Source organism: Streptomyces sp. NPDC001492 (genome assembly GCF_053597275.1).
The window spans coordinates 57,672-112,970 of sequence record NZ_JBSFHW010000030.1 but is presented as its reverse complement, the minus strand read 5'-3'; the positions used below and the strand labels follow the sequence as shown (position 1 = coordinate 112,970).

At 70.5% G+C, this 55,299-nt stretch carries 55 protein-coding genes, 1 tRNA gene and 3 pseudogenes (1 of these 59 cut by a window edge); 30 read left to right on the top strand and 29 right to left on the bottom strand.

The features are described from left to right. Positions 1-104: 104 nt before the first annotated feature. Together ACWC1K_RS32735 and pyk are read left to right on the top strand one after the other, a co-directional pair. Positions 105-821, top strand: coding sequence for an SIMPL domain-containing protein (locus ACWC1K_RS32735; protein WP_450836551.1), 717 nt, complete (start codon positions 105-107; stop codon positions 819-821). Between the two features lie 143 nt (positions 822-964). After that, a complete protein-coding gene (pyk, locus tag ACWC1K_RS32730) occupies positions 965-2,401 on the top strand; it encodes a pyruvate kinase (protein WP_450836550.1) in 1,437 nt (478 codons plus the stop codon). A gap of 10 nt (positions 2,402-2,411) precedes the next feature. On the opposite strand, the gene ACWC1K_RS32725 is transcribed toward pyk, so the two are convergent. Both ACWC1K_RS32725 and ACWC1K_RS32720 read right to left on the bottom strand, forming a co-directional pair. After that, entirely contained in the window at positions 2,412-3,191 is a 780-nt protein-coding gene (locus ACWC1K_RS32725) for a helix-turn-helix domain-containing protein (RefSeq protein ID WP_450836549.1), read from the bottom strand. A gap of 78 nt (positions 3,192-3,269) precedes the next feature. Next, positions 3,270-3,356, bottom strand: a tRNA-Leu gene (locus tag ACWC1K_RS32720). 98 nt (positions 3,357-3,454) lie between these two features. Between ACWC1K_RS32720 and ACWC1K_RS32715 the strand changes: the two genes are divergently transcribed. Then, a complete protein-coding gene (locus ACWC1K_RS32715) occupies positions 3,455-4,111 on the top strand; it encodes an ANTAR domain-containing response regulator (RefSeq protein WP_344403975.1) in 657 nt (218 codons plus the stop codon). 83 nt (positions 4,112-4,194) lie between these two features. On the opposite strand, the gene ACWC1K_RS32710 is transcribed toward ACWC1K_RS32715, so the two are convergent. From ACWC1K_RS32710 to ACWC1K_RS32675, 8 genes are all read right to left on the bottom strand, one after another. Beyond that, positions 4,195-4,911 carry an ABC transporter ATP-binding protein gene (locus ACWC1K_RS32710; protein ID WP_351469561.1) on the bottom strand — a complete coding sequence of 239 codons (717 nt, stop codon included), beginning with the start codon at positions 4,909-4,911 and terminating at the stop codon, positions 4,195-4,197. Further along, positions 4,908-5,771, bottom strand: a complete 864-nt coding sequence (locus tag ACWC1K_RS32705; protein ID WP_450836548.1) for an ABC transporter ATP-binding protein — start codon at positions 5,769-5,771, stop codon at positions 4,908-4,910. Before ACWC1K_RS32705 ends, ACWC1K_RS32710 begins: the two co-directional genes overlap by 4 nt. A 5-nt stretch (positions 5,772-5,776) precedes the next feature. Then, positions 5,777-7,597 carry a branched-chain amino acid ABC transporter permease gene (locus tag ACWC1K_RS32700; protein ID WP_450836547.1) on the bottom strand — a complete coding sequence of 607 codons (1,821 nt, stop codon included), beginning with the start codon at positions 7,595-7,597 and terminating at the stop codon, positions 5,777-5,779. Positions 7,598-7,602: 5 nt separating this feature from the next. Continuing rightward, complete coding sequence (locus ACWC1K_RS32695) at positions 7,603-8,532, bottom strand: branched-chain amino acid ABC transporter permease (protein ID WP_450836546.1); 930 nt, start codon at positions 8,530-8,532, stop codon at positions 7,603-7,605. 114 nt (positions 8,533-8,646) lie between these two features. Then, positions 8,647-9,873 (bottom strand): branched-chain amino acid ABC transporter substrate-binding protein, encoded by a 1,227-nt coding sequence (locus ACWC1K_RS32690; protein WP_450836545.1) that lies wholly within the window; start codon positions 9,871-9,873, stop codon positions 8,647-8,649. Between the two features lie 464 nt (positions 9,874-10,337). Further along, entirely contained in the window at positions 10,338-10,754 is a 417-nt protein-coding gene (locus ACWC1K_RS32685) for a hypothetical protein (protein ID WP_450836544.1), read from the bottom strand. 67 nt (positions 10,755-10,821) lie between these two features. Continuing rightward, positions 10,822-11,310 carry a PaaI family thioesterase gene (locus ACWC1K_RS32680; protein WP_450836543.1) on the bottom strand — a complete coding sequence of 163 codons (489 nt, stop codon included), beginning with the start codon at positions 11,308-11,310 and terminating at the stop codon, positions 10,822-10,824. A gap of 52 nt (positions 11,311-11,362) precedes the next feature. Beyond that, positions 11,363-13,657: an FdhF/YdeP family oxidoreductase gene (locus ACWC1K_RS32675; RefSeq protein WP_450836542.1), complete on the bottom strand. Its 2,295-nt coding sequence runs from the start codon at positions 13,655-13,657 to the stop codon at positions 11,363-11,365. Positions 13,658-13,958: 301 nt separating this feature from the next. On the opposite strand from ACWC1K_RS32675, the gene polA reads away from it, so the two are divergent. Together polA and ACWC1K_RS32665 are read left to right on the top strand one after the other, a co-directional pair. Beyond that, on the top strand, positions 13,959-16,685 hold the full coding sequence (gene polA, locus ACWC1K_RS32670; protein WP_450836541.1) for a DNA polymerase I: 2,727 nt from the start codon (positions 13,959-13,961) through the stop codon (positions 16,683-16,685). 294 nt (positions 16,686-16,979) lie between these two features. Next, entirely contained in the window at positions 16,980-17,339 is a 360-nt protein-coding gene (locus ACWC1K_RS32665) for a hypothetical protein (RefSeq protein WP_450836540.1), read from the top strand. Here the strand turns inward: ACWC1K_RS32665 and ACWC1K_RS32660 are convergent. Beyond that, entirely contained in the window at positions 17,305-18,162 is an 858-nt protein-coding gene (locus ACWC1K_RS32660; protein ID WP_450836539.1) for a DUF4184 family protein, read from the bottom strand. The two genes, ACWC1K_RS32665 and ACWC1K_RS32660, sit on opposite strands and share 35 nt — an antisense overlap. A 342-nt stretch (positions 18,163-18,504) precedes the next feature. Between ACWC1K_RS32660 and ACWC1K_RS32655 the strand changes: the two genes are divergently transcribed. From ACWC1K_RS32655 to ACWC1K_RS32645, 3 genes are all read left to right on the top strand, one after another. Further along, positions 18,505-20,223, top strand: a complete 1,719-nt coding sequence (locus ACWC1K_RS32655) for a lytic transglycosylase domain-containing protein (protein WP_450836538.1) — start codon at positions 18,505-18,507, stop codon at positions 20,221-20,223. 163 nt (positions 20,224-20,386) lie between these two features. Beyond that, positions 20,387-20,521, top strand: a complete 135-nt coding sequence (locus ACWC1K_RS32650; RefSeq protein WP_450836537.1) for an SPW_0924 family protein — start codon at positions 20,387-20,389, stop codon at positions 20,519-20,521. A gap of 21 nt (positions 20,522-20,542) precedes the next feature. Next, positions 20,543-21,535 (top strand): DUF3068 domain-containing protein, encoded by a 993-nt coding sequence (locus ACWC1K_RS32645; RefSeq protein ID WP_450836536.1) that lies wholly within the window; start codon positions 20,543-20,545, stop codon positions 21,533-21,535. Here ACWC1K_RS32645 and ACWC1K_RS32640 read toward each other — a convergent pair. Continuing rightward, entirely contained in the window at positions 21,525-24,143 is a 2,619-nt protein-coding gene (locus ACWC1K_RS32640; protein ID WP_450836535.1) for an ATP-dependent RNA helicase, read from the bottom strand. The two genes, ACWC1K_RS32645 and ACWC1K_RS32640, sit on opposite strands and share 11 nt — an antisense overlap. Positions 24,144-24,147: 4 nt before the next feature. Next, positions 24,148-24,969 (bottom strand): class I SAM-dependent methyltransferase, encoded by an 822-nt coding sequence (locus tag ACWC1K_RS32635; RefSeq protein ID WP_450836559.1) that lies wholly within the window; start codon positions 24,967-24,969, stop codon positions 24,148-24,150. Between the two features lie 398 nt (positions 24,970-25,367). On the opposite strand from ACWC1K_RS32635, the gene rpsA reads away from it, so the two are divergent. The 4 genes from rpsA to ACWC1K_RS32615 all read left to right on the top strand — a co-directional run bounded on the left by rpsA (position 25,368) and on the right by ACWC1K_RS32615 (position 29,197). Beyond that, the gene (gene rpsA / locus ACWC1K_RS32630; RefSeq protein WP_097262676.1) at positions 25,368-26,867 is read left to right on the top strand and encodes a 30S ribosomal protein S1; all 1,500 of its coding nucleotides are present in this window, start codon (positions 25,368-25,370) and stop codon (positions 26,865-26,867) included. 276 nt (positions 26,868-27,143) lie between these two features. Further along, entirely contained in the window at positions 27,144-28,082 is a 939-nt protein-coding gene (locus ACWC1K_RS32625) for a PAC2 family protein (protein ID WP_099928070.1), read from the top strand. Between the two features lie 45 nt (positions 28,083-28,127). After that, positions 28,128-28,766 carry a dephospho-CoA kinase gene (gene coaE, locus ACWC1K_RS32620; protein WP_450836534.1) on the top strand — a complete coding sequence of 213 codons (639 nt, stop codon included), beginning with the start codon at positions 28,128-28,130 and terminating at the stop codon, positions 28,764-28,766. A 50-nt stretch (positions 28,767-28,816) separates the two neighbouring features. After that, the gene (locus ACWC1K_RS32615) at positions 28,817-29,197 is read left to right on the top strand and encodes a tetratricopeptide repeat protein (RefSeq protein WP_450836533.1); all 381 of its coding nucleotides are present in this window, start codon (positions 28,817-28,819) and stop codon (positions 29,195-29,197) included. Positions 29,198-29,204: 7 nt separating this feature from the next. Here ACWC1K_RS32615 and ACWC1K_RS32610 read toward each other — a convergent pair whose 3' ends face one another. Beyond that, the gene (locus tag ACWC1K_RS32610; RefSeq protein WP_450836532.1) at positions 29,205-29,471 is read right to left on the bottom strand and encodes a DUF6343 family protein; all 267 of its coding nucleotides are present in this window, start codon (positions 29,469-29,471) and stop codon (positions 29,205-29,207) included. A gap of 80 nt (positions 29,472-29,551) precedes the next feature. On the opposite strand from ACWC1K_RS32610, the gene ACWC1K_RS32605 reads away from it, so the two are divergent. Then, a complete protein-coding gene (locus ACWC1K_RS32605; protein ID WP_450836531.1) occupies positions 29,552-30,451 on the top strand; it encodes an acyltransferase domain-containing protein in 900 nt (299 codons plus the stop codon). Between the two features lie 99 nt (positions 30,452-30,550). Beyond that, positions 30,551-30,997: a DoxX family protein gene (locus ACWC1K_RS32600; RefSeq protein WP_450836530.1), complete on the top strand. Its 447-nt coding sequence runs from the start codon at positions 30,551-30,553 to the stop codon at positions 30,995-30,997. Between the two features lie 52 nt (positions 30,998-31,049). Here ACWC1K_RS32600 and ACWC1K_RS32595 read toward each other — a convergent pair whose 3' ends face one another. The 3 genes from ACWC1K_RS32595 to ACWC1K_RS32585 form a co-directional block, all read right to left on the bottom strand. After that, entirely contained in the window at positions 31,050-31,571 is a 522-nt protein-coding gene (locus tag ACWC1K_RS32595) for an RNA-binding S4 domain-containing protein (protein WP_450836529.1), read from the bottom strand. 76 nt (positions 31,572-31,647) lie between these two features. Beyond that, complete coding sequence (locus tag ACWC1K_RS32590) at positions 31,648-32,079, bottom strand: SRPBCC family protein (RefSeq protein ID WP_351469500.1); 432 nt, start codon at positions 32,077-32,079, stop codon at positions 31,648-31,650. 39 nt (positions 32,080-32,118) lie between these two features. Beyond that, on the bottom strand, positions 32,119-32,352 hold the full coding sequence (locus tag ACWC1K_RS32585) for a hypothetical protein (protein ID WP_450836528.1): 234 nt from the start codon (positions 32,350-32,352) through the stop codon (positions 32,119-32,121). A gap of 73 nt (positions 32,353-32,425) precedes the next feature. Between ACWC1K_RS32585 and ACWC1K_RS32580 the strand changes: the two genes are divergently transcribed. After that, on the top strand, positions 32,426-33,118 hold the full coding sequence (locus ACWC1K_RS32580) for a uracil-DNA glycosylase (protein ID WP_450836527.1): 693 nt from the start codon (positions 32,426-32,428) through the stop codon (positions 33,116-33,118). 37 nt (positions 33,119-33,155) lie between these two features. Beyond that, entirely contained in the window at positions 33,156-34,160 is a 1,005-nt protein-coding gene (pip, locus tag ACWC1K_RS32575; RefSeq protein WP_450836526.1) for a prolyl aminopeptidase, read from the top strand. Here pip and ACWC1K_RS32570 read toward each other — a convergent pair. Then, positions 34,109-34,777 carry a GntR family transcriptional regulator gene (locus tag ACWC1K_RS32570; protein ID WP_450836525.1) on the bottom strand — a complete coding sequence of 223 codons (669 nt, stop codon included), beginning with the start codon at positions 34,775-34,777 and terminating at the stop codon, positions 34,109-34,111. The genes pip and ACWC1K_RS32570 overlap by 52 nt on opposite strands. A 148-nt stretch (positions 34,778-34,925) precedes the next feature. Here ACWC1K_RS32570 and ACWC1K_RS32565 point away from each other — a divergent pair, with 148 nt between their 5' ends. The 3 genes from ACWC1K_RS32565 to ACWC1K_RS32555 are packed head-to-tail and all read left to right on the top strand — an operon-like array spanning position 34,926 to position 38,112. Further along, on the top strand, positions 34,926-36,389 hold the full coding sequence (locus tag ACWC1K_RS32565) for an NCS1 family nucleobase:cation symporter-1 (RefSeq protein WP_450836524.1): 1,464 nt from the start codon (positions 34,926-34,928) through the stop codon (positions 36,387-36,389). 5 nt (positions 36,390-36,394) lie between these two features. Beyond that, complete coding sequence (locus ACWC1K_RS32560) at positions 36,395-37,135, top strand: aspartate/glutamate racemase family protein (RefSeq protein ID WP_450836523.1); 741 nt, start codon at positions 36,395-36,397, stop codon at positions 37,133-37,135. Positions 37,136-37,140: 5 nt separating this feature from the next. After that, the gene (locus ACWC1K_RS32555; RefSeq protein ID WP_450836522.1) at positions 37,141-38,112 is read left to right on the top strand and encodes an MBL fold metallo-hydrolase; all 972 of its coding nucleotides are present in this window, start codon (positions 37,141-37,143) and stop codon (positions 38,110-38,112) included. Between the two features lie 25 nt (positions 38,113-38,137). Here ACWC1K_RS32555 and ACWC1K_RS32550 read toward each other — a convergent pair whose 3' ends face one another. The 5 genes from ACWC1K_RS32550 to ACWC1K_RS32530 form a co-directional block, all read right to left on the bottom strand. Continuing rightward, a complete protein-coding gene (locus ACWC1K_RS32550; RefSeq protein WP_450836521.1) occupies positions 38,138-38,608 on the bottom strand; it encodes a GNAT family N-acetyltransferase in 471 nt (156 codons plus the stop codon). Between the two features lie 12 nt (positions 38,609-38,620). Next, positions 38,621-39,220, bottom strand: a complete 600-nt coding sequence (locus ACWC1K_RS32545; RefSeq protein WP_450836520.1) for a gamma carbonic anhydrase family protein — start codon at positions 39,218-39,220, stop codon at positions 38,621-38,623. Between the two features lie 8 nt (positions 39,221-39,228). Next, on the bottom strand, positions 39,229-39,645 hold the full coding sequence (locus tag ACWC1K_RS32540) for a RidA family protein (RefSeq protein ID WP_450836519.1): 417 nt from the start codon (positions 39,643-39,645) through the stop codon (positions 39,229-39,231). Positions 39,646-39,803: 158 nt separating this feature from the next. Then, positions 39,804-40,028, bottom strand: a complete 225-nt coding sequence (gene infA, locus ACWC1K_RS32535; RefSeq protein ID WP_361281801.1) for a translation initiation factor IF-1 — start codon at positions 40,026-40,028, stop codon at positions 39,804-39,806. Beyond that, entirely contained in the window at positions 40,025-40,816 is a 792-nt protein-coding gene (locus ACWC1K_RS32530) for a GNAT family N-acetyltransferase (protein ID WP_450836518.1), read from the bottom strand. Before ACWC1K_RS32530 ends, infA begins: the two co-directional genes overlap by 4 nt. A gap of 282 nt (positions 40,817-41,098) precedes the next feature. Between ACWC1K_RS32530 and ACWC1K_RS32525 the strand changes: the two genes are divergently transcribed. Together ACWC1K_RS32525 and ACWC1K_RS32520 are read left to right on the top strand one after the other, a co-directional pair. Further along, on the top strand, positions 41,099-41,908 hold the full coding sequence (locus tag ACWC1K_RS32525; protein WP_450836517.1) for a nucleotidyltransferase domain-containing protein: 810 nt from the start codon (positions 41,099-41,101) through the stop codon (positions 41,906-41,908). Between the two features lie 219 nt (positions 41,909-42,127). Further along, positions 42,128-44,029, top strand: coding sequence for an FUSC family protein (locus tag ACWC1K_RS32520; protein ID WP_450836516.1), 1,902 nt, complete (start codon positions 42,128-42,130; stop codon positions 44,027-44,029). Between the two features lie 64 nt (positions 44,030-44,093). Here ACWC1K_RS32520 and ACWC1K_RS32515 read toward each other — a convergent pair whose 3' ends face one another. Then, positions 44,094-45,047 (bottom strand): endonuclease/exonuclease/phosphatase family protein, encoded by a 954-nt coding sequence (locus ACWC1K_RS32515; protein WP_450836515.1) that lies wholly within the window; start codon positions 45,045-45,047, stop codon positions 44,094-44,096. Between the two features lie 137 nt (positions 45,048-45,184). Between ACWC1K_RS32515 and ACWC1K_RS32510 the strand changes: the two genes are divergently transcribed. The 4 genes and pseudogenes from ACWC1K_RS32510 to ACWC1K_RS32495 all read left to right on the top strand — a co-directional run bounded on the left by ACWC1K_RS32510 (position 45,185) and on the right by ACWC1K_RS32495 (position 48,257). Then, entirely contained in the window at positions 45,185-46,537 is a 1,353-nt protein-coding gene (locus ACWC1K_RS32510) for an amidohydrolase (protein WP_450836514.1), read from the top strand. Positions 46,538-46,662: 125 nt separating this feature from the next. After that, the gene (locus ACWC1K_RS32505; RefSeq protein ID WP_450836513.1) at positions 46,663-46,881 is read left to right on the top strand and encodes a hypothetical protein; all 219 of its coding nucleotides are present in this window, start codon (positions 46,663-46,665) and stop codon (positions 46,879-46,881) included. A gap of 25 nt (positions 46,882-46,906) precedes the next feature. After that, a pseudogene (locus ACWC1K_RS32500) lies at positions 46,907-47,906 on the top strand (cytochrome P450). Between the two features lie 165 nt (positions 47,907-48,071). After that, positions 48,072-48,257 carry a hypothetical protein gene (locus ACWC1K_RS32495; protein ID WP_351469433.1) on the top strand — a complete coding sequence of 62 codons (186 nt, stop codon included), beginning with the start codon at positions 48,072-48,074 and terminating at the stop codon, positions 48,255-48,257. Positions 48,258-48,278: 21 nt separating this feature from the next. Here the strand turns inward: ACWC1K_RS32495 and ACWC1K_RS32490 are convergent, their stop codons facing one another. The 3 genes from ACWC1K_RS32490 to ACWC1K_RS32480 form a co-directional block, all read right to left on the bottom strand. Beyond that, positions 48,279-50,084 (bottom strand): ABC transporter ATP-binding protein, encoded by a 1,806-nt coding sequence (locus ACWC1K_RS32490; RefSeq protein ID WP_450836558.1) that lies wholly within the window; start codon positions 50,082-50,084, stop codon positions 48,279-48,281. A 296-nt stretch (positions 50,085-50,380) separates the two neighbouring features. Then, positions 50,381-50,821, bottom strand: a complete 441-nt coding sequence (locus tag ACWC1K_RS32485) for a hypothetical protein (protein WP_450836512.1) — start codon at positions 50,819-50,821, stop codon at positions 50,381-50,383. Further along, the gene (locus tag ACWC1K_RS32480; RefSeq protein WP_450836511.1) at positions 50,812-51,471 is read right to left on the bottom strand and encodes an ATP-binding protein; all 660 of its coding nucleotides are present in this window, start codon (positions 51,469-51,471) and stop codon (positions 50,812-50,814) included. The genes ACWC1K_RS32485 and ACWC1K_RS32480 overlap by 10 nt, the downstream gene beginning before the upstream one ends. Before the next feature lie 228 nt (positions 51,472-51,699). Here ACWC1K_RS32480 and ACWC1K_RS32475 point away from each other — a divergent pair, with 228 nt between their 5' ends. From ACWC1K_RS32475 to ACWC1K_RS32460, 4 genes and pseudogenes are all read left to right on the top strand, one after another. Further along, the gene (locus tag ACWC1K_RS32475) at positions 51,700-52,560 is read left to right on the top strand and encodes a helix-turn-helix domain-containing protein (protein ID WP_450836510.1); all 861 of its coding nucleotides are present in this window, start codon (positions 51,700-51,702) and stop codon (positions 52,558-52,560) included. Continuing rightward, positions 52,561-52,815, top strand: a complete 255-nt coding sequence (locus tag ACWC1K_RS32470) for a DUF397 domain-containing protein (protein ID WP_351469421.1) — start codon at positions 52,561-52,563, stop codon at positions 52,813-52,815. Positions 52,816-52,892: 77 nt separating this feature from the next. Beyond that, positions 52,893-52,994: pseudogene (locus ACWC1K_RS32465) on the top strand (SAM-dependent methyltransferase); the annotation flags it as partial. Between the two features lie 62 nt (positions 52,995-53,056). After that, a pseudogene (locus ACWC1K_RS32460) lies at positions 53,057-53,246 on the top strand (SAM-dependent methyltransferase); the annotation flags it as partial. A 19-nt stretch (positions 53,247-53,265) separates the two neighbouring features. On the opposite strand, the gene pdxR reads toward ACWC1K_RS32460, so the two are convergent. Next, positions 53,266-54,711 carry a MocR-like pyridoxine biosynthesis transcription factor PdxR gene (pdxR, locus tag ACWC1K_RS32455; protein ID WP_450836509.1) on the bottom strand — a complete coding sequence of 482 codons (1,446 nt, stop codon included), beginning with the start codon at positions 54,709-54,711 and terminating at the stop codon, positions 53,266-53,268. 47 nt (positions 54,712-54,758) lie between these two features. Between pdxR and ACWC1K_RS32450 the strand changes: the two genes are divergently transcribed. Beyond that, positions 54,759-55,238, top strand: a complete 480-nt coding sequence (locus ACWC1K_RS32450; protein WP_450836508.1) for a carboxymuconolactone decarboxylase family protein — start codon at positions 54,759-54,761, stop codon at positions 55,236-55,238. Between the two features lie 15 nt (positions 55,239-55,253). Here the strand turns inward: ACWC1K_RS32450 and ACWC1K_RS32445 are convergent, their stop codons facing one another. Further along, positions 55,254-55,299, bottom strand: the final stretch of a protein-coding gene (locus ACWC1K_RS32445) for a glutamate synthase subunit beta (protein WP_450836507.1). Its footprint extends 1,442 nt past the window's final position; the window shows 46 of its 1,488 coding nt (coding positions 1,443-1,488); its start codon lies off the right edge, out of view — the gene reads right to left on this strand; it ends in the stop codon at positions 55,254-55,256.

Sequence of the window (55,299 nt, the reverse complement as noted above, 5' to 3'; positions counted from 1 at the left end):
ACCTGCACATGACCGACCGCAACAGGTCCGGCAGGTTGCGATTGGATGACCGAAGCGGTCAACCACACGGCTCCAGCCGACCAACAGGTGACAGAGTGGGGCGTATGACCACCCCCTCACCGGACACCCCCCACCCCGCCGTCCCCTACGGCACCCCCGACGCCCCCCGCATCGCCGTACGCGGCGAAGCCCACCTCGAAGTCGACCCCGAAATCGCCCGCATCGGCATCACCGTCGCCTCCCGCGGCAAAGACCGCCGCACCGCCCTCGACGACCTCACCCGCCGCAACACCACCGCCCTCGACCTCATCAAGACCTACGGCGACGCAGTCGAACGACTGGAAACCGGCTCCTTCTCCATCACCCCCGAACTCAAAGAACACGGCCGCGGCGAACGCATCCACGCCTACCACGGCCGCGTCCACATCACCGCCGAACTCACCGACTTCACCGCCCTCGGCGAACTCACCACCCGCCTCGCCGACCTCGAACTCGCACGCGTCGACGGCCCCTGGTGGGCCCTGCGCCCCGACTCACCCGCCCACCGCCAAGCCCGCCAACAGGCAGTCAAAGAAGCAGTCCAACGAGCCAGGGAGTACGCCGAAGCCCTCGGCACCACCCTCGCCGCCCTCGTGGAACTCGCCGACATCGGAGCCGAAAACCCCCAGCCCTACCCACCCGCCCCCGGCGCCCGCATGCGCTCCATGGCCTACGGCGCAGCCGCCGAAGACACCGCCGCACCACTCGACCTCGAACCCCAACGCCAACACATCCACGCCGCCGTCAACGCCCGATTCACCATGACCCCACCACAGCTCTAGAACCCAGGTTCGGAGCCAATCGAATGCTCATCGGAGCACGCATCTGCACAATTCAATACTTGTCAACAACCCTTCATCCAAAGGTTGTTGAGTAGTCACGCACGCCAAATTCTCTACCCGCGGGTAAGGCCTACGCTCAAACCATGCGCCGAGCAAAGATCGTCTGCACACTGGGGCCCGCCACCGACTCGTACGACCAGATCAAAGCCCTGGTCGAAGCCGGAATGGACGTCGCCCGATTCAACCTCAGCCACGGCACCCACGCCGAACACGAGGAGCGCTACCAGCACGTACGAAAGGCCTCCGACGAAACCGGCCGCAGCGTCGGAATCCTCGCCGACCTTCAAGGCCCGAAGATCCGCCTCGGCCACTTCACCGAAGGCCCCGTACTCCTTGAACGCGGCGACACCTTCACCATCACCGTCGAAGAAGGCATCCAAGGCAACGGCCACACCTGCGGCACCACCTACCCCGGCCTCGCCACCGACGTCACCCCCGGCGAACGCATCCTCGTCGACGACGGCAAAGTCTCCCTCCAAGTCACCGACATCGACGGCCCCCGCATCCGCACCAGGGTCATCGAAGGCGGCATGGTCTCCGACCACAAAGGCCTCAACCTCCCCGGAGTCGCCGTCTCCGTCCCCGCCCTCTCGGACAAGGACGAAGCAGACCTCAGGTGGGCCCTGCGGACGGGCTTCGACGTGATCGCGCTGTCCTTCGTCCGCAGCGGCCGCGACATCGACGACGTCCACCGCATCATGGACGAGGAAGCACGCCGACTGCCCGTCATCGCCAAGGTCGAGAAGCCGCAGGCGGTCGACGCGATCGACGACATCGTCGCCGCATTCGACGGCATCATGGTCGCGCGAGGGGACCTGGGCGTGGAAATGCCCCTGGAACAGGTCCCGATCGTCCAGAAGCGTGCCATCAAACTGGCCAAGCGCAACGCCAAGCCGGTGATTGTGGCAACGCAGATGCTGGACTCGATGATCGACAACTCCCGACCGACGCGCGCGGAGGCCAGCGACGTCGCGAACGCCGTCATCGACGGCACGGACGCGGTGATGCTGTCCGGCGAGACGAGCGTCGGCAAATACCCCATCGAGACGGTCCAGACGATGGCCAAAATCGTCGAGGCGGCGGAGGAGGACATCCTCGCGAAGGGCCTCCCACCCCTGACGGAACGGAACAAGCCCCGCACCCAGGGCGGCGCGGTCGCCCGCGCGGCGGCGGAAATGGGCGACTTCCTCGGCGCGAAGTTCCTGGTCGCCTTCACCCAGTCGGGCGACACGGCCCGCCGGCTTTCACGCTACCGGTCGCCCATTCCGCTGCTGGCTTTCACGCCGGAGCCGGCCACGCGGTCGCAGCTGAGCCTGACCTGGGGCGCGGAGACGTTCCTCGGGCCGCATGTGGACTCGACGGATGCGATGGTCGAGCAGGTCGACGAGCTGTTGTTGAAGTACGGCCGCTGCAAGAAGGGGGACGTCGTGGTGATTACGGCGGGGTCGCCTCCGGGGGTTTCTGGGTCGACGAACATGGTGCGGGTGCATCACATTGGGGAGGATGACAGTCCCAAGTAGGGGGCTGAGGTCAGTACTTGGGGCCTACGTGGGCGTCGAGTAGGGCGACGGAGCCCTTCTTGGCTACCGAGATGTTGAACGGTGTGCCGTTGCGCGTGCATTGGGTCCATTCGACGCCGAGCCTGTCGAGGGTGTCTGTATAGAGCCGGCGGATGTCTTCCGAGACGTTGGTGAAGAAGTAGCGCGGGTATTCGTAGCGCTTGCGCTCCCCGGCGACCATGCGGGTCGTCCAGTTGGTGAGCCGACAGCCGTCGGAATGGATGAGGCCGCGGATGAATTCCCAAGGGTGTGCGTCGACGATTTTCTGTTGCCAGGGTTCGAGAGCGATGCGTCGCTCGTGCTTCCTGCCGGAGCCGTGCTGAGGGAACATGCAGGTCCAGTGCTTCGTGTACGACTTCACCTCGACGCAGCCCGGCTTATGGCGCTGGCTGACATGAGTCAGCGGCATCACCTTGCGCATGGCGTTCTCGGCGGCGGCGATCAGGCCTGTCTGCGCCGCGTTGCAGTAGATCGACGGGTGGTGCTGCTTCGGTTTCGAGACGATGTGGCCGTCGCCGAGGTAGAGGCCCAGCAGGTATGAGTAGGCGGTCGCGTCAAACTCGCGTCCTGTGCATTGGGGGCAGTCCGTTGGCTGCTCGTAGGCCTCGCCGCGCGCTCTGCGGTCTTCGCTGCGCCACCAGCCGATAGTTCCGCGCGGAATGTTGAGGCGCTCCGCGACAATGCGATTGGGAACGCCCTGGCGTATGAGTGCGACGGCTTGGGTGCGAATCGAAGCGCTGTGCTGTTCCATGCGGCCACTGTGCGTTACCAAGCGTGGCCGCGTGTAGCAAAAAGCGGATGTTCACGAGAATGTGGACATCCGCTTTCTTGGTGCCGGGTATGGGATTCGAACCCACACGTCCTCTCGGACAGAGGTGTTTGAGACCTCCGCGTCAACCAGTTGCGCCAACCCGGCGAGGCACGGCCATGAGTGTACCGGGTCACCGCAGCTCCCCGCCTCTAGGTAGGCTTCATACGCAGCAGTACCTGCCCGGCCCGCACCAAGGAGCCCCCGTGACCGCCCCCGAGTCGCCCCAGCCCGTAGACGCGCCCGACGACGACAAGTCGCACGTGCCTCCGCTGACGACCCGTGTCGTCATCGCCGAGGACGAGGCGCTGATCCGCCTCGACCTCAAAGAGATGCTGGAGGAAGAGGGCTACAGCGTCGTCGGCGAGGCCGGTGACGGCGAGCAGGCCATCGAGCTTGCCCGTGAGCACCAGCCGGATCTCGTGATCCTCGATGTGAAGATGCCCAAGCTGGACGGCATCTCGGCGGCCGAGAAGATCGCCGAGGAGCGCATCGCCCCGGTGCTGATGCTTACGGCCTTCTCGCAGCGTGACCTCGTGGAGCGGGCCCGTGACGCCGGTGCGATGGCGTACCTGGTGAAGCCGTTCAGCAAGAGTGATGTGGTGCCGGCCATTGAGATGGCTGTCTCGCGGTTCACGGAGCTGAAGGAGTTGGAGAAGGAGGTCGCCGACCTCACGCTCCGCTTGGAGACCCGCAAGCTGGTCGACCGGGCGAAGTCCATCCTTCAGACCGAGTACGGGTTGACGGAGCCGGCTGCGTTCCGGTGGATTCAGAAGACGTCGATGGATCGTCGGATGTCGATGCAGCAGGTTGCGGAGGCGGTCATTCAGGACGCGGATGAGAAGAAGGCCGCGAAGGGCTGAGCCCGGCGCCGTACATGGACTGAGGCCCGCGTCCCTGGGGAACCAGGGGCGCGGGCCTCGTCGTACCGCCAAGGAGGGCAGTCTCAGTCCTCGCCGAGGTATGCCTTCCGTACGGACTCGTCGTGCAGGAGGTCCTGGCCGGTGCCGGAGAGGACGATCTTGCCGACTTCCATGACGTGGCCGTGGTCGGCCAGGGAGAGCGCGGCCTGGGCGTTCTGTTCGATGAGCAGGATGGTGGTGCCCTGGGCCTTGAGTTCCTGGATGGTGGCCATGATTTTCTGCATCATGATCGGGGAGAGGCCCATGGAGGGTTCGTCGAGCATGAGCAGTTTGGGGCGGGACATCAGGGCGCGGCCCATGGCGAGCATTTGCTGTTCGCCGCCGGAGAGGGTTCCGGCGGCCTGCTTGCGTCGTTCTCCGAGGATGGGGAAGAGGTCGTAGGCGCGCTGGATGTCCTTTTCGATGCCTTCTTTGTCGTTGCGGAGGAAGGCGCCGAGGCGGAGGTTGTCCTCGATGGTCATGCGGGGGAAGATGCGTCGGCCTTCGGGGGAGTGGGCCAGTCCCTGCGAGACGATCTTGTGGGCGGGGATTTTGTTCAGCGTCTTGCCGTCGAATTTGATCTGTCCGGCGAGGGGCTGAAGGAGGCCCGAGAGTGTCCGCAGGGTTGTTGTCTTCCCGGCGCCGTTGGTGCCGATGAGGGTGACGACTTCGCCGGCTTCGACCTTGAACGAGATGCCTTTGACGGCTTCGATCTTGCCGTAGGCGACCTTGAGGTCTTCGACCTCGAGCAGTGCGGTCACTTGGCGTCTCCTTCTGCGGTGCTTTGCGCCTCGGCGGCCTCGACCTCGGTGGCCTCCTCTGTGCCGGGTGCGCCTTCGAAGGGCGTGCCGAGGTAGGCGGCGATGACGCGTTCGTCGGCCTGGACGACTTCGGCGCTGCCCTCGACGAGTTTTTCGCCTTGGACGAGCACGGCGACGCGGTCGCAGAGGTTCATGATGAACCGGATGTCGTGCTCGATGACGAGGATGGCGATGCCCTTGTCGCGGATGGCGAAGACGAGTTCCTCGGTGGCCCGGGTTTCCTGGGGGTTCATGCCCGCGGTGGGTTCGTCGAGGAGGAGCAGACCGGGTTCGCTCGCGAGGGCGCGGGCGATTTCGAGCTTGCGTTGTTCGCCGTAGGGGAGATTGCGGGCGAGGTGGTCTGCTTTGGCTGCGAGGCCGGTGAACTCGAGGAGTTCCATGGCGCGTTCGCGGGATTCCTGTTCGGCTTTCTTGAAGCCGGGCAGGCGCAGGAGTGCTGACCAGAGGCCTTCGTTGGTTCTGGTGTGGCGTCCGACGAGCACGTTTTCCAGGACGGTCATGTTGGCGAAGAGCCGGATGTTCTGGAATGTGCGGGCGATGCCTGCCTGGGTGACGAGGTGGGGCTTGGGCGGTAGGACGGTGTCCTTGTACTTCACTGTTCCGCTGGTCGGGATGTAGAGGCCCGTCAGGCAGTTGAAGAAGGTGGTTTTGCCCGCGCCGTTGGGTCCGATGAGGCCGACGATCTCGCCGCTGTTGACGGTGAGGTCCACGGAGCGTACGGCGGTGAGGCCGCCGAAGCGCATGGTGACGTCGCTGGCGTCGAGGACGGTTGTGGTGGTGGCGGTTGTGGTGGTGGTCATGGCGTTCACGCCCCTGCCTTGGCGACGCCGGTGGTCTCTGGCAGCTCGGTGTCCTCTGGTACGTCGAGTTGTCCGGTTTCGTGGAACTCGAGTTGCTTCCTGCGGTCGGCGACGAGGCCTTCGGGGCGGAAGCGCATGAGGAGCATGAGGGCGATGCCGAAGAGGAGGAGCTGGTAGTCCGACATGAACTGGAGTTTGGCCGGGATGAGGTAGAGGAGGGCGGCGCCGATGAGGGGTCCGCTGATGGTTCCCATGCCGCCGAGGATGACGGCGGCGAGGAGGAAGGCGGAGTTGGGGGGTACGGGGCCGGCGAACTGGTATTGCTCGGGGGTGACGCTGTAGGAGACGTGGGCCTGGACGGTGCCGGCGAAGCCGGCGAGGGAGGCGCCGAGGGCGAAGGCGAGGAGTTTGAGGCGGAAGCCGTTGATGCCCATGGCGGTGGCGGCGGTCTCGTCCTCGCGGATGGCGACCCAGGCGCGGCCGATGCGGGATTCCGCGGAGCGGCGGAAGACGGTCACGACGACGGCCGTGAACAGGAGCATCAGCAGGTAGTAGTTGGCGGAGCGGGTGAGTTCGTGGCCGAGGATGTCGTGGGGGATGCCGAGGTTGAATCCGAAGATCTCCAGGTCGGGGATGTTCGGGATGCCGTTGGATCCGTTGGTGACGTCGGGGCCGCTGTTCCCGTTGAGGTTGTTCATGGTGATGCGGAAGATCTCACCGAAGCCGAGGGTGACGATGGCGAGGTAGTCGCCGCGCAGCCGCAGGGTCGGGGCGCCGATGACCACGCCGAAGATCAGTGAGGCGGCGGCGCCGGTGAGGACGGCGGCCCAGAACGGGAACTGGACGCCGATGCTGGATTGGGGTGAGCCGGAGACGAGGGCGGCGGCGTAGGCGCCGACGCCGAGGAATGCGACGTATCCCAGGTCGAGCAGACCGGCGAGACCGACGACGACGTTGAGGCCGAGGGCCACGGTCGCGAAGATCAGGATGTTGGCGCCGATGAGGGCGAACTGGTCGTTGGTCTGTGTGAAGGGGAAGCAGATCGCGGCGACGAAGGCGCCTGTGAGGGTGACGGTGCGGTGCTTGGCCGTCAGTGCCGACAGGCGCTTGAGGAGGCCGGCGCGGGTGAGGCCGGTGAAGCCGAACGCGGCGATGATCAGGAAGCCGATGAAGAGTTCGGAGTATTCGGTGCCGATGCCGTACGCGAAGACGTAGAGGCCGATGCCGAATCCGGCGGCGATGATGAGGATCTCGGCCCAGGCGGGGAGTTCCTTGGCGCGGCTGGGTTCGGGGGCGGTGAGAGAGTGGCGGATCCGGCCCCAGAGGCCGGGGGTCTCGCCTTCGTCGTACGGCTGGTCGACGGGGAGGCCGAAGGCTCCGATGACGGCGATGAGGGTTCCGATGCCGGAGATCCAGGCGCCGGGTTCGAGGTTGACGAGGCCGCCGAGTTCCTGGCTGATGGCGCCCATGGCGTAGCCGGTGGTGCCGAAGGTGCCGAGGGCGAGGAGGACGACGGGGCTGTTGGTGCCGCCGGGGGTGAGCCAGCGGAGTCCTCGGATGCCGTAGCCGGAGAGGGCGAAGAGCAGGGTGAGGATTGCCCCGGTGAGGGTGAGGACCTGTAGTCCGCCCGGGTAGCCGGTGACGGTGAGGTCGCCGGGGAATTCGGCGGTCCAGGTCCAGGCGAGGAAGGTGCCCACGAGTGCGACGGCGGAGCCGGCGATGGTGGTGAGGCGGGCGAGGGCCGGGGGCAGGGGTATCAAGGGGGTTGCCCTGGTGGGCGTGTTGGTGAGGTCCGCGGTGGTGCTGTTGGGGATCTTGGTGGTCATGGGTATCACGCCCGATCCGCGACGCGTTCGCCGAGCAGGCCCTGCGGTCGGAAGAGCAGGACGAGGATGAGGAGGGCGAAGGCCCATACGTCCTTCCAGGCGCCGCCGCCGAAGAGGTCCATGCCGGGGATGTCGCCGATGTAGCCGATGGCGAGGGATTCGGCGACGCCGAGGACGAGGCCGCCGAGCATGGCGCCGTAGATGTTGCCGATGCCGCCGAGGACGGCTGCGGTGAAGGCTTTGAGGCCCATGAGGAAGCCCATGCGGAAGCCGACCTGGCCGTTGTGGAGTCCGTAGCCGACGGCTGCGATGGCCGCGAAGGCCGCGCCGATGGCGAAGGCCATGACGATGATGCGGTCGGTGTTGATGCCCATGAGTTTGGCGGTGTCGGGGTCCTGTGCGGTGGCCTGCATGCCGCGTCCGGAGCGGGTTTTGTTGACGAAGAGGCCGAGGGCGAACATGCAGACGGGGGCGGCGATGATGATGAAGAGGTCGCCGCGCTGGATGTTGGCGCCGAGGATGTCGAAGGGGCCGCCGCTGAACTGGGGGAAGGGGCGGTCCTTCTTGGCGTCCGGGTACCACTTCCAGACGATCTGCTGGAGCACGATGGACAGGCCGATGGCGGTGATGAGGGGCGCCAGGCGGGGTGCGTTGCGCAGGGGGCGGTAGGCGAAGCGTTCCGCCGCGGTGGCGACGGCGACGGAGACGATGACGCCACCGAGGATCATGAGCGGGATGGCGGCGCCGAGGGCGAAGTCCTTGGGCAGCCAGAGGTAGATGGTGAGGGCCCCGAAGCCCCCGACCATGAAGATCTCGCCGTGGGCGAAGTTGATGAGCTGGACGATGCCGTAGACCATCGTGTAGCCGATCGCGATGAGTCCGTACATCGCGCCGAGGATGAGTCCATTGGCCAGCTGTTGCGGCAGTTCGTTCACCGCAGGGCCTCCGTGGAGTGGTTCGGATATGGCGCCGCGCGGGAGCGCTGGTGGGCGCTCCCGCGCGGCCTGATCAATGTGTGAGGTGCAGAGGGGTTGTCGCCCTTTGCCCGATCAGCCGATCTTGGGCACTCCGCTGTACTCCGGCGTCCACGCGTTGCTCTTGATCTTGTACGCGGTCATGGTGTGGTTGGTCGTGTCGCCGTACTGGTCGAAGGAGATGGTGCCGGTGACGCCGTCGAACTTGACCTTGCTCATGGCGTCCAGGACCGCCTTGCGGCCGTCGGAGGGCAGCTTGCCGTTGTTGCCCTCGACGGCGAGCTTGACGGCCTCGATGATGGCCCAGGTGGCGTCGTAGGTGAGGCCGCCGTAGGCCTCGTAGGCGTCCTTGTAGCCCGCGTTCTTGTAGTTCGCGATGAACGTCTTGGCGGAGGCGAGCTGTTCGACGGGCTTGCCGACGGAGGTGGCGAGGTCGCCTTCGGCCTTCTTGTTGAGCTTGGGGTAGTCGCCGGAGTAGATGCCGTCGCCGCCCATGAGCGGGATCTTCAGGCCGCTGTCCTTGAGCTGCTGGCTCAGGGGGGCGGCAGCCGGGTACTCGCCGCCGTAGTAGAGGGCCTGGGCGCCGGTCTTCTTGATCTTGGCGACGACGGCGTTGAAGTCGCGGTCGTCGGGGTTGATGTGGTCGCTGCCGACGATGGTGCCGCCCAGCTTGGTGAAGTTCGTCTTGAAGGAGGCGGCGAGGCCGGCGCCGTAGGTCTTCTGGTCGTCGATCAGGTAGGTCTTCTTGACCTTGGCCTTGTTGTACAGGTAGTCGGCCGCGAAGGCGCCCTGGATCTCGTCCGTGGTGGCGGTGCGGAAGAAGGTCTTGAACTGGCGGACCCGGTTGTTGGTCTTCCAGCCGTCGCCCTGGGTGAGTTCCGTACCGGTGTTGGCGGGGGAGATCTGGGTGAGGCCGGCGTCGTTGAACGGCTTCTGCATCTGCTGGGAGACGCTGGAGTTCAGCGGGCCGACGACGCCGAGGACGTCCTTCTCGCTGATGAACTTCTGGGCGTTCTGCTGGCCGACGGAGGGCTGGGCCTGGTCGTCGAGGGCCTCGATCTTGAACTCGACGCCCTTGACGAGGTTCTGCTTGTTGGCCGTCTTGGCGGCCAGGTCGGCGGAGTTCTTGATGCCGAGACCGAGGGCCGACAGGTCGCCGGTGAGCGGGGCGTCGACACCGATCACGACCGTGGTCTTGCTGCCGTTGCTGCTGTCGCTCTTGTCACGCGACCCACAGGCAGTGAGTGTCAGCGATCCCGCCGCGAGTGCGGCGGTGATAGCGATGATCGAACGTTGACGCACGAGTCAGGTCCTTTCCCTGGCGCGGCGGCTCCCCGTGGAACGCACCGAGTCCGGCGCCTTGCCGAATTTGCTTCGAATCCTGTGGCGCGGTGACTGGCCGTGACTCTAAGCGGGTGTAGGGAACGTGTAGGAGTGTCTGACCCAGGCTGTGACGCTCTTGTTATGACACGACGTAATGCAGAGCGGTACACGGCGGGTGGATGCGCGGAATTCCAGCCGATTCGCCCCGTCCGCATGGTGAGAACGCGCAGGACGCGAGGATGCGTTTTCAGTAGTGTCCAGCGGTTTTGCTGATGACGTGCGGTCGTTGCCGGAGGCGACTTGAAGGGCTTCTCGATGGGCGTGGGCCGGGGCGCACCTAGGGTGCGGGAGTGGGCCCCTATTGCACGCGTATTACGCAGAGTTACGCCGAGGAAAGGGCCTCCGGCGGTGGTCCGCATTTTCGCGTTTTTCCGGCGCATCTCTCAGCCCCAGGGGCCATTGCTCGGGTCGCCCGTGCGGTACCACTTCTCGCAACCCTCGCGCGCCATGCGGTCGATGAGCCGGTCGGCGGCCTCGGCGTGGCCGCGCTCGCGCTCGGCGCGGGCGGCGTCCACGACGTGTCTGAGGATGTCGTACTGGCCGTCGGACAGGCCCATTTCCTGGTAGTCGCCCACGGTGTCGCCCTTGAGCTGCCGGCGCGACCAGTAGGTGACGATCCGCGTGCACAGTTCCTCGCGCGATGTGGTGTGGGGCGCGGGCGTGCCGGTGGTGCGCGCCGGGCTGCTCGCGCCTTCCGCTCCGCCCGCCGTGCCGGAGTCCCCGCACGAGGTGACCGGGCCGCCCGCCAGGAGCACCAGTCCGAGTGCCGCCCATGCCCTGGAGGCTCGTCCCGTAGCCATGCCCTGACGCTATGCTGCCGGATGGGCGGGATCAACTGCCCTGCCCCCTCGGCCTGTTGGGCGCCGGTCAGCCGGCCGCGCCCGCATGTGCCCCGTCGCCGGGCCGGACGTCGCGCAGCAGGCAGGTCAGGCGTGCGCTGCACACGCGCCGTCCCTCCTCGTCGCTGATCACGATCTCGTACGTGGCGGTGGAGCGGCCGCGGTGCACGGGGGTGGCGACGCCGGTGACGAGGCCGGAGCGTACGCCGCGGTGGTGGGTGCAGTTGAGGTCGACGCCGACCGCGATCTTGGAGCTGCCGCCGTGGAGCATGGAGCCGACGGAGCCGAGGGTCTCGGCGAGGACGGCGGAGGCGCCGCCGTGCAGCAGGCCGTAGGGCTGGGTGTTGCCCTCGACGGGCATGGTGCCGACGACGCGGTCCGCGGAGGCCTCGATGATCTCCACGCCCATGCGGGTGCCGAGGTGTCCGGCGGAGAAGAGGGCCAGGAGGTCGACGCCGAGTGCGGCGTACTCGTCGATGACCTCCTGCGGGAACTTCACGTACTGCTGCTCGCCCATGGGCCCGGCTCCGTTCGTCCTGATCACTCGTCCAGCCTGTCTGAGCAAACGCTCAGTCGGTTGCCGATTGTTCCAGACGTACGACTACGGACTTGCTGGCCGGGGTGTTACTGGTGTCCGCGGTGGAGTCGAGCGGCACCAGGACGTTGGTCTCGGGGTAGTAGGCGGCGGCGCAGCCACGAGCCGTCGGGTAGTGCACGACGCGGAAGCCGGGCGCACTGCGCTCGACGCCGTCCCTCCACTCGCCGACCAGGTCGACGTACGACCCGTCGGCGACGCCGAGCGTGCGGGCGTCCTCGGGGTTGACCAGGACGACGCGGCGGCCGTTCCTGATGCCGCGGTAGCGGTCGTCCAGGCCGTAGATGGTGGTGTTGTACTGGTCGTGCGAGCGCAGCGTCTGCAGCAGCAGACGGCCTTCGGGCAGCCTGGGGTACTCGACGGGAGCCGCCGTGAAGTTCGCCTTGCCGGTCGCGGTCGGGAAGCGGCGTTCGTCGCGCGGGGCGTGGGGGAGGGTGAAGCCGCCGGGGCGGGCCACGCGCGTGTTGAAGTCCTCGAAGCCGGGGACCACGCGTGCGATGCGGTCGCGGATGGTGGCGTAGTCCTTCTCGAACTCCTGCCAGGGCACCGCGTCGTCCTCGCCGAGCACGCGGCGGGCCAGGCGGCAGACGATGGCCGGTTCGGACAGCAGGTGGCTGCTCGCGGGCTCCAGACGGCCGCGGGAGGCGTGCACCATGCCCATGGAGTCCTCGACGGTCACGAACTGCTCTGTGCTTTTCCCCTGCGGGCCGACCTGCAGATCGCGCTCGGTGCGGCCCAGGGTGGGCAGGATCAGGGCACGCGCGCCCGTGACCACGTGCGAGCGGTTGAGCTTGGTCGACACGTGCACGGTGAGGCGGGCGCGCCGCATGGCCGCCTCGGTGACCTCGGTGTCCGGGGAGGCGGACACGAAGTTGCCGCCCATCGCGAAGAACACCTTCGCCCGGCCGTCGCGCAGGGCGCGGATGGCCTGGACGACGTCGTAGCCGTGTTCGCGCGGCGGTGCGAAGCCGAACTCCTTCTCCAGGGCGTCCAGGAAGGCGGGGGCGGGGCGCTCGAAGATGCCCATCGTGCGGTCGCCCTGGACGTTGCTGTGCCCGCGCACCGGGCACACGCCCGCGCCCGGGCGGCCGATGTTGCCGCGCAGCAGAAGGAAGTTGACGACCTCGCGGATGGTCGGCACGGAGTGCTTGTGCTGGGTCAGGCCCATCGCCCAGCACACGATGGTGCGCTTCGAGGCGAGAACCATCTTCAGGGCGGTGTCGATCTCCGCGCGCGTGAGCCCGGTCGCGGTCAGGGTCTCGTCCCAGTCGGCGGCCTTGGCGGCCGCGGCGAACTCCTCGTAGCCGTGGGTGTGTTCGCTCACGAACGCCTCGTCGACCGCGCCCTCGCTCTCCAGAATGAGCTTGTTGAGAAGGCGGAAGAGGGCCTGGTCGCCGCCGATGCGGATCTGCAGGAACAGGTCGTTGAGGGCGGCGCCCCTGAGCATGCCCTGCGCGGTCTGCGGGTTCTTGAACCGCTCCAGGCCGGCCTCGGGCAGCGGGTTCACGCTGATGATCTTCGCGCCATTGGCCTTGGCCTTCTCCAGGGCGGAGAGCATGCGCGGATGGTTGGTGCCGGGGTTCTGGCCGGCGACGATGATCAGGTCGGCCTTGTAGAGGTCCTCCAGCAGGACGCTGCCCTTGCCGATGCCGATCGTCTCGCTCAGGGCCGAACCGGACGACTCGTGACACATGTTGGAGCAGTCGGGCAGGTTGTTCGTGCCGAGCCGGCGGGCGAACAGCTGGTAGAGGAAGGCCGCCTCGTTGCTGGTGCGCCCGGAGGTGTAGAAGAGCGCCTCGTCGGGGGAGCCGAGGGCGGCGAGCTCCTCGGCGACGATGTCGAAGGCGCGCTCCCAGCTCACCGGCTCGTAGTGCGTGCCCCCTTCGGGCAGATGCATGGGGTGGGTGAGCCGGCCCTGCTGGCCCAGCCAGTAGCCGCTGCGGGAGGCGAGGTCGGCGACGGAGTGCGCGGCGAAGAACTCCGGGGTGACCCGGCGCAGGGTGGCCTCCTCGGCGACCGCCTTCGCGCCGTTCTCACAGAACTCCGCCGCATGCCGGTGCTCGGGCTCCGGCCAGGCGCAGCCCGGGCAGTCGAAGCCGTCCTTCTGGTTGACGCGCAGCAGCGTCAGCGCGGTCCGCTTCACACCCATCTGCTGCTGGGCGACGCGCAGGGTGTGCCCGATGGCCGGCAGTCCCGCCGCCGCGTGCTGGGGCCCGGCGACCTGCGGTGCGTCCTGGACCGGATCACCCTTGGGCGGCTTCGTCGCCATCGCGCACTCTCCTTCACAGACACCTGCGAGCTACCACTTCGAACCTCTTCGATCCTCGCACGCGCGACTGACAGCAGGGGCAGCCGGTTCTGTGCGGGGAGCGTGATCTGCGGTCGGGCCGGCGCCGGTCGCTGCTGTTCCCCGCCGGGACGTTGCGTCGGCGCCTGTCGCCTTTCTTCGCGCCGGGCAGGCGATCGACTTCGACGGCGGAGGCGGGGGCTTCCCGGCTCTCAAAGATGCGGGGGAGGTGCCGATCCGGCGGGGAGCCACGACTGTCAGTGGCACGTGGCAGGATCGGGGCGTGGCAGAAACAGCATCGAAGACGACCGACAAGACCGCCGGCGGCAACACGCGGCCCCGCCTCATGCTCATGGACGGGCACTCGCTGGCCTACCGTGCGTTCTTCGCGCTGCCCGCGGAGAACTTCACGACCGCGACGGGCCAGCCGACGAACGCGATCTACGGCTTCGCGTCGATGCTGGCCAACACCCTGCGTGACGAGGAGCCCACGCACTTCGCGGTGGCCTTCGACGTCTCCCGCAAGACCTGGCGCTCCGAGGAGTTCACGGAGTACAAGGCCAACCGCTCCAAGACCCCGGACGAGTTCAAGGGCCAGGTCGAGCTGATCGGCGAGCTCCTGGACGCGATGCACGCCTCGCGGTTCGCGGTCGACGGTTTCGAGGCGGACGACGTCATCGCCACCCTCGCCACCCAGGCGGAGGCCGAGGGCTTCGAGGTGCTGATCGTCACCGGCGACCGCGACTCCTTCCAGCTGGTCAGCGAGCACACGACGGTGCTGTACCCGACGAAGGGCGTCTCCGAGCTGACCCGGTTCACCCCGGAGAAGGTCTTCGAGAAGTACGGGCTGACGCCCGCGCAGTACCCCGACTTCGCGGCCCTGCGCGGCGACCCGTCGGACAACCTGCCGGGCATCCCCGGCGTCGGTGAGAAGACCGCCGCGAAGTGGATCAACCAGTTCGGTTCGTTCGCGGAACTCGTCGAGCGGGTCGAGGAGGTCAAGGGCAAGGCCGGACAGAACCTGCGCGAGCACCTGGAGGCGGTCAAGCTCAACCGCCGCCTGACCGAGATGGTGCGCACCGTCGAGCTGCCCAAGCGGGTCGCCGACCTGGAGCGCGCTCCCTACGACCGCACGGCCGTCGCGATGGTCCTGGACACCCTGGAGATCAGGAACCCCTCGCTGCGCGAGCGGCTGCTCGCCGTCGACCCGGGCGGCGAGCAGGCCGAGGCGACTCCGGCGGCACCCGGTGTGGAGCTGGACGGGACGGTGCTGGGCACGGGCGAGCTGGCCGGCTGGCTCACCGAGCACGGCACCGAGACGCTCGGCATCGCCACGGTCGACACCTGGGCGCTGGGCTCCGGCTCGGTCGCCGAGGTCGCGCTCGCCACCGCCGAGGGGCCGGCCGCCTGGTTCGACCCGTCCCAGCTGGACGAGGCCGACGAGAACGCGTGGGCGACCTGGCTGGCCGCCGAGGACCGCCCCAAGGTCCTGCACAACGCCAAGGGCGCCATGCGGGTCCTCGCCGAGCACGGCTGGTCCGTCGCCGGCGTCTCGATGGACACCGCGCTTGCCGCCTACCTGGTCAAGCCGGGCCGCCGCTCCTTCGACCTGGACGCGCTGTCCCTGGAGTACCTGGGCCGTGAGCTGGCGCCCGCCGCCGCGGCCGACGGGCAGCTCGCCTTCGGTGCGGACGACGGCGCGGAGGCCGAGGCGCTCATGGTGCAGGCCCGCGCGATCCTCGACCTCGGCGAGGCCTTCCGGGGCCGTCTGGAGGAGGTCGGCGCCGCGGACCTGCTGCGCGACATGGAACTGCCCACCTCGATCCTGCTCGCCCGCATGGAGCGGCACGGCATCGCCGCCGACCGGGCCCACCTGGAGGCCATGGAGCAGATGTTCGCGGGCGCCGTCCAGCAGGCGGTGAAGGAGGCGCACGCGGCGGCGGGCCACGAGTTCAACCTGGGCTCGCCCAAGCAGCTCCAGGAGGTCCTCTTCGGCGAGCTGGGCCTGCCCAAGACGAAGAAGACCAAGACCGGCTACACGACGGACGCCGACGCCCTGGCCTGGCTCGCCACCCAGACGGACAACGAACTGCCGGTGGTCATGCTCCGCCACCGCGAGCAGGCCAAGCTGCGCGTCACCGTCGAGGGCCTGATCAAGACGATCGCCGCCGACGGCCGCATCCACACCACCTTCAACCAGACGGTTGCCGCGACCGGCCGCCTGTCGTCCACGGACCCCAACCTGCAGAACATCCCCGTCCGCACCGACGAGGGCCGCGCCATCCGCCGCGGCTTCGTCGTCGGCGAGGGCTTCGAGTCCCTGATGACCGCGGACTACAGCCAGATCGAACTGCGCGTGATGGCCCACCTCTCCGAGGACGAGGGCCTGATCGAGGCGTTCACCTCCGGCGAGGACCTGCACAACACGGTCGCCGCGCAGGTCTTCTCGGTCGACCGGGAGCACGTCGACGCGGAGATGCGCCGCAAGATCAAGGCCATGTCGTACGGCCTGGCGTACGGGCTGTCGGCCTTCGGCCTGTCCCAGCAGCTGAACATCGACGCGGGCGAGGCCCGGGTCCTGATGGACACGTACTTCGAGCGGTTCGGCGGTGTCCGGGACTATCTGCGCCGGGCCGTTGACGAGGCGCGGGCCACGGGCTACACCGCGACCCTCTTCGGCCGCCGCCGCTATCTGCCCGACCTCAACAGCGACAACCGCCAGCGCCGCGAGGCGGCCGAGCGGATGGCTCTGAACGCGCCGATCCAGGGCACCGCCGCGGACATCGTCAAGATCGCCATGCTGAAGGTGGACGACGCGCTGCGGGCGGCTGGCCTCACCTCCCGCATGCTCCTTCAGGTCCACGACGAAATCGTCCTGGAGATCGCCCCCGGCGAGCGCGCCGCCGCGGAGGAGATCGTCCGCCGCGAGATGGCTGACGCCGTCCATCTGAGGGTGCCGCTCGGCGTCTCGGTGGGGGTGGGGTCCGACTGGGAGTCGGCCGCGCACTAGCCTCCGGCGGTGGACGGGGGGTCGGTGCTGCCTTGCCGGGCGGCGCGTCGGCCCTCCGGCCAGGGGTGAGTTCTTCGCTCCGAGGGCTATCGGGTGTCTGCGGACGCGTCGTGGCTGGTCGCGCCCGCGCGGTGGAGCCGTATATCGGTACAGCCCCGCGCTCCTTCTGGCGTGGTCGAACCCGGCGCGCACGGGCGCCCCCCCCGCCGCACCTGTCACGCTCCGCAGGGAACCGTCACTCAGGTGGCCCCCGCGGAAAGGCCTTCACCGCCCTCGCACCGTAAGGATGCGGGCATGGGTATACGCATGCTCAACCGCCGGTCGGCGAGAGCGCACGCGAGTGCCGAGGCGGCGTCCGCCGTGCCACCCGCGCCGGTGCCGGCCTTCGCCGCTCGTGCGAGCACCGCCCGCATCCCCACCGACCTCGCCGTCGTCCTGCGCCGCACGGCGGCGGACCTCCGGCGCCGGCTGCCCCGGCCCGGCAGGAAACCCGCGGAGCCGCCGGTCTGGCGGCTGTGGGCGGGACTGGGCCGCAGTTACGTCACCGGGCTGCTCGTCCGCGTCCGCCGCAGCCGCCACGCCCGCACCGTCAGGGTGTTCATCGTGACCGCGAGCACCCTCACCGACCGGCCGGACGGCCCTGCTCCACGCTGACCCGTTCCGGCTCCCCGGCAGACGGCACCGGCCGCCACACCCGCACCCCCACCACGTACAGCAGCAGCCCGAGCAGCAGCCCCGCGCCCGCGCCGAAGCACACCGCCGGAATCAGCTCCCAGGGCTTGGCCACCGCCCCCCAGTACGCCCACCAGCGGGCCGCCCGCTCCACGGCCCAGACCCCCGCACACCCGCAGATCACCACACAGGCCCACCACCGGTCCCGCAGCGACAACACGGGGACCGCGCGCGAAACCGGGAGCGCCGGCGCCCTCCGCAGCGCCCGCGTCACCCACACCCCGATCACCACCGCGCCCACCACCGAACTCCCGTACTGCAGGTTCGAGTACAGGGGAGAACCCCACAGCACCCCGCCCAGCACGGGAAACAGCCGCACGCCCCACCGGTCGTGATGCGTGAAGGCGTCCCACACCACATGCGTCAGGGCGCCGAGCGCCGCGGACGCGTACCACCACGCGGCCAGGGGCGGCCGTAGGCGCGCGCGTGGCGCCCCGCAGCGCAGCAGGGCAGACGGCCGCGGCTGCCAGGGCCGCGGCAGCAGCGCCACCAGCGGCTCCCGCACCAGCAGCCACAGCCCGACCAGCGCCCAGGCCACCAGTACATCGACCGTGAAGACGCCGGGGAAGGAATGCGTGACCGTGCCGAACTCCATCGCACCGGGCAGCGCACTTGCCGCGTAATAGGTCATGTCGGGCGCGAAGGAACCGGCCACGAGGACGGCCGGAATCAGCCGTCCTCGGCCGGATCCGTCGCCGCGCACGGCGGGAAGGACGGCGGCCGCATGGCTCAGGGTGAACGGCAACTGGGCTCCTCGGGCCGGACATTGCCCGGGCGGACGGCCCGGGTGATCGCTCCGGTCCAGTATGCGTGCCGCGATTCCGCGCCGTTCGTACATGGCCAACTGGTGAATATCGGGCACGAACGGGTCCCCGTGGAAAGCAAGTTGTCGTAGGGTCGCCTGGGTCACCGTGCCCGGCGGCACGGTCGAACACGTGAACACAGCAAGTCGACAGGAACTCGACAGAAACAAGAGAGCGATACGAGGGCAACCCGCACGCCGGGTCGATCGTCACAACAGGGCGGGCGCACTGTGCGCCGGGCGATGAAGACGGACGCTGACGCGTCCACGGGAGGGGTTCACTCTATGGCGGCGCAATTCGGCATGAGGCTGCGCAAAGGAGCGGCAACCACAGCCGTGGCAGCGGCCGCGGTCGCTGCCCTGTCCGCGTCCCAGGCTCCGGGGGTCACGGTCGACGACCACGGCAGACAGACCGCCTCCAAGGCCCAGCCCTCACCCGATGCGACCGCAGGCGACGGCGCCGCGACCGGCAACTCGCCGTACTACACCGATCTCCCGCCGCTCAACAGCCCGAACCCCTCGCCGACCCCGGGTGCCACCGGCACCCCCGTGGCGCAGGGCGCGGCGGAGGCGGGCATCCCCGCCACGGTCCTCGACGCCTACAAGAAGGCCGAGGCCGAGCTGCGCGAGTCCAAGCCCGGCTGCAACCTGCCCTGGCAACTGCTCGCCGCGATCGGCAAGGTGGAGTCGGGCCAGGCCCGCGGCGGCCGCGTCGACGCGGACGGCACCACGATCACCCCGATCCTCGGCCCGCAGCTCGACGGCAACGGCTTCGCGCTGATCAAGGACACCGACGGCGGCAAGTACGACGGCAACAGCTCCTACGACCAGGCCGTCGGCCCCATGCAGTTCATCCCGTCCACCTGGGCGTGGGCGGGCCGCGACGGCAACGGCGACGGGGTCAAGGACCCCAACAACGTCTACGACGCCGCCCTGGCCGCCGGCCACTACCTGTGCCGCAACGGCAGGGACCTGTCCGTCCCGGCCGACGTCAACCAGGCGATCCTCAGCTACAACAACTCGCAGGACTACCTGCACACCGTGCTGTCGTGGCTGGAGTACTACCGCAAGGGCACCCACGAGATTCCGGACGGCAGCGGCAGCGTCCCCTCGGGCCGCAGCGACGACGGCCAGAAGGCCAACCCCAAGCCCTCGCCCACGCCGCCCGCGAAGCCGACGCCGCCGAGCACCGGCTCCCCGAGCCCCAGCGCACCGCCGTCGAACACGCCCGGCACGCCGAGCACGCCGGGCAGCCCGTCGCCCACCCCCACCCCGACCGACACCGTGGACCGCCTGGCGGACGCGGGCACCGCGAAGCTCACCGCGATGGCCGGCGACGCGTTCACCAAGAAGATCAGCACCAAGGCCGTGACCAAGACCGGCAAGGCGGTCGGCAAGGTCAGGATCCGCTTCACCGTCGTCGGCGACACCGACACCACCTTCACCGGCGGTGAAACCGTCGCCACGGTCGTCACCAACAGCTCCGGTGTGGCCGTCGCCCCCACCCTGCAGGCGGGCGAGAAGACCGGCGAGTTCACCGTCCGCGCCACCGTCGTGGGTCGTGCGGTCACCGGCCTCGACTACACCGCCACCGTCACCGAGCGCGTCGCCGACACCGTCGTGCGCACCAGCGACACCGCGCTGACCTGCACCCCGGGCGGCGAGTTCGCCGACCAGGCCGAGGTGAAGGCCACCTACCAGGGCGCCGTCGCCGACAAGGTCGCGGTCACCGCAACGCTGATCAAGTCGGTGCTCGACCCGACCGAGAACGACAAGGGCCCCTACTTCAAGGACGCCGACGGCAAGACCGTGCGGACCCTGACCGGCCTGACGACGGACGCCAAGGGTCTGCTGACGCTGCCGAAGATATACGCCGACGACAACACCGGCGACTTCATCCTCCGCATCACCACCGCCGGCGGCGCGACCCTCGACATCCAGCTGACGGTCGCGACGGCCGGCTCCTCGGCGAGCCCCAGCCCGTCACCCAGCCCCTCCGCGTAAGTCTCCGTATCGTCCCTGCGACGGCGGCGGCGCTCCTCGGCCAGAGGGCGCCGCCGCCGTCGTTGTGTGTGCAACGTGTTCTCATCTCGCCCGCCCGTTGCTACGGTGCCGGACCTGACGATGTATCAGTTCCCGTCCGTGTTCCCGTCCCGGGGAGGCAGGCATGCGCGCCCTGATCGCCGCCGCGACCGGTCTCGCCCTCGCCCTCGCGCTGGTCTTCACCCTCACGGCCATGGGCAGTCCCACGGGCAGCACGTCCCCGAAACCTCTGCTGACGACGGTGCCCGCACACCCGTAACCGCCCGGGAGGGAGGCCGAGATGCGCCGCAAGGCCAGCCTGGTCCTGCTCGCCTTCGCCGTGTTCTTCGCGGCGCTGTCCCCGCTGCTGCGCTGGTACGCCTTCCCGCGCCTGGCCAAGATCCCGGCCGACCAGTACCAGGACATGGTCCTGGAGGCGAAGAACGCGACCCTCCTCGACTACGGCACCATGAAGGCCCGCACGGTTCCCGAGGTCACCATCGTGCAGACCCTCAAGGGCAATGTGGAGGCCGCGAAGAAGATCGAGAAGACGGCCGGGCGGGACGTCGTGGTCTGGGACGGCCTCTCCTACGTCCAGGGTCCCGACGGCAAGATGGTCTCCCGGATCCCCGAGCGCTACATCTTCGACGCCCACAGCCAGGCGCCGGTCCACGCCACCGGCGAGATGGTCGACGGCGACCCGGTGAAGCGGACCGGCATCGAGTTCAAGTGGCCGTTCCTGACCCAGAAACGGGACTACGAGTACTTCGACGCCCAGACCCGCACCACCAACCCCATCCACTACAAGGGCACCCAGGACTTCCGCGGTCTGGAGGTCTACTACTTCGAGCAGACCATCCCCTGGACCAAGGTCAAGTTCCCCAGGACCATGCCCGTCCAGGGCATCACCCCCGAGTCGGTCGCCAGGACCGGTACTACCCGCTGGTACACCACGGTCCGCAGGTTCTGGGTCGAACCCGTCACCGGGGCCCCCGTCTACGGCGAGGAGATCCACAAGGAGGAACTCCGCGGCGGCACGCTCCTGGGCGGTCGGGAGAAGGTCACGGCCTTCGCCGGGCACGTGAAGATGCGCGAGGACTACATCAGGCACACGGTCGCGCTGGTCAAGTCCAACCGCACCCTGGTCCTGCTGATGACGTCCTACCTGCCCTGGGGCTTCCTGACCCTCGGCCTCCTGCTGCTCGCCCTCTCCCTGTGGCTGGAGGCCCGCAGCCGCCGCCCCGGCGAACCGGAACCGGCCGAACCCGCCACACCGGAACCGGTCACCGCCTGAGCCGCGCGTTGGTGTGCCGGGTCGGCTCCGCGCCGGCCGGGTCCTCGGGCCACGGATGCTTCGGATACCGGCCGCGCAGCTCCGCCCGTACGCCCTTGTAGCCGTCCCTCCAGAAGGAGGCGAGGTCGGCCGTGACGGCGGCCGGACGGCCCGCGGGGGAGAGCAGATGCACCAGCAGCGGCACCCCCGCGACGGCGGGCGACTCGTGCAGCCCGAACATCTCCTGCAACTTCACCGCGAGCACCAGCTGTTCGGGGTTGCCGTAGTCGATCCGGATCCTGGACCCACTGGGGACGGAGATCCGCTCCGGGGCGAGCTCGTCGAGCCGCCCCGCCTCCCCCGAGGCCCACGGCAGCAGACGGGTGAGCGCCTGGCCCGCGTCGATCCGCGCGAGGTCGGCCCGCCGCCGGGCCCGGCCCAGCTCGGGCTCCAGCCACTCGTCCACGCGCGCGTGCAGCGCATCACCGGACACGTCGGGCCATGGCTCCCCGAGGTGCAGACGCAGAAACGCCAGCCGCTGCCGCAGCACGAGCGCGTCGGGCGACCACCTGAGCAGTCCGAACCCTTCCTGCCGCAGCCCTTCGAGGAGCGCCGCGCGTACGAGTACGGGGTCGGCGTCCGCCAGGGGCCGCACCGCCAGCTCGATCGCCCCCAGCCGCTCCACCCGCCGCGCCACGACGTCCCCGTCGGCCCAGTGGACCTCCTGGCCCTCGGAGTACAGAGAGGCCGCCGCCGACCGGGCCATGTCCTCGTCGACCTCGGCGGCGAGCTGCACGCGCGCGTGCCCCTTGCCCACGGGACGATCCGCGACGGCCACCGCGATCCAGGGAGCGCCGCGCAGAGGACTGCCGTCACGGAGTTCGGCGCGTGTCCCGGAGGCCATGAGAAACGATCCACCGTCGGCCTTGGCGACCCGCTCGGGAAAGGCGAGGGCCGCCACGACCCCGACAAGACGGTCCTCGCCACCCCCCGCCCTCGACGGGCCGAGCACGAACGAAGCACCGCCGCCACCGGCCTGACCGGGCCGAGCAGGCACACCGCCCGCGCCGCCGCCGGTCGTCTCGGGTGAGGCGTCGGTGCCTGCCGGGGGAACGGGGCCCCCGGTCGGCGGTCGCGTGAAGTCCTTGCCGACCGCCCGCAGGCGCTGTACCTCCGTGCGCCAGCGCGTCGCATAGGTGTCACCGCCGCGGCGGGCGGTGCGCAGAGCGGTGGTCAGGTCGTCGCCGTACTCGCGTGGCGGCTCCTCGGAGAGCAGTGCCACTGCTTCGGCGCCCTCGCCGGCCGTGTCCAGCAAGGCCCGCCCCAGCCGCGGATGCACCCCGAGCCGGGCCAGCGCGGCCCCCCGCTCCGTGGCGCGCCCGGCGGCGTCCACCGCGCCGATCGCCGTCAGCACGGCCCGCGCCGCCGCCATCGCCCCGCCCGGCGGCGGATCCAGCAGCGCCAGCCCGGACGCCTCCGGATCGCCCCAGCACGCCGTCTGCAGGGCGAAGGCCGTCAGGTCGGCCAGCTTGATCTCCGGCGCCGGGAAACGCGGCAGGCGGGCGTCCTCGGCCTCCGTCCAGCACCGGTACACCGCCCCCGGCGCCTCACGCCCGGCCCGCCCCGCCCGCTGCCGTCCGGCCGCCTGCGAGGCCCGCACGGTCGTCAGTGCGCTCAGCCCGCGCGCGTGGTCGACACGCGGCTCGCGCGCCAGCCCCGAGTCGACGACCACCCGCACGCCCGGAACCGTCAGCGACGACTCGGCCACCGAGGTGGCAAGCACGACCCGGCGCCGTTCGCCCGGCGCCAGCACCGCGTCCTGCACGGCGGCAGGCGCCCGACCGTGCACCTGCAGCACCTCGACGCCGCCCAGGTCCCCCAACTGCCCCGCCACGCGCGCGATCTCGCCCACGCCCGGCAGGAAGCACAGCACGTCCCCGTCCCGCTCGGCCAGCGCCCGCCGGACCGTCGACGCCACATGCGCGAGCAGCGCCGGGTCGACGCGCATGCCGTGCGGTGGCCGTACGGGACGGGCCGGCGGGGACCAGACCACCTCCACGGGGTGGGAGACGCCCTCCGCCTCGACCACCGGTGCACCGCCCAGCAGCCGCGCCCACCCCTGCGCGTCGGTCGTCGCCGACGCGGCCACCAGCCGAAGCTCCGGCCGCAGCGTCTCCCGTACGTCCCACAGGAAGGCCGCCGCGGTGTCCGCGTCCAGATGCCGCTCGTGGCACTCGTCGAGCACCACCACGTCCACGCCCGCCAACTCCTGGTCGCGCTGCAGCCGCTGCAGCAGCACCCCGGTCGTCACGACCTCCACGCGCGCGTGCCGTCCGACGACCCGCTCGCCGCGCACGGTGTACCCGACGCTCCCGCCGGCCTTCTCGCCCAGCAGCCACGCCATGCGCCGGGCAGCGGCACGCGCGGCAATACGGCGCGGCTCGGCCACGACCACGCGCCGCGCGGGCCCGTCCCCGAGCAGCCCCGCCAGCGCCAACGGCACCAGCGTCGTCTTGCCGGTACCGGGCGGCGCCACCAGAACGGCGGTGCCGTGCCCCTCCAGCGCATCGCTCAGGGCGGGCAGCGCACCACGTACCGGCAGCGCGTCCAGGGCGTCGTAACGGATCACGCACTCAGTCTCGTACGCACACGAAGATCGCGGTCCCCGGGATCAGGTTTCCGCGCAACGGCGACCAGCCGCCCCACTCGGAGGAGTTCCAGGCCGGCCACTCCGGCTCGACCAGGTCCACCAGCCGGAAACCCGACGCGACGACGTCCCGGACCCGGTCGCCGAGCGTCCTGTGGTGCTCGACGTAGACCGCGCGGCCCTGCTCGTCCTGCTCGACGTAGGGCGTGCGGTCGAAGTAGGAGGCGGAGACCGACAGTCCCTCGGGGCCCGGCTCGTCCGGGAACGCCCAGCGGATCGGGTGGGTCACCGAGAAGACGAAACGCCCTCCCGGGCGCAGCACCCGCCGCACCTCCGTGAGGACCCGCACCGGGTCGGCGACGAACGGCAGCGCACCGTACGCCGAGCACGCCAGGTCGAAGGAGCCGTCCGCGAAGGGCAGCGCACCCGCGTCGGCGCACACAAGAGGGAACGTTCCGCCGATGCGCAGCGCGTGCTGGAGCTGGCGGTGCGAGATGTCCAGGGCGACCGGGCGTGCCCCCTGGGCGGCCAGCCAGCGCGCGCACTGGGCCGCACCGGCGCCGATCTCCAGTACGTCCCTGCCCTTGAGGTCCTCCGGCGGGCCGAGCAGCTCCGCCTCCACCTCGTCGAGACCCTCGGGCCCCCAGACGAAACGGTCGTCGCCGAGGAACGTGCCGTGCTCGACCTGGTACTCGTCCGCGTTCCGGTCCCACCAGCCCCTGTTGGCGCGGGCGCTCTCCGTGACGTCGGACGCGCGGCGGGTGGCTTCCGGCTCGAACGCGGAATCGGAAGATACGGGCTCTTGGATGATCGGCTCCCTCGTCGTACTCTTCCGTCACCCAGATGGCGCAGTCGGCCTGCCGACGGTGTCACGGAAGAGGTCTCTCAGGCCTGCGTGGCCTCCGGAGACAGTTCTTGTGCCGGGTATGCGGCGATCCGCCCCGGGTGTGCGCGTTCGCGCATTGACCCTGCCCGGCTGCCCCCGTATGCTACAAGTTGCGCTGCGGGCCTGCGCACCTCAGACGTAGCAGGCTGCGCTCGCATCTGTTGTATGTCCCCTCGGTTGTCGAGGCGCCATCACCAGTATCTGGTTTTCCAGTTGACTGTTGGGGCGCTTCCTTGGCTGTCCGGCTTCTTCAGAGCGATACGGGCTCCCGGCGTAGCAGTACCTACGACTTCAATGTCCGTACCGGAGCCCTTTCCCACATGACGAGCAGCACCGAGACCACCGCCACCACCCCGCAGGTTGCGGTCAACGACATCGGTAACGAGGAAGCTTTCCTCGCCGCGATCGACGAGACGATCAAGTACTTCAACGACGGCGACATCGTCGACGGCGTCATCGTGAAGGTCGACCGGGACGAGGTCCTGCTCGACATCGGTTACAAGACCGAAGGTGTCATCCCGAGCCGCGAGCTCTCGATCAAGCACGACGTCGACCCGAACGAGGTCGTCGCCGTCGGTGACGAGATCGAGGCCCTTGTTCTCCAGAAGGAGGACAAGGAAGGTCGCCTGATCCTCTCGAAGAAGCGCGCCCAGTACGAGCGTGCCTGGGGCACCATCGAGAAGATCAAGGAAGAGGACGGCATCGTCACCGGTACCGTCATCGAGGTCGTCAAGGGTGGTCTCATCCTCGACATCGGCCTCCGTGGCTTCCTGCCGGCTTCTCTCGTCGAGATGCGCCGTGTCCGCGACCTCCAGCCCTACGTGGGCAAGGAGCTCGAGGCGAAGATCATCGAGCTGGACAAGAACCGCAACAACGTGGTCCTGTCCCGCCGTGCCTGGCTGGAGCAGACCCAGTCCGAGGTCCGCCAGACGTTCCTCACGACCCTCCAGAAGGGTCAGGTCCGCTCCGGTGTGGTCTCCTCGATCGTCAACTTCGGTGCCTTCGTGGACCTGGGTGGCGTCGACGGTCTGGTCCACGTCTCCGAGCTGTCCTGGAAGCACATCGACCACCCCTCCGAGGTCGTCGAGGTCGGCCAGGAGGTCACCGTCGAGGTCCTCGACGTCGACATGGACCGCGAGCGCGTCTCCCTGTCGCTGAAGGCGACCCAGGAAGACCCGTGGCAGCAGTTCGCCCGCACGCACCAGATCGGTCAGGTCGTGCCCGGCAAGGTCACGAAGCTGGTTCCGTTCGGTGCGTTCGTCCGCGTGGACGAGGGCATCGAGGGTCTGGTCCACATCTCCGAGCTGGCCGAGCGCCACGTGGAGATCCCGGAGCAGGTCGTCCAGGTCAACGACGAGATCTTCGTCAAGGTCATCGACATCGACCTCGAGCGCCGTCGCATCAGCCTCTCGCTGAAGCAGGCCAACGAGTCCTTCGGTGCCGACCCGGCCTCGGTCGAGTTCGACCCGACCCTGTACGGCATGGCTGCCTCGTACGACGACCAGGGCAACTACATCTACCCCGAGGGCTTCGACCCCGAGACCAACGACTGGCTCGAGGGCTACGAGAAGCAGCGCGAGGAGTGGGAGCGCCAGTACGCCGAGGCGCAGACCCGCTTCGAGCAGCACCAGCAGCAGGTCATCAAGAGCCGCGAGGCCGACGCTGCCGCTGCCGCCGAGGGTGGCGACGCCGCCGGTGCGGCTCCGGCCGCGGGCGGTGGCGGTTCGTACTCCTCCGAGGGTGCGGACACCTCCGGTGCGCTCGCTTCCGACGAGGCGCTTGCCGCTCTCCGCGAGAAGCTGGCCGGGGGCCAGAGCTGAACGCTCGCTGAGCAGTAGCTCCTGACTGAGGGGCCGTACCTTTCGAGGTGCGGCCCCTCAGGCGTTGTGGGTCGCATGTCGTCTGCGGACCGGATGCGGCTGGTCGCGCCCACGCGGCGGAGCCGCACATCGATACAGCCCCGCGCCCCTGAAAAGCCGCTGCCCGGCCCCTTGGCCACGAAAAGCCCGTAAGAGATGGCTGATCAGGCGTACCGGGGGGAATGCCCTTGCTCCAGGGGGCGTTGGAACGTACGAACACGAGGAGGAGCGGTCACTGTGCTTGATCCGCAGGGTTTGTACGCGTGGGAGCCGAAGGGGCTGGCTGTCGTCGACATGGCGCTCGCCCAGGAGTCGGCCGGTCTTGTGATGCTCTACCACTTCGACGGATACATCGACGCGGGCGAGACCGGCGACCAGATCGTCGACCGGATCCTCGACTCGCAGCCCCACCAGGTCGTCGCCCGCTTCGACCACGACCGGCTCGTGGACTACCGTGCCCGCCGTCCGCTGCTGACCTTCAAGCGCGACCGGTGGACCGAGTACGAGGAGCCCACCATCGACGTGCGGCTCGTCCAGGACACCACCGGAGCGCCGTTCCTGCTGCTGTCCGGCCCGGAGCCGGACGTGGAGTGGGAGCGCTTTGCCGCGGCCGTCCAGCAGATCGTGGAGCGGCTGGGCGTGCGCCTGTCCGTGAACTTCCACGGCATTCCGATGGGCGTTCCGCACACCCGCCCCGTGGGCCTGACCCCGCACGGCAACCGCACCGACCTCGTCCCGGGCCACCGCAGCCCCTTCGACGAGGCGCAGGTCCCCGGCAGCGCCGAGTCCCTGGTCGAGTACCGCCTCATGGAGGCCGGCTTCGACGTCCTCGGTGTCGCCGCGCACGTGCCGCACTACATCGCCAGGTCCCCGTACCCGGACGCCGCCCTGACCGTCCTGGAGGCCATCACCGCGGCCACCGGCCTGGTGCTCCCGGGTATCGCGCACTCGCTGCGCACGGACGCGCACCGCACTCAGACCGAGATCGACCGGCAGATCCAGGAGGGCGACGAGGAGCTCACCACCCTCGTCTCCGGCCTGGAGAACCAGTACGACGCGGTCGCGGGCGCCGAGAGCCGGGGCAACATGCTCGCCGAGCCCGTCGACATCCCGTCGGCGGACGAGATCGGCCTCGAGTTCGAACGCTTCCTGGCGGAACGAGAGGGCGACAACTGACCTCCGGTGGTCCCGCTGTCAGTGGCAGGCCCTAAGCTGCCGCTCATGCTGACAGTGGGGCTGACCGGCGGGATCGGTGCCGGCAAGAGCGAGGTGTCGCGGCTGCTCGTCGAGTGCGGTGCCGTACTGATCGACGCGGACCGGATCGCGCGCGAGGTCGTCGCGCCGGGCACACCCGGGCTGGCGGCGGTCGTGGAGGCCTTCGGCGAGGAGGTGCTCGCCGCCGACGGCAGTCTCGACCGGCCCAAGCTGGGCTCGATCGTCTTCGCCGACCCGGAGAAGCTGGCCGTCCTGAACTCGATCGTGCATCCCCTGGTGGGCGCGCGCTCCCGGGAGCTCGAGGCCGCGGCCGCCGCGGACGCGGTCGTCGTCCACGACGTGCCGCTGCTCACGGAGAACGGCCTCGCCCCGCTGTACGACCTCGTGATCGTCGTCGACGCGAGTCCCGAGACCCAGCTCGACCGGCTCGTACGGCTGCGCGGCATGACCGAGGAGGACGCACGCGCGCGCATGGCCGCCCAGGCCACCCGCGACAAGCGCCGGGAGATCGCGGACGTCGTGATCGACAACGACGTACCGCTGGAAGAGCTCCAGGCCCGGGTGAAGGACGTCTGGGCGGACCTGGTACGCAGGGCGCAGGTCGCGTCCGGGGCGTCCGGTACGCCTCGAACGCCCCAGGAATAGGCCCCCCTGACCGGGGCGTTGAACCCTTCGAGTGAGGGAAGGACTCTGCCGTGCCCGAGACCAGCGGTTCCACCGGACGTACTCCGGAGACGCATGTCATCGACTTCCGTGCCGCCGAGCAGCTGCTCAACGCACGGGACCCGCGGGGCGCGGTGAAGCTGCTCGACTCCGTCATCGCCGCCCACCCGGAGAACACCGCGGCCCGGTTGCTGCGCGCGCGTGCCTTCTTCGCCGCCGCGCAACTGCGGCCCGCCGAGCTGGAGTTCACGATCGTCCTGGAGCGCGAGCCGGACAACGCGTTCGCGCACTTCGCCCTCGCCCGGACCTACCAGCGCCGGGGCGAGGCAGAGCAGGCCAAGCGCCATTTCAGACTCGCCGCCGCCCTCGACCCCAACCCGGAGTACCTGAAGGCGGCACGGTTCGACTCATGAGCATCCGCTAGCGGGGCCGGTTCTCCGGCGGCCGGTACGGGGGTATGTCCCGGCCCGGCTGGTAGTGCGGGCCCTCGCGCATGTGTTTGAGGATGACGGTCATGTCGACGGTGACCACCAGCCACAGCACACCGCACGCGGCGGCCCATCCGGGGCGCCCCACCAGGGCGAACGCGGCCGTGCCGAAGACAGCCCAGACCAGCCCCCACACACTCAGCCAGAACCGCGCCCGCAGTGCACTGCGCGCGGTCGTAGGCTCACTGCCCGTACGCATCGGGATCACTTCACTCCTGTTGGCAACGTACTCTTCGGGACGGACGTTCACCAAGGGGAACGGGACTAGGGGGTCACCGCGTGCTGCCGGATGCCGATGAACTCGCCGAGGTGCTGCTGGACCTCGCCGTACCGCACGAGGACATCAACCAGCTCGTACGGATGGGCCGGCGGGTGACGGACGACCCGGAGCTGCTGCGCGCCCTCGAGGCCTCGGTGGAGGAACTCGTCCGGGGGATGGGGGAGGTCGGCACCGCCGTCGACCTGCCCCAGCTGGACTGGGCGTCGGGGCCGCTGCAGCGCTGCTTCCCCGTGTACGTGTTCGTGGCCGCGCTGCCGTACACGCGTGCGTACCACCGTGCGCGGGGTGTCCCGGACGACGTCTCCCGGCGTACCCTCGCCGACCTCGGGCGGAACATGGCCGTGCACCGCAGGCGGCACCACCGGGCGGGCGTGCAGGCGCCGTGGTGGCTCACCCACCACTTCCGAGGTGAGCTGTACCAGCTGGGCCGGCTGCAGTTCGAGCGGGCGCGGCACGGGCAGCGCACCGCGCGGGTGCTGGCGTCGGCCGGCCTGGACGTGGCGCCGGGCACGCCCTGTCTGAACGTGCACATCCCGGACCACCTCGGCCCGCTGTCACCGGCGGCCTGCGAGCGCTCGCTGGCGCTGGCGTCGGAGTTCTTCGCGCTGCACTACCCCGAGGAGAAGTACCGGGCCGCACTGTGCCACTCCTGGCTGCTGGATGCGCAGTTGAAGGAGTATCTGCCGGAGGACTCCAACATCGTGCGGTTCCAGGACCGCTTCCGCATCGCCCGCGAGGACCGGGAGCCGGCCGACAAGGAACCCGTCCAGTTCGTGTTCGGCGACCCGGAGTTGCCCGTCGAGAGCCTGCCGCGGCGTACGACGGTGGAACGGGCGGTCGGCGACCACCTGAGGGCGGGACGGCACTGGTACATCGGGCACGGCTGGTTCCCGTTGTAGGGAACCCCGCGAAATTCCGCTCGGCGGCGATGAGTTCCCGGGCGGCGGCCGGTCTACCCCTGTGACAGCACGACGCACCGCTCACCACAGGAGAACCCCATGTCCGAGACCACCGCCCGCCTCGCTTCCGCCCCCGTCGTCGCCGAGTCCGCGACCACCCGCGGCCGCCGCGCCCGGATCGCCCTGCGCACGCTTCAGGTGCTGCTCGCCCTCTTCTACGGCATCGCGAGCGCCCTGCCCAAGCTGATCGGGAACCACTACGCGGTCGACGCCTTCGACAAGATCGGCTGGGGCAGCACCGGCATGTACACCATCGGCGCTCTCGAACTGGCCGGTGCGGTGGCCCTGTTGATCCCGGTGCTGCAGTCGGTCGCGGCGATCGCGCTGAGCGGGCTCATGGTGGGCGCGTTCGTCGTCCAGACCACCGTCTTCGACGGCGAGAACGCGGCGACCCCGCTGATCCTGATCGTCCCGCTGGCTCTCATCGCCTGGGCTCGGCGCGGTTCCACCGGGGAACTGCTGAAGCTGGTACGACGACGGGTGTGAGCCCAAAGACCGCGGGTGGCGTCCGGCGCGAGCCGGGCGCCATCCGTGTGGGTCAGCGTCCGCTCGGCCTCGGCTTGCCGCCCTCCATGAGCCCTCGCAGGCGTTCCATGTCGCGGCGGTCCCGCTTGGTCGGGCGGCCCGTGCCGCGGTCGCGGATGCCGGCCGGGGCGGCGAAGGGCTGGCGGGGCGGCGGGGGCGGGGAGTTGTCGATGTAGCACTGGGCGGCCACGGGGGCACCCACCCGCTTGCGGATCAGTCGCCTGACGACGACGATCCGCTCCCAGCCCTCCTGCCGGACGCGCACCTCGTCGCCGATCCGCACGGTGTGCGCGGGCTTCACGCGCACCCCGTTCACCTGCACATGCCCGCCCTTGCAGGCGGCCGCGCCGACCGAGCGGGTCTTGGCCAGGCGCACGGCCCAGATCCAGCTGTCGATCCGCACGGTCGCACCGTCCCCGGGGCCCGCGGCCTCCGCGGCGGCGATGGCGGCGGCGATCTGGGGATCGACGGCTTCGGGCGCCGTCTGCTCGGCGGGGTCCGGCCCGCCCTTCTCCTCGTCAGCTTCGGAAGCCATGCTCCCGACCTTAGCTCTCCGCAGCGGGTGAACCGACCGGCACCGCGCAGGAGCGGCGCTCGGCGGCACCCGCGGATCACCGCCCGCGTTCCACGTACTTCTTGAAGTGCTGGAGATCGGTACGGACGATCCGCTCGATCGTGCTCGCCTGGGCGAAGCCCCTCGGACCGCCGAAGGCCGCCCGGAGCGCGTCGGGGTCGTACTCGAGGCGTGCCTGGACCCGGGTGCGGTTCCGGTCGATCGGCTGCAGGGAGAAGGAGCCGGTCAGCTCGGGGGTGCCCATGGTGTGCCACTCCATCACGCGTTCCCCGTAGCGGTCGGAGACCTCGGCGTCGAGTTCCCGGCCCCGGCCGCCGGCCTCGACGTCCAGATGCGCCCGCCCTTGCGGCTCGGCATGGGCGTCGCGCACTCCCTCCACGAAGCGTGAGTAGTTCTCCACCCGGTGGAGGCTGTCCCACGCCTGGTCGATCGGAACTCCGACATCGACGTGTTCTTCGAGGGTGCTCATGGCCCACCTCCAGGTTCGGCTCATGGCGCGTACCGGCCGCTACGTCGTGCCGTTCCACACATACGGACCGCCGCCACGCCATTCGATCAGCTCGGGGTCGTCGACGGCCCGGTCCTCCTCGGCGGGCAGACCCGCACCGTGAACGAAGTCCAGCACGTCGAAGAGGGTGTAGGCGGTGCCGACGCGCTTGCCGCGGATCGTCACGCGCCGTCCGCCGTCCGCCTGCGGCGCAAGCACGACAACAGGAGGGACGACAGGGGGTTGCACGTCCATGACTCCAGCATGGGCCGGGATCGGCGGAACCGCCGCTCGGCGCCCGCCCATCCGGTGGTCATACCGTTGGGGCATGGACAGCCTGGCCGAGCTCGACACCCGTATCGCGGGCTGCTCCGCGTGTCCCCGGCTCGTGGAGTGGCGGGAGGAGGTCGGGCGGACGAAGCGCGCGGCCTTCCAGGACTGGACGTACTGGGCGCGCCCGGTGCCCGGATTCGGCCCCGCCGACGCCCCGCTCCTGATCATCGGCCTGGCGCCCGCCGCCCACGGCGGCAACCGCACCGGCCGTATGTTCACCGGCGACCGCTCCGGGGACGTGCTGTACCGGGCGATGTACGACGTCGGCCTCGCCTCGCAGCCCACCTCGGTGGCCGCGGACGACGGCCTGGAGCTGCACGGCGTCCGCGTCACCGCGCCCGTGCACTGCGCCCCGCCCGAGAACAAACCCACCCCCGGGGAGCGCGACACCTGCCGCCCCTGGCTGGTCCAGGAGCTCACGCTGCTGCGGCCGACGTTGCGCGCGGTCGTCGTGCTCGGCGCCTTCGGCTGGCAGGCCGCGCTGCCCGCGTTCGCCGGGGCCGGCTGGACGGTGCCCCGGCCGCGGCCCGTCTTCGCCCATGGCGCACGCGTGCCGCTCGACGGCCTCGACCTCTTCGGCTGCTTCCACGTCAGCCAGCGCAACACCTTCACCGGCAAGCTCACCCCCGAGATGCTGCGGGACGTGCTGCGCAGGGCGGGGGAGGCGGCGGGACTGCCCGTGAAATGAGGGGCGGGGACGGCCGTAGGAGCGTTACGGTGCCCGGATGCCCCTCTACCCGGACATCGAGCCCTACGACCACGGCATGCTCGACGTCGGCGACGGCAACCGCGTGTACTGGGAGACCAGCGGCAACCCGCACGGCAAGCCCGCGGTCGTGCTGCACGGCGGGCCGGGCTCCGGCAGCAGCCCCTACCCACGGCGCCTTTTCGATCCTGCCGCCTACCGGATCGTGCAGCTGGACCAGCGCGGCTGCGGACGCTCGACGCCGCGGGCGAGCGCGTACGACACCGACATGAGTGTCAACACGACGGCTCATCTCATCGCCGACCTGGAGCTGCTCCGTGCTCATCTGCGGATCGAGCGCTGGCTGGTGTGGGGCGCGTCGTGGGGCTCGGTGCTCGGGCTGCGGTACGCGCAGACGCATCCGGCGGCGGTGTCCGAGCTGGTCCTGACCCTCGTCGCCACCGGCGCCGACGCCGAACACGCGCTCTTGACCAGGGGACTGGGAAAGATCTTCCCGGAAGCCTTCGAGCGGTTCCTGGCCGAACTGCCCGCCGACGAGCGGGACGGCAATCTCGCCGCCGCGTACAACCGCCTCCTCGAATCCCCCGACCCCTCCGTGAGGGAGCGGGCGGCGCGCGCCTGGACCGACTGGGAGACGGCGATCATTCCCGCGCCGCCGCGCTCGGTCCAGCGTTTCGAGGACCCGGAGTTCCGCATGGGCTTCGCCCGGACGGTCACGCACTACTGGGGCCACGACTGCTTCTTCGGCGAGGGCAACGACGAAGGGGTGGTCCTGCGGGACGCGCCTCTGCTCAAGGACGTTCCCGGCACCCTCGTCCAGGGCAGCCTCGACTTCGGCAACCTCCTCGGCACCGTCTGGCGCCTGCACCACGCCTGGCCCGGCAGCGAGCTGATCGTCGTGGACGAGGTCGGGCACGACACGCGGTCGCCGGGAGTGGCCGAGGCGCTGGTGGCCGCGACGGACAAGTACGGTCAGTCGGGCACCTCGGCCTCGCCGAACAGATGCCGCACCGTGGAGCGGTAGTTGGTCCGTACATGGGCGAGGGCGTGCGCGCGGGCGCGGTCGGGGTCGCCGGAGGCGATCGCCTCGTACAACTCGCGGTGTTCCAGGAGGAGTTGGGGCCACTCCTCGTTCCGCCGGGTCATCCACCGCAGTCGCCCGGCGACCGGCTCAAGGGCCTCGGTCAGCAGGCTGTTGCCGGCCATCGCCACGATGCGGTCGTGCAGACGGCTGTTGACGTCCGTGATCGCCTCCGCGTCCCCCGCCTCCGTCGCGGCGGCTGCGAGGTCGAGCAGTTCCTGGACCTGGGCCAGGTCCTCCGGAGTGGCGCGGGCCGCGGCGAGCCCGGCGGCGTAGACCTCCAGGGCCTCGCGCAGTTCGAACAGCTCCTGCACGTCGTGCGGGGTGAGACGGCGTACGACCGTGCGGCGCGGCGTCTCGAAGTGCACGAACCCCTCGGCGACCAGCGCGCGGATCGCCTCGCGGACCGGCACCCGGGAGACCCCGAAACGGTCGGCCAGCTCCCGCTCGACCAGCCGGTCACCGGGGCGGAGGCTGCCCGCGATGATCTCCTGCCGCAGACTCGCCAGGACCCGCTCGCGGACCGCGCCCAGGGGTTCGATCTTCGTCGTGGAGCTCATGGAGCCATCTTCTCCGACACCGGGGCTGTTTTACCGAGCGTTAACAATGGTGACATCGGGCGGAACGCTTGACGGCGGGACCATGTCCGCAGTTTGGTATACCAAACGGCTGTCGTCTCCACCCTCCGCCCCGTCCCCTGGAGGCTCCGTGTCCCTCGCCGACCGCGCCGAAGCCACCGGCGCACCAGCGTTCGTCCCCGATCCCCGGCTCACCAACGAAGACCTCGCGCCCGCCGTCAAGCGCAACTGGAAGGTCTTCGACCTCTTCGCCATGTGGATGTCCGACGTCCACAATCTCGGCAACTACACCTTCGCCGCCGGACTGCTGGTCCTCGGCATGAACGTCTGGCAGGTCTTCACCTCCCTGCTCGTCGGCTTCGTGCTCATCTACGCCGGCATGAACTGGATGGGGAGGATCGGCCAGCGCCACGGCGTGCCCTTCCCGGTCGTCAGCCGCATCAGCTTCGGTGTCTGGGGCGCCAACATCCCGGCCCTCATCCGGGCCGTGATCGCCATCATGTGGTACGGCATCCAGACCTACCTCGCCTCCGTCGCCGTCAACGTGATGCTGCTGGCCGCCTGGCCGGGTCTGGAGTCCTGGACGCACCACTCCTTCCTGGGGCTCAACGCGCTCGGCTGGGTGTCGTTCCTGTCGCTGTGGCTGATCCAGGCGCTGATCATCAGTCAGGGCATGGAGTCCGTGCGCAAGTTCCAGGACTTCTGCGGCCCGGCGATCTGGCTCGTCATGATCGCGCTGGCGGTCTGGGTCCTGTCGAAGGCGGACTGGAGCATCTCGCTCACCTCCACCCCGCACCCGGTCTCGACCGGTGAGCAGTGGCGGCAGTGGTTCGGCGCGATCGGCCTGATCCTCGCCACCTACGGCACCCTGATGCTCAACTTCTGCGACTTCTCCCGCTTCGCGCCGGACTACAGGACGGTCCGCCGCGGCAACTTCTGGGGCCTGCCCATCAACTCGACGGCCTTCGTGGTCGTCTCGGTGATCGTCACGGCCGGCTCGCTCAAGGTGTTCGGTCAGGCGATCACGGACCCCGCGGAGCTGGTGGCGAAGGTGGGCAACACCTGGGTGCTGGTCGTCGCCGCGTTCACCTTCGCCGTCGCCACCATGGGCGTCAACATCGTCGCCAACTTCGTCTCACCGGCGTACGACCTGGCCAATGTCTGGCCGCAGAAGATCACCTTCAAGCTCGGCGGCATGATCAGCACGGTGGCGGCCCTGGTCGTGACCCCGTGGAACCTCTTCTCCAACCCCACGGTCGTCAACTACTTCCTCGGCGGCCTCGGCGCCTTCCTCGGCCCGCTGTTCGGCGTGATCATGGTCGACTACTACCTGGTCAAGCGGGGCCGCGTCGACGTGGACGAGCTGTTCGACGCCCGCCCCGGCTCCCGCTACTACTACCGCAAGGGCGTCAACCCCAAGGCCCTCTGGGCGTTCCTGCCCTCGGCTGCGGTCGCGGCGGTGCTCGCCCTGGTGAAGACCTTCAGCGACGTCGCCCCGTACTCCTGGTTCATCGGTACGGCCCTGGGCGCCGGCCTGTACCTGGTGATCTGCCGGTCCGAGCGTGCCACCGAACCGACTGCCGTGGAGGTCTGACGAGCGTGCGGATCGTCGTCACCAACTGCAACACCACGCAGGAGATGACCGAGGAGATCGTACGAGGTGCCCGGGCCGCGGCAGGCCCGGGCACCACCGTGCTCGGTCTGACCCCCGCGTGGGGCCCGGAGTCGGCCGAGGGCTGGCTCGACAGCTACCTGTCGGCCACGGCCGTCATCGATCTGCTGCGCGGGTACGAGGGCCCGTACGACGCCGTGGTGATGGCCGGCTTCGGGGAGCACGGGCGGGAAGGCGTACGGGAGTTGGTGGACGTACCGGTCGTCGACATCACGGAGGCCGCGGCCCATCTGGCCTGCCTGGTGGGGCGCCGGTACGGGGTCGTGACCACGCTGGAGCGGTCGTGCGGCCAGATCGAGGACAGCCTCGAACTGGCGGGGGTCGGGCGCAACTGCGCCGCCGTCGTCGGGACCGGCCTCGGAGTCCTCGACCTGGGCGACGCGGACCGCACGGAGGCCGCTTTCCTGGCGGCTGCCGAACGGGTGCGGGAGGCCGGGGCCGAGGTCCTGGTGCTCGGGTGCGCCGGGATGACCGGACTGCAGCGGCTGGTGGGGGAGAAGCTCGGACTGCCGGTGGTGGACGGGGTCGGGGCGGCCGTCAAACTGGCAGAGTCACTGGTGGCGTTGGAACTGACGACCAGCCGCGCGGGGAGTTACGCGAAGCCGGTGCCGAAGAGGCGGACGTGGGGCGCACCCGCCGACCCGCGCGATCACCGTCCCCGACAATGAGCGCCATGAACCTTCCTGACGAACTCACCCGGGTGGCCGACGGACTCCACCTGTGGTCCCCGGGCCACGCGGGCACCTGGGGCTTCGCGAACTGCCTGCTCATCACCTCCGGGGAGCAGGCGGCCCTGGTCGACACCCCTTACGACCGGCCGATGACCGAGGCGCTGCTCACCGCGGCCCGCCCGGTCCTGCCCGCGGGCGCGGCAGCCGTGACGACGATCGTCAACACGCACGTCAACGGCGACCACACCTTCGGCAACGGCTGCTTCCCGGGCGCCGAGATCATCGCCACGAAGGCGAGCGCGGAGCACCTCTGCCGCGAACCCTCCCCGCAGCAGATGCACTTCCTCACCCACCAGACCCCCGCCGACCAGCCGCTGGGCTGGTACGCGCGCGAGCACTTCGGCCGCTATGCGTACGAGGGCGCGGAGGCCGTCGCGCCCACCACCACCTTCTCCGGCCGGTATGCCCTGACCGTGGGAGACATCGAGGCCGAACTGATCGAGGTGGGTCCCGCGCACTCGGCCGGCGACCTCATGGTCCACCTGCCCGGACAGCGGGTCGTATGTGCGGGGGACATCCTGTTCGCCGACGACCACCCCGTCCACTGGGACGGCCCGCTCGCCCGGGTCGCCACGGCCTGCGAGACGATCCTGGCCCTGGAGCCGGAGGTGGTCATTCCCGGACACGGGCCGGTGATGAGCGTCCAGGACGTCCGCGGCCACGTCACCTACCTGCGGGAACTGGAAGCCCTCGTCCACGCCCGGCACGCGGCCGGCGTCCCCGCGGGCGAGGCAGCCGCCGACATCCTCGCCTCCGGCTTCCACGACCACCTGGGCCTGCGGGAACGGATAGTGATCCTCACGGCGGTGGAGTACCGGCACCTCGACGGCGACACCGGGGAAGTGGACGTGGTGGGGCTGGCCGCGCAGGCGGCGGCCTGGGCCTACCGGGACCACGGGCCCGGGAAGCCCTGAAACCGTCGCTGTGGCCTCCAGGTGCTCAGGGGCGCCACACATACTGCACGTCCGGCTCCTGCTCCTCGTTCCCGCTGCCGTCCGTGTACTCGACGGCGACGAAGCCGTGCCGCTCGTAGAACCGGTGGGCCGGCTTGTTGACCTGGAAGGTCCACAGGCTGAGCCCGCCGGGACTCCGCTCCTTGGCGAGCGCGACGAAACGGTCGCCGATGCCGCGCCCACGCCAGTCGGGACGCAGATACAGCTGGGAGACCTCGTCGTCGTGGAGCACCATCACGCCGACGACGCCGCCCTCGGCCCCGGCGTCCGCGACCCAGGTCTCGCGCAGGGGTACGACGACGTCCCGGAAGTAGTCGCGCACGTCGTCGGCGGAGCGGGGGCTGACGACCGTGGGCAGGGCCGCGGCGAAGGAGGTCAGCCAGACGTCGGCCGCGGCGGCGGCATCGAGGCCCGAGACGGCTCGGCGGAGGGTGGTGGCAGCGGGTTCGAAAGACAAGCGCGGATCCCGTCAGTCGTCGAGGGTGAGGTCGTGGTGATGGGCGCCGTAGTAGTCGACCTGGCGCGCCATGATGTCCCGCATGGAGGTGCCGCGCGGGGCGCCGTAGAGCGTGCCGGGGAAGTCCAACTCCTTCTGCACAGCCCATAGTTCGTCGTGCTCGCCGGGCGCGAAGAGCCGCGCCGTGGGCGTCCCGGCCGCGATCCAGCCGATGGGTACGACGGTGCCGGGCGGCAGCACCGAGTTGACGTGCAGCACGCTGTTGACCCGCAACTCCGAGCCGGCGCCCGCCACGGCCCCCGGGAAGACCGAGGCCCCGGTGGCGACGAACACCTCGTCCTCGATGGTCGCGCCGTTGACATGGGCGTGCGGTCCGACGAGCACGGCGTCACCGATGAAGGCGGGGTGCCCGGCCCGCCCGCGCACCAGCGCGTTCTCCATGACGACGACGTCCGAGCCGACCCGGACCTCCCCGTCCTCGGCGGTGAGCACGGCACCGTGCAGCACCCTGGCCCGCTCCCCGAGGGTCACGGCACCGCACAGGACGGCCGTCGGGGCGACGTAGGCGGAATCGGGGACGACGGGACGCCGCCCGCGATGCTCGATCAACATGCGACCCCTTACGAAACGTGGGAAACCTCGGGAACCACGGCGGTGGCTGTAATCTCCACCAGCTGCCCCGTGTACCCCAGACACGCCACGCCGATCAGGGTGGAGGAGTGCGGCCCGACACTGAGCCCGGATGCTTCGACGACGTCCCAGACGGCCGCGAGCACGGCGGTCTCACCGCTGACGACATACACGTCCGTGGCCACGACATGCGCGAAGTCGCTGCCGACGGCGTGCAGTTGCTCCTCCAGATTGGCCAGCACCTGCCCGGCCTGCCGTACCGGGTCGCCCTCGCCGACCAGCTTCCCCTCGGCGTCGAGGGGGACGGAGCCGGCGAGGAAGGCCAGCCTGGCGCCGGCCTCGACGACGGAGGCGTGGGAGTAGAGGGGCGGCGGGAAGAGGGACGGCACGGTGACACGGCGGACCATGGGGCGGCTCCCGGAGAGGGCGAGAAACAACTCACCGATGGTCCGGTCCGGCCGCCGGGAGCGCATCCGAATTTCCCTCCGGGTGAAGCTCGGGCCCCGGTCACGCGGAAACGCCGTGACCGGGGCCCGGGATCAGCCGGCGCGGAAGGCGCCGGCCGCTAGTTCCGGTACCGGAACACGATCCGGCCCCGCGTCAGGTCGTACGGCGGGAGTTCCACCAGCACCCGGTCCTCCAGCATGATCCTGATGTAGTTCTTGCGGATCTTCCCGCTGATGTGCGCGAGCACCTGGTGGCCGTTCTCGAGCTCCACGGTGAACATGGCGCTGCGCAGACACTCGACGACCTTGCCCTCGACTTCGATGACGTTCTTGTTCCTCGTCATCGCACCAGCTCCAGGTTGCTGCTCGCCGGCCGGGCGCCGATGCCCTCGAACAGCGCCGCGGCCGCTTGGTTGGACTCCTGGACCTCGGTCCAGGCCGTGGCGAACCCGGAGCGGTGCAGTGTCCCCAGCGCGTGGGCCAGCAACGCCCGGGCGATGCCGCGGCGCTGTTCGCCGGCCCGAACGGCGACCAGTCCGATGCGCGGCCGGATCACCGTCACCACCCGGACCAGCCCCAGGTAGCGGTCCGGCGCCGCGGCCACCGCGTACTTCGACGGGTCGACGATGGTGTCGTCGACCGGGCGGGGAACGACCTCGGCGGGCATCGACTGCCATCCGACGGTCGCCTCGACCTCGGCCCGGATCGCGTGGTCCACCGCCCGCAGCAGGCCCTCGTCCGCCTGACCGGCGGGCACGATCGTCACGCCCGAGGGCGGCAGGACCGCTTCGAGCCCTGTGACCTGCGGGTCGGTCGGTACGACGTACTCCCACTCGCGACGACGGACCGTGAAACCGGCCCGCCGCCAGCCGGCCGTCAGCTCCGCGTCGGCTTCGTCGACCACCGTGTACAGCGGCGCCGGAAGTTCCGCGAGCATCGCCTCGGCGAGCCGGTCGAAGGTGGCCTCGTGCCAGGCGTCGATACTGACGAACAGGCGTCCGTCGGGACGGTGCTGCGCATGCCCGCGGCCGACCACCAGGTCGTCATCGAGTGCATGCCATTGGCTTTCGGTGACGCGCGTGATCACCAGCGCGCTCCCGCCCAGGCCGGATGTGCAAGGTTTTGTGTTCATCGGAGTCTCCCTCCAGGAGTGCCTCGATCTCAGGCGCTCCTGGCGACACCGAATGTCAGCCGCCGGACCGTGACGGGTTGAGGGAGCACCCATGGGTAACTGTGTTCACGGGTCTCACCTCCATACGACGACTTCACGGTCCGCCAGGAAAGTAACAGCGGGGCTCGGCCTCGCTCAAACCATTTCTTCGAGCTCGCAACTCGGTGGGTGTCCGGAACGGCCTTCGTGGCACTGTCTGATATTGCGTGGCACGGACCCTCGTGGAGCGGCAGGCTGGTCGGCATGGTTGAGATGACCGGAGACGATCAGGGGTTCCTCGACACCGTCGTCGACCGGCTCGCCGCCCTTCCCACCGTCCGGGCCGTCGCCCTCGGCGGTTCACGAGCCCAGGGCACGCACCGGCCCGACAGCGACTGGGACCTGGCCGTCTACTACCGAGGGCATTTCGCCCCCGCCGACCTGCGTGCCCTCGGCTGGGAGGGTGAGGTCTCCGAGGTCGGAGGATGGGGCGGCGGGGTCTTCAACGGAGGTGCCTGGCTGACGATCGACGGGCGGCGCGTCGATGTCCACTACCGCGACCTCGATGTCGTCGAGCACGAGTTGGCGGAGGCGGAGGAAGGGCGGTTCCGGGTGGAACCGTTGATGTTCCATCTCGCCGGGATCCCGAGCTATCTGGTCGTTGCCGAACTGGCGGTCAACCGGGTGCTTCGGGGCGAGGCGCCGCGGCCGGCCGCGTATCCGCAGAAGCTGCGGGCCTCCGCCGCCGAGCGCTGGCGGGGCACCGCCCACGCCACCCTCGCTTACGCGAAGACCAACCACGCCCCGCACGGCCGCCTCACCGAGGTCGCCGGAGCCGTCGCCACGGCCGCCGTACAGACCGGGCACGCCGTGCTGGCGGCACGAGGGGAGTGGGTGACGAATGAGAAGCGGTTGCTGGAGCGGGCCGGTCTGCGGGGGCTCGACCCGGTACTTGAGCAACTGCGCTCGGATCCGGAGGTGTTGGTACGGGTGATCGCTGACGCGGAGGACCTCTTCTCGTCCGCCTTCTCTTCGGCCTCCACATCCGCTGCCTCCACATCCGCGCCCACTTGATGTTCGACCGCCGCCACCTGCTTCGCCCCGGCGGCGCGACGACGTTCGGAGCATTGCGTTCATAAAGAACGCGCCCTTCCGGCCGACCGTCACACCCCGGAAACACAATCGTCCCGTTCGCTCCAGGAACGCGATCTACCGTGGGCACCACACCCCGCAACTCGGCCACCGTCGCCCGAAGGCACACCCCGCCCTCGTCCGGACAGGAGCCCCGCCCCCGTGTCCCGCCCCGCCGCCCGCACCGGCTCTGAAACCCGTCCCTTCGCGCTGCCGCCCTGGCTCGCCCACGCCCTCCGCGCCCAGCGCGGCCCCATCCCCTGGAGCGCCGTCCTGCGCGGTGCTCTCGCCGCCGGGCCGCTCCTCCTCGCCGCCGTCCTCCTGGGCCGCACCTCCCTCGGTGTCGTCGCCGCCATCGCCGCCATGCTCGCCGGGATCAACGACCGGCCGGGCAGCCGGCGCGTCTCCGTCAAGCGGCTCGGGGTGCCCGCGCTCGCGGGGGCCGGTGGGCTGCTCGTCGGGACGTACGCCGGGGAGCATGCCGGAGCCGTCGCGCTCACCCTCCTGCTCACCGGCGTCGGGCTGCTCGCCGGAGGCATCAGCGCCATCGGGCCCGTCGCCTCCGGTGCCGGGACGCAGGTGCTCGTCGCCTCCGCCATCGGGGCCGGGATGCCGGTCCCGGAGGCCGGGTGGCTGCGCGCCCTGGCCTATCTCGCGGGCGCCGGATGGCTGCTCGCCCTGCGGCTGCTGCTCCCCACCCCCGGTGCCATTGCCGGTGACTTCCGGTTCGACGGGGAGCGGGATGCCGTGGCGGCCGTGTACGACGCCGTCGCCGATCTGCTCGAGGCGGCCGGGACCGAGCACGGCATCGCGCGCCGGGCCGCGCTGACCGCGGCCCTCGACCATGCGCAGGACGCCCTCGCCGGCCCTCGGCTGCGGCGTTACGCCTCCTCCTCCACGGAGCGGCGGCTGCACGCGCAGTACGCCGCGGCCCTCCCGCTCGCCGAGGCCGCGACCGCGCTCGCGTGGGCCGGGGAGGCCGTCCCCGGACGGGCGTCCGAAGGGCCTCGGCGGCTCGCGGCCGCCGTACGGGAGAACACCCACACCGGGCCGCTGCCCGCACCGCACCGCTCGGCTCCCGCCCTGCGCGCCCTCGACGACGCCCTGCTCCATGCCGCCGACGCCTTCGACCAGGGGGAAGGGGGCGACCTGCACACCCGGCGGCGTACCGCCAAGGACCTCTTCCGCATCGCCTTCGGGGCCGGTGGGCGGGAGTACGGACTGCGGGTCGCCCTGTGCTTCGGGGCCGGCGCGGCCGTGGCGCAGGCCCTGCACCACGCCCGCTGGTACGGGCAGCACGCGCACTGGTACTGGCTGCCCGCCACCGCCGTCTTCCTCGTCAAGCCCGACCTCGGGCCGCTCGTCTCGCGGGTGCTGTGCCGGGCGGCCGGGACGGTGCTCGGGGCTCTGCTCTTCGCAGGGTTCGCCGCCGTACTGCCCCGGCCCGAAGGGCTCATCGCGCTCGTGGCCGTCAGCGGGGCCCTCATCCCCGTCGCCACCCGGCACTTCGCCGCACAGACCGCCGTCGTCACCGTGCTCGTGCTCGCCCTGGTGATGGTCGGCGGGGAGCCGCAGGCCTCCGCCGGCCGGATCGGTGAGACCCTGCTGGCCTGCGCGATCGTCCTCATCGTCGGGCATCTGCCGATGCCGGGGCAGCGGGGCGGGACGGTGCGGGCCCGGCTCGTCGCGGCGGGCGGCGCCGCGCACGCCTACCTCGCCCACGTTCTGCGTGAGGCCCGCGACCCGATGGCCGGCCCCGACTCCCGAGCCACCCGCTGGACCCTCCGCCGCGAGGCCTACCGCACACTCTCCGAGGCCCACACCACCATCGCCCTCGCCGCCGCCGAACTCCCCGCACTCGCCCGGCACTCGAAGGGCGCGGACGAGGTCGTCGCCGTCCTCGAACGGCTCGTCGACACGACCACCGCCTGTGCCGTACAGCTCGACGACTCGGGACGCCTTTCCGCCCGCCACCGCGAGCAACTCGCGGAGCTTCTGGGGCAGTTCGAACAGAGATGCGAACGGACGGGGCTGCGCCTGCCCGAGCTGCCCCTCGCGGTGTAGCACCCGCGCTGCCCCCGCCCGCGTCTCCACCCTGTTCGCCCGCCTGAACCACGGACAGGGGCACTCACTGCCCCACCCGCACCCACACCGGCGCATGGTCCGAGCCGGGCCTTCCCCGTCGGTCCGCCGGATCCGGCCCCACCGACGGCAGCCGCAGCGTCCCGTCGCCCGGCAGGCCCGTCCCCGCCGCCGTCACCCGCAGGACCAGACGATGGCTGACCAGAATGTGGTCGATCAGTTCGCGGCGCCCGGAGTTGATGCGGGAGTAGCGCTGCTCTGCGGGGATCAGCGGGGCCACGTCCCACAGCCGTTGCGCATCGCCCTGGTCGGGATGGCCGTAGCCCGGTGTGCCGATCTCGGAGCCGGGCGGGCCGAGCAGGATCTGCGTGGTCGCGGCCTGCACCTCGTCGTTCAGGTCGCCCAGCACGGCGACGTCCCGTTCACGTCCGTCCCCGGCCAGCAGGGTGTCCGCCAGCGCCCGCAGGGTCGCCGCCTCGGCGGCGCGCCGGTAGAGGGCATAGGCGCCGTAGCGGGCCCGTTCGCCCTCGTCATGGGGGAAGAAACGGTTCCCGGGATAGGTGAGCAGCTTCGACTTGAGGTGGGCCACGGCCACCCGCAGCGGTCCGAAGTCCGTCGCGACCTCGACCGCCAGGAAGCCGCGCCCCGCCGCCGACACCTGCGCACCGGAGTCGTCCTCCTGCACGGGCCGCAGCTTCTCCGGGAACGCGTTCGTGTCGGCGACCACCTCCACCGCCGTACGGCTGAGGAAGCCGACCCGGATGCCCCGGCCGTCGGGATGCCCGGACAGCGCGACATGCCAGTCGCCGTCCAGCATGCCCACCAGGTCGTCCAGCGCCTCCGGCTCGCCGACCTCCTGCACGCCGAGCAGTGCGGGGTCGAGCTCCGTGATCACGGCGGCGAGGGAGGCGAGCTTCGTCTCGTAGGCGGCCTTGTCCTTGGGCCCGAAGGGGCCGCCGGGCCGGTAGAGGTTCTCCAGGTTCCAGGTGCCGAGGAGCATGCCGGGCCCCTTCCAGAAGCCGTGCGGCGAGCTGTGGTGAGGACAGGGTCCCCGAGACCGGCCGTTTCCGCGACCGGGCGGGACAGGATGCGCGGATCGGCTCACGCCGGCCGACGACGGCGTCGTACGTTGGCGGGATGACCGAATCTCCCGCCGACCTCGTCATCACCGGCTGCACCGTCCTCGTGCACGACGACCGGGAACGGGTCGGGTTCGAGGAGGACGCCGCCGTCGTCGTACGGGACGGGGTCGTCGAGGCGGTGACGGCCGCCTCCGCGGTCGAGCACCTCGCCGCGGCCGAGCGCATCGACGGGCGCGGCCAGGTCGCCATGCCCGGCCTGATCAACTGCCACACGCACGCGCCGATGGTCGCGCTGCGCGGGGTCGCCGAGGACCTGCCCACCGAGGAGTGGTTCAACGACGTCGTCTGGCCCGTCGAGTCCAACCTCACCGAGAAGGACGTGGAGCTGGGGGCGAGGCTCGCCTGCGCCGAGATGATCCGCGGCGGCGTCACCTGCTTCGCCGACCACTACTTCACCATGGACGTGGTCGCCACCGTCGTCGAGGAGTGCGGGATCCGGGCCCATCTGGGAGAGGCGTACTTCTCCTCCCAGGGCCCCCAAGGCCGGGAGAAGTCCCTGGAGTTCGCGCTACGACACCGGGGCGGCGCCGACGGCCGCATCACCACCGCGCTCGCCCCGCACGCGCCCTACACCGTCGACGACGCGGACCTCACCGCCACCGCCGAACTCGCCCGCGCACACGGCCTGCCCGTCCACATCCACGCCGCCGAGAACCGCGACCAGACCGACGTCAGCCTCGAACGCCACGGCGTCACCCCCATCGAGGTCCTCGAGCGCACCGGCATCCTCGACGCCGACGTCCTCATCGCCCACGGAACCGGTATCACCGAGCGCGACCTGCCCGTGCTCCGAGGCGCCAACGGCCGCGTGGCCGTCGCCACCGCGCCCCGCGGCTACCTCAAGTTCGCCTGGCCCACCACCACCCCGATCCGCGCCCTGTACGACATCGGGGTCCCCGTCGGCCTGGCCACGGACGGCGCCGCCTCCAACAACTCCCTCGACGTGTGGGAGTCGATGGCGCTCACCGCCCTCATCCAGAAGCAGACCACCGGCGACCCACGCTGGCTGACAGCCCGTCAGGCCCTCCATCACGCAACCCTGCAGAGCGCCCGGGCGGTCGGCCTCGGTCACACCCTCGGCACCCTCGCCCCCGGCCGGCGCGCGGACATCGTCCTCGTCGACCTCACCGGCCCGCACACCCAGCCGGTCCACGACCTCGCCGCCACCCTCGTGCACAGCGCCCGCTCCTGCGACGTACGGACGACCATCGTCGACGGGCGGGTACTGATGCGTGACCGGGAGCTGCTCACCCTCGATGTCCCGTCGGTCGTACGGGAGTTGGGGGAGCGGCTGCCCGCGCTGCTCGACCGCGGCCATGGCCGCCGGATCCAGGATTACAAGACCTGAAAATCGGCCCAGGAGAAGCGTTTTGCCGCCAACCGCGGGTGATCGGGAAGTCACGCCAAGTGGTTTCACGCTACACAGGAAGGCCGGGACGTACGGGACGTACTCGTCTGACGGGAGGCCGGCCGGTGGAGCTCACGATCGATGTGGCGGTGCTGCTCGCTGTCGTCATCTTCCTGCGGGCACGGCGCAAGCCGCTGGCCCGCACCCGTTCCGACGCATGGCTGACCGTGGCTCTCGCCCTGACCTTCGGCGTGCTGATCGCCCCGACCACCTTCGGCCAGGGCGTCTTCCATGTCGTGGGTCAACTCGCCCAGGGGATAACGCAGTCGGCCCCCAATCCGTGAGCCGGCCGCGCCCTACGCTGCTCCCCTGGGCCCCGCCGACGGCCTCCTCGACCATCCCTACGACGTCTACCGGCGGCTGCGCGAGACCGCGCCCGTGCACCGGATCGCCGGACCGGACGGCACCCCCGTCTGGCTCGTCACCCGCTACGAGGACGTACGCGCCGCCCTCGCCGACCCGCGGCTCTCGCTGGACAAACGGCACGCCACCGCCGGGGCCTACAAGGGGTTCTCGCTGCTGCCGGCGCTCGACGCCAACCTGCTCACCATGGACCCGCCCGACCACACCCGCGTCCGTCGCCTGGTCGGCCGCGCCTTCACCGCACGGCGCGTCGAGCAGCTCCGTACGCCGATCCGCCGCACCGCCGACCGGCTCCTCGACGCGCTCGGCCCGCACGGCACCGCAGACCTGATCGCCGCCTACGCCGCGCCCCTGCCGGTCACCGTCATCTGCGATCTGCTCGGCATCCCGGAGCAGCGCCGCCTCGACTTCCGGGTCTGGACCGACACCCTCGTCGCCCCGGCTCCGGACGCCGGGCCCGAGGCCGCCGAGGAGGCGGTGGTGGCGATGCTCGCCTGCTTCATCCGGCTCCTGGCGGACAAGCGCGGCGAGCCCGCCGACGACCTGCTCTCCGATCTGACCGCCGTGCGCACGAGGGCGACCGGCTCAGCGAGGACGAGCTGATGTCCCTCGCCTTCCTCATCCTCTTCGCCGGCTACGAGAACACGGTGCAGCTCATCGGCAACGCCGTCCTCGCCCTGCTGCAGCACCCCGGGCACCCGCCCTTCGCGCGGACCTGACCCGCCCCCCGGTCGCGGTGTCACGATCCCCGCCGGCGAGACGGTCTGGGTGTCCCCGTCCGCCGCCGACCGCGACCCCGCCCGCTTCCCCGACCTCCTGGAGCGTTTCCCCGAACTCACGCTCACGGACGAGAACCCCGCGGTGGCGCCGCTCGCTGCGCGCCCGCGGCCTGGTCGAGCTCCCGGTGTTGTATGCAATGAGGCGTTACGACAAGTACGAGGAATGAAACAGAAAGTAGTCGATGTGTGGCTGGGATCTTCACTAAGTGACCGGATCCTCACACTCCGCGGTGAACGAGTGTCAACTACGTCTCAGTCCGGCAACTGAGCGAGGCGTTCAGCCCCTGGAGGGCGTTAACTCCTACAAGTACAACGCTTTCTGGAGGTGCAGGATGGTGAACGGGCGAACAGTGCTCGAACGCTTTCCCGCGGGCGGGCCGCGGGGATCGTGGCCGGCCGAGGAGTTCGCGCATGCGCGGCGCCTGGAGGGGCTGGCCGCCGAGGTCGTCATGGATTTGGCTACGGACACGTTTCTCGTAGTGGTCCGCGGCGAGGCGACCGCCGACGCGGTCGCCTGACCGCTCCGCAGCGGCGCCGGCTCAACCGGCCTTCGGTACCGGCGCCGAGTACTGCTCGGCCTGGAGCGAGTACAGCTCCGCGTAGATACCGCCGCTCGCCAGCAGCTCGTCCGGGGTTCCGGACTCCGCCAGCCGGCCCTGGTCGAGGACGTGCACCAGGTCCGCGTGGCGCACCGACGCCAGCCGGTGGGTGATCAGCACGACGGTCTGCCCGGCCGAGGCCAGGGCGCGGATCTTCTCGAAGACCTCCAGCTCGGCCCGCGCGTCCAGGGCGGCCGTCGGTTCGTCCACGACCAGGATCCGGCCGCGGCGGTAGGCGGCCCGTGCCACGCCGAGCCGCTGCCACTGGCCGCCGGACAGCTCGTGGCCGCCGTTGAACTGCCGGGCCAGCAGGGTGTCCAGGCCGCGCGGCAGATCGGCCACCACGTCCTCCGCGCCGGCCTCCGCGAGCGACGTGGTCATGCGCTCCTCGGTCAGGGGCACCGAGGAGCGGCCGATGGCCACGTTGACCCGGGCCGTGAACGGCCAGCGCTTGAAGTCCTGGGCCACCATCGCGACCCGCTCGGCGAGCTGGTGCCGGTCCGCGGTCGCCGCGTCGACGCCGTCCCACAGGATCCGTCCGCCGTCCGGCTTGTACAGGCCCGCGAGCAGCTTGACCAGGGTGGTCTTGCCGGAGCCGTTCTCGCCGACCAGCGCCACGATCCGGCCCAGCGGGAGGCTGAGCGTGACGTCGTCGAGGGCGGGGCGGGCGGACTCGCCCGGGTAGCTGAACGTGACGTTCTCGAAGCGGATCTCCCTCGGGTCCTCGGGCAGCGGGTCGCCGCCCACCGGGATCGCCCGCTCGGCCGCCTCGACGTACAGCTTCTGCAGATCGCCCACGAACAAGGCGTCCTCGTGGAGCGAGTTGACCGCCACCACCAGGTTGTCCAGGCTCGACGAGCCCGTGCGGATCGCGATCACCGCCGTACCGGCCACGGACAGTGCCATCGCCCCGGCGAGCAGCAGCCCGGCGAGCGTCGCGTACGTCGCCACGCTCGCGAGGCCCGTCCAGGCCGACGCGATCACGCCGGTGCGCGCCGCAAGCCGGGCCAGCCGCGCCTGCTCGGCCTCCGCCGTCTCCGCCATGGCGCGGTAGTGCCGCAGCAGGAAGGGCCCGACCCCGTGCACCCGGATCTCGGGCGCCGCGGCCGGTTCGGTGAGCAGGCCGCTGAGCAGATAGCCGGCCCGGGCGTGCTGCACCCAGGTGTGCCAGGACTCGTAGCGCCGCCGGGCGTTCGTCAGCGCGCTCCACGCCGTCGGCAGCGTCATCGTCGCCAGCAGCGGAAGCAGGACGGGGTGCAGCACGGTCAGCACGCCGGCCGCCGCGATCAGCGAGATCAGCGCGCTCACCACGCGCGTGGAGTACGAGATCATCCGCCGCGCCGAACCGGCGCCGTACTGCGCGGTGTCCAGCAGCTTGTGGAAGGCGTGGTCCTCGATCGCGGCCAGCTCCACGGCCGCCGCCCGCTCCAGATACAGCTCGGTCGCGACCCGCTCCACCTTGGGCTCCAGGCGCCCGGTCGCATACGTCGACGCACCCCGCAGCAGCGCCCCGAGCAGGGCCACGGCGGCCATCGCGGCCAGCACCGGTACGGCGTCGCGCAGCCGGTCCCCGATCGCGCCGCCGGTGATCAGCCGCCCCAGGACGCTGTTCATGGCGAGCAGGCCCACCGCCTGGGCCACGCCCCGGCCCGCCTCGGCCGCCAGCACGATCCGTGCCGCCTGCCGGTCGGCCTGCCAGGCGAGCCGGAAGCTGGAGCCCAGCAGGGCCGGCAGCCGCGTCACCATGGCCCGGAAGTTCAGCTCCAGGAACGCGTCCCGGTGCTGGTTCCAGCCCAGGTCGTAGCGCAACGGCCCGCCGAAGAGCAGCTGTTCCGACTCGGAGACCTCGGGCGGGCCCTCGTCGCGCTTCTTCGCCCGCTTGCCCGAACCCTGTGATTCCGCCACCGTCGGCCTCCCCCGATCCACGTCGACGAACGGCCACTATCGCGGGACCGGACCCGCCGGGGGAGAGCGCGTGGCACGGCGGGCCGAGCGCGCGGGCGTACGCCCTGCGCCGTGCGATGTTTACGCAACCACGAAGGTCATGCGACGGCCGGCCGTGACCACGTCGGAGTCGTCCCCGTCACCCGGCACAGCGCCAGGTACAGAGGGATCGGCGGGGTGTAGGGGAGGGTGCCGGCCGGCCGGTGGATGAGGTCGGGGACCGCCGGGGCGTCCGGAACTAGCGCCCCGGCGGCGTACTGCGCGGGCGTCGGCCACTGAAGTGCGTAGTCGGAGTCGGACGGGACGAGCCACCACCAGTGCGCCGCGTCGGCGTACACACACCCGACGCGCGGCAGCCGGGACAGCACCAGGGGACCGAAGCGGGCGGGCACCTCCACCGCGTCGCAGCCCATCGGGGCCGTCATGCCGTCCGGCACGGGCAGTCGCCGGGACCTGTCCGGCGTGCGCACTCCGCGCCCGAGGCGGACCAGCGTGTCCAGGCTCAGCACCCGGCCGCCGGACGCAGCGCTCACCGCCATGCGGCCCCCGTCCCGTGCCGCCCGTGGTGTGCGTCCCCGCCGTGCGGTGCGGCCGCGTCGTCCTCGTCACCCGAACCACCGGCCGGGCCCGGCTTGGGGCGGGCTCCCCAGCCCAGGTCGTTGTACGGCCCCTTCACCTGGGTGCAGGGCCCGCAGTCATGGCGTGCGGTGGCGGCCCTGCGCGGCAGCTCCGCCCAGACGAGCAGCCCCGGACCGTGCTCATGGGCGCCCCATGCGTCGCACAGCGCGTCGATGAGGAGCAACCCCCTCCCGTGCTCCTCCTCGGGCCGCGCCCGCGACGCACGGGGCGCGCCCGGGGAGCAGCCCTCGTCACGCACGGCTATGCGCACCAGTTCGTCGCCGTCGTGCAGCTCGCAGACGATACGGCTGCTCGCCGTGTGCACGAGGGCGTTGGTGACCAGCTCGGAGACGACAAGAGCCGCGGTGTCGCAGATGTCCTCGCACACCGTCCAGACGTTCAGCCGGGCCCTCGTCAGGCGTCTGGCCTGCGCGGGAGAAGCCGGATGCGCGGCCAGCTCGAAGCTGAACCGGCGCTCGGCAGGGGCCCCCTCGTGGCGTGCACCGAGGCTGTGGGGGCGGCCTTCGGCGGCGTCTGTTCCTAAGGGTGCGGACGGAATCACGCTTGCCACTATCGCCCCGGCGTGAACACTTGGCAAGTGTCACTCTGAAAATTGCAGAGTGCCTGTGACGGTGTGGAAGGCCGTGGCACACTGCTCGCAACAGCACGTCAGACGGCGCCAGTTGGGATCGACGGAGATCCGTACGAAACCGTACAGATCTTCGAATAGGTCTTCGAATGGCGCCGTATGGCTGTGAGCATGCTTTTTTGGACTCTCAGCGGCCACGGGAGGTGGAGGGTGAGCGAACCGCGGTCCGCGCCGACGGTCGGTCAAGTCGTCCTCGGCCGCCGCCTGTTGGACCTGCGGGAGCACGCCGGCCTCAAGCGCGAGGAGGCCGCCCGCATCCTCCGGGTCGCCCCCGCCACCGTCCGCCGCATGGAGATGGCCGAGGTCGCCCTCAAAATCCCCTACCTCCAGCTGCTCCTGAAGTCCTACGGCGTCTCGGACGAGGAGGCCGAGGACTTCGTGCGGCTGGCCGAGGAGGCCAACCGGCCCGGCTGGTGGCAGCGGTTCCACGACATCCTGCCCGGCTGGTTCTCCATGTACGTCAGCCTCGAGGGTGCCGCGAGCCTCATCCGCTCCTACGACCCCCACTTCGTCCCCGGTCTGCTGCAGACCGAGGACTACGCCCGCGGAGTCCTGCGCTCGGGTGCGATCGGCCAGACCAGCCCCGAGGACATCGAGCGCCATGTCGCCCTGCGCATACAACGCCAGGAACTGCTCACCCGTCAGGACGCGCCCCGCTTCTGGGCCGTCCTGGACGAGACCGCGCTGCGCCGCCCGGTCGGTGGCCCGGAGGTGATGCGTGCCCAGATCGACAGACTGCTCGAGGCCACGAAGCTGCCCCACGTGACCGTGCAGGTCGCGCCCTTCGCGGGCGGCCCGCACCCCGGTACGTACGGGCCCTTCGTGCTGTTCCGATTTGCCATGTCAGAACTGCCGGACATGGTCTACAGCGAGTACCTGACCGGTGCCGTCTATCTCGACGCGCGTGCCGAGGTGGCGACCCACCTCGAGGTCATGGACCGCATGGCGGCGCAGGCCGCTACGGCACATCGCACGAAGGAGATCCTCGAGGATCTCCGCAAGGAGCTGTGAATGGATCGCATCAAGGCGCGGGGGCGCGTCTACAACGGCATGCCCGCGCGGGAGTTGGGCAGCGAGGGCTGGCTCAAGCCGTGGAGCGGCGGCAACGGGGGCAACTGCCTGGAGGCGATGAAGCTGGCGGACGGCCGGATCGCCGTCCGCCAGTCCACCGACCCGGACGGGCCGGCGCTGATCTACACCACCGACGAGATGACGGCGTTCATCGAGGGCGCCAAGGCGGGGGAGGCGGACTTCCTGCTGTCGTGACGCGTTGGTCCGGCACCTGCTCGGACACTTGATCGACTTCCGGCCTTGAAGATGGACAAAGCTCCGATTGTGAACTGATGGATCATCAATTAACGGTTGAGATCGACACCAGCAAGCCGCATCCCGCCCGGATGTACGACTGGTACCTCGGCGGCAAGGACAACTACCCGGTGGACGAGTGGGGGTACCGCCCACGCCCTTAAGGCAGTGGGGGAGGACCGCAGCATGCTCGTCCTCGCCCCTCAATGCCGCAGGCGTCACCCTGGCACTGCGCTCCCGCGCGGAGTTCGCCCGCTTCTTCGACGGCCTGGACCTCATCGAGCCCGGGTGTCGAGGTGCCGCAGCCGTGGCATCCCGAGCTGGGGGAGCCGGTTCCGGGTCGGGACGACGGGGTGATTCCGGGGTACGGGGCGGTGGGACGCAAGCCCTGACCTCCGCGGGGGCGGCGGCTCATCCGGAGGCGGGACGCGGCTTGTCCGCCTCCGGCGGCAGCACCCCGCACAGTGCCTCCAACGCCGCCCCGTAGGCATGCTCGGAGGGCGTCGCGTACCCCACGACCAGACCGTCCTGGGCCGTCATGTCCGCTGCCGGGTGACGGAATTCGGCCAGTCCGTCCAGGGCGACGCCCTGCCAGGCGGCGGCCTTGACGGCGGACCGTTCGGTGCCGGGCGGCAGCCGCAGCACCGCGTGCAGGCCCGCCGCGACCCCGGTGACCTCGATGTGCGGCGCGTGCGTGGCGAGCGCCGCGACGAGGCGGTCGCGCCGGCTGCGGTACCGCTGCCGCATGCGCCGCACATGACGGTCGTACGAGCCGCAGCCGATGAAGTCGGCGAGGCTCAGCTGGTCGAGGACGCTCGCCCAGGCCTCGCGCTCGCCCTTGGCCGCGAGCACACCGTCCACGTACCGCCCGGGCAGCACCATCCAGCCCAGCCGCACGGCCGGCGACAGGCTCTTGCTGACCGAGCCGAGCAGGATCACCCGCTCGGGGTCGAGCCCCTGGACCGCCCCGACGGGCCTGCGGTCGTAACGGAACTCCCCGTCGTAGTCGTCCTCCACCACCACGCCGCCTCGCGCGCGTGCCCAGTCCACCACCGCGGCCCTGCGCTCCGCGTGCAACGGCCCTCCGGTGGGGAACTGGTGCGCGGGCGTGAGCAGAACGGCCCGCTCCCGCGCCAGCCGGTCCACGCGTGCGCCCTGTTGGTCCAGGGGCAGCGGTACGGTCCGCACGCCCGCGGCCCCCAGCAGCTCCCGGTGGAACGGCAGCCCGTACGCCTCCACGGCCAGCGGTCCGGCAAGGACCCGGTCCCGGCCGCCGAAGAGCAGCCGCAGCCCGTGCGCGAAACCGGAGCAGATCACGATCCGGTCCGGCTCGGTGCGCACTCCACGCGCGCGTGCCAGATACTCCGTGAGCGCCTCTCTGAGCTCGATCCGCCCGGCCGGATCCCCGGGGCCGAACACCTCGTTGGGCGCCTGCTGCAGGGCCCGCCGGTAGGACGCCAGCCAGGCCGCACGCGGGAACGCGGACGCGTCCGGGGTGCCCTGGCGCAGATCGTGGCGAGGGGCACGCGCGCGTGGCGGCGTCTTTCCGGGCGACCGCCCGGCGGGCCGCAGAGGTGCGGCACGGTCTGCCACCTGGGTGCCGGAGCCCTGCCGGGCACTCAGCCAGCCCTCCGCCACCAGCTCCGCGTACGCGTCGGCCACCGTGTTGCGGGCGACGCCGAGGTCGGCGGCGAGCGAGCGGTACGGCGGCAGCCGGGTTCCGGGAGCGAGCCGCCCCTCCCGCACGGCCTCGCGCAGCGCCCCGATCAGCGCGGCCCGCCGCCCACCCGCCCCCGCCAGCTCCAGATGCAGGTCGGCCCCGATCCGCTCAGCGGAATTGACCCATGCTTTCGCCATGGAAATGCACCCTAGCGCGGGTCTTTCCGCCGCGTAGGTTGAAGCACATGACGACGAACACGACGCACATCACCACGGGCCGCCTCGACTTCGCGAAGTCCGCTCCGAAGGTCTTCCGCGCGCTCATCGGCTTCGACGCCGCCGCCCGCGAGGGGCTCGACCCGGCCCTCGTCGAACTGATCCAGATCCGCGCCTCGCACCTCAACCACTGCGCGTACTGCCTGCACATGCACACGGGCGACGCCCGCAAGGCCGGCGAGAGCGAGGACCGGCTGCACATGGTCGCCGTCTGGCGCGAGGCCCGCCACTTCTTCACCGAGCGGGAACAGGCCGCTCTCGCCCTGACCGAGGCGGTGACGCTGGTGGCCGACGGCGGCGTCCCGGACGAGGTCTACGCGCAGGCCGCAGCCCAGTTCGACGAGCACGAACTGGCCCATGTCCTCGCCCTGATCCTCACGATCAACACCTGGAACCGGGTGGCGCTGTCGACGGCCAAGGTGGCGGGGACGGACGAGCGGCGCCGTTAGACGGGCCGAGGGTTTCTACACCGTCATCGGGCGGTCGTACGGCCCGATGGGCGCCGGCAGC

Bases quoted from the DNA above. Each gene is read 5' to 3' on its own strand.
- pyk (WP_450836550.1), top strand. From the start codon at position 965: ATGCGCCGAGCAAAGATCGTCTGCACACTGGGGCCCGCCACCGACTCG.
- infA (WP_361281801.1), bottom strand. From the start codon at position 40,028: ATGACGAGGAACAAGAACGTCATCGAAGTCGAGGGCAAGGTCGTCGAG.
- ACWC1K_RS32675 (WP_450836542.1), bottom strand. From the start codon at position 13,657: ATGGCGACGAAGCCGCCCAAGGGTGATCCGGTCCAGGACGCACCGCAG.
- ACWC1K_RS32595 (WP_450836529.1), bottom strand. From the start codon at position 31,571: ATGGCTTCCGAAGCTGACGAGGAGAAGGGCGGGCCGGACCCCGCCGAG.
- ACWC1K_RS32530 (WP_450836518.1), bottom strand. From the start codon at position 40,816: ATGAACACAAAACCTTGCACATCCGGCCTGGGCGGGAGCGCGCTGGTG.
- ACWC1K_RS32485 (WP_450836512.1), bottom strand. From the start codon at position 50,821: ATGGCGGTGAGCGCTGCGTCCGGCGGCCGGGTGCTGAGCCTGGACACG.
- ACWC1K_RS32650 (WP_450836537.1), top strand. From the start codon at position 20,387: ATGCGCGCCCTGATCGCCGCCGCGACCGGTCTCGCCCTCGCCCTCGCG.
- ACWC1K_RS32545 (WP_450836520.1), bottom strand. From the start codon at position 39,220: ATGTTGATCGAGCATCGCGGGCGGCGTCCCGTCGTCCCCGATTCCGCC.
- ACWC1K_RS32705 (WP_450836548.1), bottom strand. From the start codon at position 5,771: ATGACCACCACCACAACCGCCACCACCACAACCGTCCTCGACGCCAGC.
- ACWC1K_RS32610 (WP_450836532.1), bottom strand. From the start codon at position 29,471: ATGCGTACGGGCAGTGAGCCTACGACCGCGCGCAGTGCACTGCGGGCG.
- ACWC1K_RS32470 (WP_351469421.1), top strand. From the start codon at position 52,561: ATGGATCGCATCAAGGCGCGGGGGCGCGTCTACAACGGCATGCCCGCG.
- ACWC1K_RS32515 (WP_450836515.1), bottom strand. From the start codon at position 45,047: ATGCTCCTCGGCACCTGGAACCTGGAGAACCTCTACCGGCCCGGCGGC.
- ACWC1K_RS32580 (WP_450836527.1), top strand. From the start codon at position 32,426: ATGGACAGCCTGGCCGAGCTCGACACCCGTATCGCGGGCTGCTCCGCG.
- ACWC1K_RS32540 (WP_450836519.1), bottom strand. From the start codon at position 39,645: ATGGTCCGCCGTGTCACCGTGCCGTCCCTCTTCCCGCCGCCCCTCTAC.
- ACWC1K_RS32450 (WP_450836508.1), top strand. From the start codon at position 54,759: ATGACGACGAACACGACGCACATCACCACGGGCCGCCTCGACTTCGCG.
- ACWC1K_RS32665 (WP_450836540.1), top strand. From the start codon at position 16,980: ATGGGTATACGCATGCTCAACCGCCGGTCGGCGAGAGCGCACGCGAGT.
- ACWC1K_RS32510 (WP_450836514.1), top strand. From the start codon at position 45,185: ATGACCGAATCTCCCGCCGACCTCGTCATCACCGGCTGCACCGTCCTC.
- ACWC1K_RS32495 (WP_351469433.1), top strand. From the start codon at position 48,072: ATGGTGAACGGGCGAACAGTGCTCGAACGCTTTCCCGCGGGCGGGCCG.
- ACWC1K_RS32490 (WP_450836558.1), bottom strand. From the start codon at position 50,084: ATGGTGACGCGGCTGCCGGCCCTGCTGGGCTCCAGCTTCCGGCTCGCC.
- ACWC1K_RS32585 (WP_450836528.1), bottom strand. From the start codon at position 32,352: ATGGACGTGCAACCCCCTGTCGTCCCTCCTGTTGTCGTGCTTGCGCCG.
- rpsA (WP_097262676.1), top strand. From the start codon at position 25,368: ATGACGAGCAGCACCGAGACCACCGCCACCACCCCGCAGGTTGCGGTC.
- ACWC1K_RS32570 (WP_450836525.1), bottom strand. From the start codon at position 34,777: ATGAGCTCCACGACGAAGATCGAACCCCTGGGCGCGGTCCGCGAGCGG.
- ACWC1K_RS32700 (WP_450836547.1), bottom strand. From the start codon at position 7,597: ATGACCACCAAGATCCCCAACAGCACCACCGCGGACCTCACCAACACG.
- ACWC1K_RS32685 (WP_450836544.1), bottom strand. From the start codon at position 10,754: ATGGCTACGGGACGAGCCTCCAGGGCATGGGCGGCACTCGGACTGGTG.
- ACWC1K_RS32555 (WP_450836522.1), top strand. From the start codon at position 37,141: ATGAACCTTCCTGACGAACTCACCCGGGTGGCCGACGGACTCCACCTG.
- ACWC1K_RS32645 (WP_450836536.1), top strand. From the start codon at position 20,543: ATGCGCCGCAAGGCCAGCCTGGTCCTGCTCGCCTTCGCCGTGTTCTTC.
- ACWC1K_RS32600 (WP_450836530.1), top strand. From the start codon at position 30,551: ATGTCCGAGACCACCGCCCGCCTCGCTTCCGCCCCCGTCGTCGCCGAG.
- ACWC1K_RS32735 (WP_450836551.1), top strand. From the start codon at position 105: ATGACCACCCCCTCACCGGACACCCCCCACCCCGCCGTCCCCTACGGC.
- ACWC1K_RS32725 (WP_450836549.1), bottom strand. From the start codon at position 3,191: ATGGAACAGCACAGCGCTTCGATTCGCACCCAAGCCGTCGCACTCATA.
- ACWC1K_RS32525 (WP_450836517.1), top strand. From the start codon at position 41,099: ATGGTTGAGATGACCGGAGACGATCAGGGGTTCCTCGACACCGTCGTC.
- ACWC1K_RS32590 (WP_351469500.1), bottom strand. From the start codon at position 32,079: ATGAGCACCCTCGAAGAACACGTCGATGTCGGAGTTCCGATCGACCAG.
- pip (WP_450836526.1), top strand. From the start codon at position 33,156: ATGCCCCTCTACCCGGACATCGAGCCCTACGACCACGGCATGCTCGAC.
- ACWC1K_RS32680 (WP_450836543.1), bottom strand. From the start codon at position 11,310: ATGGGCGAGCAGCAGTACGTGAAGTTCCCGCAGGAGGTCATCGACGAG.
- ACWC1K_RS32655 (WP_450836538.1), top strand. From the start codon at position 18,505: ATGGCGGCGCAATTCGGCATGAGGCTGCGCAAAGGAGCGGCAACCACA.
- coaE (WP_450836534.1), top strand. From the start codon at position 28,128: ATGCTGACAGTGGGGCTGACCGGCGGGATCGGTGCCGGCAAGAGCGAG.
- pdxR (WP_450836509.1), bottom strand. From the start codon at position 54,711: ATGGCGAAAGCATGGGTCAATTCCGCTGAGCGGATCGGGGCCGACCTG.